Origin of the sequence: Streptomyces sp. NBC_01549 (assembly GCF_026339955.1) — a bacterium.
Classification (GTDB): domain Bacteria; phylum Actinomycetota; class Actinomycetes; order Streptomycetales; family Streptomycetaceae; genus Streptomyces.
Genome location: NZ_JAPEPW010000003.1, coordinates 56,154 through 113,824, shown reverse-complemented (window position 1 = coordinate 113,824; position 57,671 = coordinate 56,154). Strand labels below are relative to the sequence as shown.

Here is a 57,671-nt window from a genome sequence, read left to right as displayed (position 1 = left end):
GCCCTCGGGTACGAGGCTGCGCACCGGCACGTCGCTGCCAAGTTGTCCCGGCGGATCCCCTCACGGTGCGCCGAGCGGGCCCCCGTGCCGGCTGCTGCGGAGGGCCGTGACGGCCCCCGCGCAGCGGCCGAGAGGGATGCCCCCTTCCGTGCTGGGGGAGGGGGCGCTGCCGTACGGCGGTACCGCCTGCCGTGCGGCCGGGGTTTCAGCCGTCGGTTGAGTGGCGGCGGGTGTGTTGTGTGAGGGCGAGGATCGCGCCGCATGTCATGGAGGTGACGGCGAGGACGACGAGTTGCCAGGCCCGGGTCGGGTCGCTGACTCGGCCGGTGGTGAGCAGGCCGCCGAGGGAGAAGGCGTAGGTGAAGCAGGCTCCTGTTGAGAGGGTTGGCTTACTGGGCCATCGGAAGGACACGATCCTGCTCTCGGTGTCGTGCGTGTCGTCGGTGGTGTTGGGCGTGTGGGTGGCTGGGGTGGGATTCTGGTTGGGCATCGGGAGTTCTCCTGGTAGGGCGGACTTCCTGGTGGGCCTGCCGCTCCCTGTGCGGCCTAGGAACCGGGGGAGCGGCAGGTCGTTCATGGTGGAGCGCGGGGGGTGAGGAGGCGTTCGGCGGGCGACCGCCGCACGCCGGCGGGCTTTCGTGGTGGACTCGCCTTCCTCCGGGATGTTGAACAGGTCGTTGGGCAGGTCGATGTCGTTCTTGTCGAACTCGCCGAGCAGCACCGGGAGTTTGGCGGTGGGCAGCCTTGCGGTGCCCGGTTGGCCGAGCCGGATGTGGCTGTCGAGGCCGGCGGCCGGGGCGCCTCTGGTGCGGGAAGCGATCTGGCTGTTCTGGAGCCGGGCGATGGTGTCGTAGTGGTAGAGGCCGTCGCCCGGGACGGTGCGGCTGGTGACCGGCCAGCGCAGCACCCGACCCAGGCCCAGTTCGTGGGCGATGGCGTGCGGGAGAGTGCTCTTGCCGGTGCCGGGCTTGCCGGTGACCAGCAGCGGGCAGCGGAGGTGGAGGGCGGTGTTGACGATCTCCAGCTCCTCGGCGCAGGGCCGGCGCAGCTCGACCATGTGCCGGTGCGCCCCCAGCTCCTGGGCGAAGGCGCTGTCGGTGGCGGGCTCGACCAGCGGTCCGCCGTTGAAAGGCCGTGGGGGTGGCGTGTCCGGCGGTGCGCTGATGCGGTCGTGGGATTCGCCGGTTCTCCGGCGGATGAGCCTTTCGCTGGGGGCATCTGTACCGGGGGTGTAGTCCGCGTCGGTCCTGGGATTCACTTCTTGCACCTCGGCTCCTTGTTGCTCCCGCGGCTGCGGTAGGTGGGCTGGCTGGCCTCCGACCGTAGAAGGTCGGGCGGGGGGTCGTAAGGCGGGTGGGCGGGAATCGGGCCGCTGCTGGTTCACGGTGTTTCCAGCAGTTCGTCGGCTCCGGGCAGTGGGCGGGTGGGGTCGTCGTAGAGCAGGGCGATGCCCTTGGGCCGGTAGGCCTCGGGTACGTCCCGGACGGTTTCCGCGCGCAGCCGTCATACGGCGTCTTGCACGGGTCGGCGCAGTACACCGCTTCCATGGCCCGGCGCGGGCCGCTCCGGTCCGAAGCGCCAGGCGTCGACGTCCAGTCCGGGCAGCGGGTGGGGCAGCACGACCTGGAGGACGGCGGGCCGTCCGGTTCGTCGCGCTGGCGGAACGCCTCGGCGAGGGGCGCCGCGAGCACCGGGCAGGCCGGCCAGCAGGGTGCGCTCGCCGTCGCCGACGCGCACCACCTCGCGGGTGGGCTGACTCACGGAGACCCGTCGGTCGCAGCGGTTTGGTTCCCAGCCCCGCTGCACGAGTTCGAGTGCGCCGTCCTGGCGGGAGCTCTCGTACAGCGCTCCCAGTCCGTCGCGCCAGCCGCGGGGCGCCTGGTGCGGGATCGTGGTCCGGTCGCTGAGGAGGGATTCGAGGATGTCAAGGAGCCCCCGGGTGCTGACCGTCGGCGGCAGATTGGCGAGCCGGCCGAGTATCTGGATCCGCTCATTCGTACGCCGACGACCGCACCGCTTGCGGGATCGATGGCCGGTCCGCCGGAGACGCCAGGCGGCAGGACGCCGCCGAGCCATTTCTGCTTGCCGGCGGACCAGCTGCCAATGCGCCCTGCGGCCGGCACCGTGCAGGTCCCGTTGAGGCGGGTCAGCGGCCCCGAGTCGCAGATCCGCACCGGGGCTGGCTGGGCGTCCCTGAGCTTCTCCTCTGTGCGCCGAGGCGACACAGTGGCTGCTCGGCGCAGTGCCACTCCATCACGTGTCTGGCGAAGGGGTATTGCTCCTCTGGTCGTGTTCCGGAGCGCCCTTTGGTCACAGACCGCGGCATCGAGGAGCTGGAGGTCACCTTCGAGTGGTTCTCCGCCTGCCGGCCGGAGTTCGTCGATCTGAACACGGAGTTCGAGACGACTGGCGACCGGGCTGGCGCTTTTGGCTGAGGCGCAGCTGTGGCTGTGAGGCGATCCGCCTCCTGGAGGAGGGTTTCCAGGGCCTGTACGTATGTCCCGACCCTTGAGCGGAAGGGATTTCTCGGAGCGTGGTGTGGCTCCGACACGTCGCACGATTTTCACGGAGTGGTACCAACCTTATGGCTCGGACTGATGGGTGTCTCCGAGCTGTGGGGTCCTCGGAGCGTGGCTGGCTCCGAGCGGTGATGTTCGTCGGAGGCAGCAAGGTGTCTCCGAGCGCAGGGGTGTTCGTCGGAGTGGAGTGGCCGGAAGTCTGGCCAGGCGACAATTTAGCGGCGCCTGTTGCCCATGGTGCGCAAAGCAACAACAAGCAGGCGGCGATTTCTGCATCTCGCCTTGGCGATACGTGGCATTGAGGTGAGGTTCGGAAGTCTGGCCAGGCGACAATTTAGCGCCGCCTGTTGCCCATGGTGCGCAAAGCAACAACAAGTAGGGGAGTGAAATTATGCATCTCGCCTTGGCGATAAGTGGCATTGAGGTGAGGTTCGTCGGGTTTCCCCTACCACCTACCACTCGTCGGTGCCGGAATCGGGATCTTGAATGTTGATTGCCACTCAGGCGGTGCGCAGTCAGTCCCTCAGCGTGCCTGCGGGAATGCCGAGGTCGGCAGCGGTGGTTGCCTGGCTGGTGCTGTGTGCGGCGGCCAGCAGGGACGCGCCGGTGGCGTCGGCGGGGAGGCGGCGCACGGAGGGAAGTGCGGGTCGCGTTCCCCGGCGCCATGCCCAACGTGTGCCCCGCGAGCTCCCGCTAACAATCGTTCACTTCGCAGCGGTTTCTCCCACTCGTATCCTGGGAGTGATTCAATCAATATTGCTGGAAGTTGATTCAACTATGGACGGTTAAATCAATGTCAGGGAGGAGGCCCGGGACGGCGGATCACTGTCACGCCCATGTAGGTGGTCGCGGCCCGGTTGTTGATTGCCACTCAGGATGAACACGATGAGGGCTGGTTGTGCCATGGCGGCACACGTCCTGACATGGCAACGGCCCTCCCGTTGTCGTTTGGTCGCGAAGCCGGGAGGGCCGTCTGGGTGCGCCCGGAGGCGCTTTGGTCACGGTAGAGCTGGACGCTGTCGTTGTCGAACGGACTCTGGTGGCAGGCGAGTTGGCCTGCCCGGAGTGCGGTGGGGTCTTGGTCCGGTGGGGGTGGGGGCGGTCGCGTCGGTTACGCGGGGCGGCGGGGGCGGTGGAGGGTGCGTCCGCGCCGTACTCGGTGCGGGTCCTGCTCAGCCACGCACATCCTTCTTCCCGCGTCGTTGCTGGTCAGGCGGGCGGATGTGGTCGAGGTGGTCGGGGCCAGGGCTTGATCAAGTTCCGTTGAGGTCGGGCTTGTAGGTGATGCCCAGGATGGGGAGGGCTCGTTCGGGTTGGTCGCGGATGGCGCGAGTGGTCTTGGCGATGTTGGTCGCTCCGAGGGCTTTGAGGGCTCCGATTGCGAGGTTGCGGAGGGCGGCCATGACGCGGGGTGCGTTTCCGGCGTGGACGGTGGAGGCGTCTTCGGCGAAGGTACGGTCGCGGATGTGGTGCTGGGCTTCCACGATCCAGTGTCCGCGCAGGTGGGAGGCGAGTTCGGCCGGTTTCGCCTGGTGGGCGTCGAGGCTGGTGACCGCGTAGACGGTCTCGCGGGTCTCCTTCCTGCCGGTTGCTTTGCGGCGGCGGTGGACGCGGAGGGCGAGCTTCGCGTGGGGGAAGGCGATGCCGCCGAGGTTGTCGGCGATGGCGAGAGTCTTGACCGAGCGGGACTCGCGACGGCCGTGTCCCTTGTTCGAGGCGGTGTGCTGGATGGCCACCGCATGCCAGTCCAGACCGTCCAGCTGGGCCCAGGCGGTGGGCTGATTGGGCTTGATCACGGCCACGTAATGCGCCTTCTTGGTCTCCACCAGCCAGGCGACATTGGCCTTCACGGAGTGCAGCGCGTCGAAGGTGACCACGTCTGCGTCCAGGTCGAGCGGTGCAAGCAGGGGCTGGAAGTGCCGTGTCTCGTTGGTCTTGGACCCGACCTCGGCCTGGGCGAGGGTGACCGGGCGGCCGTGGGTGACGGCGGACAGCAGGTGGCGGCGGGGCCGGCTCAGACGGGCGGAGCCGCGCAGTGCCTTGCCGTCCACAGCGATCACCCGTCGTCTGCCCGGGGCTGCGGCGGTATGGCGGTGAGCCAGCCAGGCTCCGACGGCCGCATCGAGTGCGTCGGCGTCGAGGCGCTCGAGGACCCTCCCGATCGCCGATCTGGACGGTGCATGCCGCCAGTGCAGCAGGTGACGGCGCACGTCGAGCGCGGCGAGCAGCCCGGCGTCGGCACGGGCGCCCCACTCGGCGAGCTCGTCGATGGTCCGGGCTCCTGAGACCGCGGCGGCCGCGCAGACCAGCAGGATTGAGGCCAACGAGTACCAACGGCCCCGCCGGGAGCGAGGATCGGGCACCGCCTCCAGGAAGAACCGCAGGTCAGCCACGTCGTCCGGGTTGAGCGGACCCAACTTGGCCAACACGGCAGGGATCGGGGAAGATGAGACAGCGGACACGGGAACCCTCTTGATCACTCGGCTTAGACACCTGAATGATCACGGATTCCGTGTCCGCTCTGCCATCCACCCCAACCCGCGGCATCCTCACGCCAGTTGGGCGAACCCGGGAACTTGCGCAAGCCCTGGGTCGGGGCTGGGCTGGGCTGGGCTGGAGCTGGCCGCGGGCGGCTGGGGCATCGGCGGATCGCGGACCGCCTCGGTAGGCCGGTCTCGACCGTCCGCGGCTGGCTGCGGTGCTGGTCGAGGCGGGCGGCCCGGGTCGCGGGAGTCTTCACGTCCTGTTCAGCATCGCCCTGACCAGCATCCATTCGCCAGCTCGGCTATAGCGGCTGTGGGTCGATGTCGCAGCTAATCCGTATGCCTTCCCTGAACTGGACGGTGGCAGGGTGCGGCGTGCCCGAGGCCTTTGGGAGACGCGCCGCGTCCAGAACGCGTGCCATGCGCGTAAGGGTGTCCTCGCGCAGGGCACGCCCCTCCGTCTCAGTGCCCGTGGCCAAGAGATCCATCGCCAGGTTCCCCGCGCACGCCAGCGTGGTTGGGTGGTTCTCGCCGAAGATGGTCCGGCACAGCTCCAGCGTGGCTTCCCCGCGGTGCCGCGCCTCCTCGGCTCGGCCGAGCGCGGCCACGTCGCTGGCGAGGTTGATGGCGCAGGCGAGGGTGAGGGGATGTCTCTCGCCGAGGCTCTCGCTGAGGATGGTGAGCGCCGCCTCGTCCAGGCGGTGCGCTTCCTCGGGCAGGTCGAGCAGCCGTAGTGTGACGGCGAGGTCGATGTCTGCGGACAGGACGTGCGGGTGCCGTCCGTTGTAGACCTGCCGGTAGCGCTCGCAGGCCTTCGACCCGCGGGTTCGGGCGGCCTCCAGGTCACCGTTGTGGCGAAGCGCAAGGGCGAGGGTCAGCTCGGCGGGCGGTATGCGGGGATGGTCCTGCTGGTAGCGGCGGATGAAGTGAGTCATTCCCGGTAAGCGATGGTTGCTCGCTGTGATCGCGAGGCTGGCGCTATGGCCCGTGGCATCCCCAAGTCCGGGCAGGCGTAAGGCCCCGGGTAGGAACGATCTTGCCAAGAAAAGATCCGACTGAGGGGCCTCACGTGTCGACCAGTGTCACCTACACCGCCGTGCTCGATGTGAAGCTGTCCACCGCCGAACACCTGTCCCGACTGCTGCGCGACCACCGGATCGCGGCCAGGACCCGCAAGGGGCGGCGTGCGCTGGGCTGCTTCAAGCAGGCGGTACTCATCTTGCGTTGGTTCCTCGACGGCACCAGGATGGCCCAACTCGCTTGTGACAACGGCCTGTCGACCACCACCGCCTACCGGTACCTGCACGAAGGGCTGACCGTGCTGGCGGCCGGGGCGCCGGACCTCGCGACCGTGCTGGAGCGCGCAAAGACGGCCGGGCTGACGCATCTGAACCTCGACGGCACCGTCATCCGCACCGACCGCGTCGCCGCCCCAGGCCCCAACGGCGCGGACTTGTGGTGGTCCGGGAAACACAAGCATCACGGAGGAAACGTGCAGGTCATCTCCACTCCAGACGGCTGGCCGCTGTGGGTCTCGCCGGTGAGGCCCGGCCGAGAACACGACACCACCTGCGCCCGCCACCATGGCCTGATCGACACCCTGGGCCGCCTCGCCGCCGAACTGGACATGCCCACCCTGGTCGACCTCGGCTACGAGAACGCCGGCGACGGCTTCCGCCACCCCTTCAAGAAGCCGGCAGGCGGCAAGCTGACCGAGGCCCAGCAGACCTATAACAAGGTCATCCGCGGCATCCACGGCATCTGCGAGCGCGCCAACTCCCTCCTCAAGACGACCTTCAAGGCCCTACGCAGGGTCAGCCTGGACCCCAGCCGAATCACGCAGATCGCCGCCGCGGCCCTCGTCCTGCTCCAACTCGAGTACGACCGCACCATCTGAACATCACACAACGTTAGGATCCGTCACTGGGAAGGGCTCAGTGGACGGCGCCGCCCGGCGGGAAACGGAAGGGAGGCCGTCATAGCCTGCGACGCTTCCCCCTGCACTGTCTCATCGCGGGTCACCGCCTCCGCCGCTTCCCCCCGTTATTCGCGGACTCGGCCGCCCGAACGCGCTGCTCCATCGACTTCGCCGCCCGGACGCACAGCAGGCCCACCACGGCGAGGAGAGCTCCTACCACTTCCATAACGGAGGCCGATGACACCGGGGCGTTGAGCAGGACGTAACCGGAGACCAGCAGCACGCCCCCGCCCAGGGCGCCACCGAGTCGTGCCACGGTGCCGCGCGGTGACCAGGGCCGATTAGCGCGGAGGAAGGCACCCATGAGGCACCACATCGCACCGGCGAGGGCGCCGAGCGTGAAGCCGAGATTCTGGGTGGAGTCCATGGACGGGGTGTCCTCCGTCGGCACGCTGAGACCGGCGGCCTCGACCTCGACCACCGATCCGCGCCACCACACCAGGTCGACCGTCTCCCCTGGAAAGGCGTCCTCCAGAAGCGTGCTGTCCTTGCCGAGTTCCACCCGTGCGGTGCCGGCACCTGGCGCGAAGGTCATGGCGTGGGCCGGGACCCGGCCGCCGACGTCATAGGTCTGCGCGACGGTCGCGACGGTCACTCGTGCGCAGTCCGGCGAGTTGGGCGCCAACGTCGGGCACACATGGGCGCGCGCGAAGTCCTTCTCCAAGGAAAGTGCACGGATCGACTCAACACTGGAGAACACCGCGATGCCCAGCAACAGGATGCCGGCCGCGGCCGCGATCCCCCGCTTCGTTCGGGACGTCACGTTCAAGTTCTAACCCCCAGCTTCCGAAAGATGGTAGCCAGCCGTCGACGAACCGGAAGCACCACCGTCTCCCTGGGCATTCCGTCCCGACGGAGGAGTCGTATTGGCGCGGACGCCGGACGGCGGACGCTGTTCCGTACCGATTCCGCGGTGGCACTCACGCCTTTCTGGCCTTACTCCTGCCCGGACTTGGGGATGCCGCGGGCCACATCACCAGCCTCGCGATCACAGCGAGCAACCACCGCTTACCGGGAATGACTCAGTGGGCGTGTGCATCGGTAGCCAGTTCGAGGGAGCGCGCATGGTCGCCAGCCTTGCGGCAGGACTCGCTGAGCTGGCGCAAGGCCTCGATGGTGGCAGGGTGATCGCGGCCGAGCGTGTCTAGGTACGTGACGCAGGCCGACTCGTGCAGCCTGCGCGCACCGGCGTAGTCGCCCATCTCGCGGGTGTCGAGAGCGAGATTGCACTTGGTGATCAGGTACTGCGGATCGTCCTTGTCGAACAGACGGCTTTTCATGTTCAGTGTCCGGCGGTCGAGTTCCAGTGCTCCTAGGAACTCGCCGACCAGCCGCAGGTTCACTGCGACGTTGTCGGCGATGCCGAGTGTGGTGGGGGCGTTCTCGCCGAAGCTCGTGCGGGCCCGCTCGTGAGCGGTCATGTCCAGGCCGGCGCTGGCCGCGAAGTTGCCCTCCGCACGGTGAACGGCGGCCTCCAGCTGGAGTACTCCGAGCGCGGTCTCGCGGGTGTCGTGGGCCGGGAGCCCGCTGATCTCCCTGAGGCGGGTTGCCAGGTTCGACGCGTCGTCAAACCTGCCCGCCGCCCAGTACGTGAATCCCAGCCACTGGCCCATGAGCTGTGTCGGCTGGTCCTCCTCACCGAAGACAAGCCACGTCTCCCAGGCCTGCTCGGAGAACTCCAGTGACAGTTCGTGGTCGCCCCAGTGGTAGAGGTACTCGGCGATGTTCCGCACCAGCTGACGCACCCGGGGCTGGTCGGATGTGACCGCTTCGGTAGCGACGACGTGGCTGTAGAGCTCCGTGTACCGGGGCCAGGCCCTCGGGTCACTCGGCCTGCCGGGGGCGGCGGCCGCCAACAGGAGATGGGCGGGCGCTGTCACGTTGACTGACTGGGTGGGATGATCTTCTGGTTGGTCGTGGTGGAGGGGGATCGTCCGTGGAGAGCGCGTCGCCGTCGTATAGGGGGCACCGTTACCCGGTCGAGGTCATATCCCACTACGTGTGGCTGTACCACCGATTCCCGCTCAGCTTCCGCGAGGTCGAGGAGCTGCTGCTCCAGCGCGGCGTGATCGTCTCCTACGAGACCATCCGCCGCTGGTGCGCCAAGTTCGGCCAGGCCTACGCGAACGGACTGCGCCGCCGTCGGCCACGGCCCGGCGACAAGTGGCACCTGGACGAGGTCTTCATCAAGATCAACGGGGAGCACAAGTACCTGTGGCGGGCCGTCGACCAGGACGGCAACGTGCTCGACATCCTCGTGCAGAACCGGCGGGACAAGGCCGCCGCCAGGCGCTTCTTCCGCCGCCTGATGAAGAAGACCGGCACGATGCCGCGGGTGGTCGTCACCGACAAGCTCCGCTCCTACGGCGCCGCCCACCGCGAGGTCATACCCTCCGTCGAGCACCGCTCACACAAGGGACTGAACAACCGGGCCGAGAACTCCCACCAGCCCACCCGGCAGCGCGAACGCGCGATGAAGGGCTTCCGCAGCATCGGTGGAGCACAGCGGTTCCTGTCCGCGTTCAGCGGCATCTCACCCCACTTCCGACCCCACCGCCACCTGATGACCGCCCCCGACCACCGAGCCGAGATGACCATCCGCTTCGCCATCTGGGACCAGATCACCGACGCTGCCGGCCGACCCACCACGGTCTGACCAAAGGCCCGGAACCCAGCAACACCACACCCTGACACGCCGCCAGATCTCCACACACCCAACAACGTGACAGTGCCCTCGTCTACGACCCGGACACGCTCACCCCGCACCCCGGTAAGGAACTGGAGAGCGTGGAGTACGGCACGGAGCGCGCCCCCTGGACGGTGGCGGCGCGAACGGTCGTCGCGCTGTACGGTGTCACGCCCGTGGACTTGGAGGAAGAGTTCGCCCGGCTCGGAACGGACCGGTTGGAAGAGGAGTTCGCCCGCGTTGCTGGACTCGTGGGCGCCGGGCGGTGAGTGTCCGGTCGCGCCGGCTCATTGGCTGAGGTGAGCCGCCGGGACTCCCTTTGCCACAACGCACTGAGAAGATGATGGGCCTCGGCGTGGGACATCAGGGGATGGCGAGCTGGGCGGCGACCAGCAGATCGTCGGCCTGGAAAGCCGGCCGGTCAGCACCGTCTTGGCGCGGGTGCCGTTGCGGCTGTTGCCGTTGTTCTTCCCGGCCGGATTGTGCTTCTCGTAGCCGACGTGGTCGGTGATCTCGCCCTCCAGGGCGGACTCCAACACCCGCTTCGTCAGCTGCTGCGACAGCCCGCCCTCGCCCGTCAGCTTGCAGGCCCTCGTTCGGGGCCCGGTCGACCAGCATCGCGATCAACTGCTCGTCCGACGTAGCCGGAGCAGAGTCCGAGGCCGGGGCACTCAAGCGCGTCTACATGGCGCTGATGAGCCTGGACCCGACGGGGAAGGGCCGCAAGAGGTGGACCATGCGCTGGAAGGCATCCTGAACGCGTTCCAGATCGCCTTCGAGGGCCGCCTGACGCCGAGCAAAACTGACCACTCAACAACCAAGATCAGCCGTTAAATTGACACACCCACCTGACGCCCGATGAGCAGAGCGCATGGAAGAAGCTGTTCGCTGCTGTCAACAAGGGACTGGCGTAACCACCGGGCCTACGGCCCTGTGCCCATTCGGTGCCCAGTTCCGTGAGCGCGGACTGTCGCTCGGGGTGAGTTTTGCCTTAGTTAAGAGCATCGACCATTAGCGGTCACTGGCCCAAGCGCCGCGCCTCACCGGCTAGTTGGAATCAGGCCAAGGTGATATGCGACACCGTTGACCTAAGTGGCTGTTGTCGTTCCGATCTTGAGGGGTGTTCGTCGAACGGGAGTCTCGATCGGGTGGTTGCCGCCGGCTGCGGGCATGAAAGCAGGGCCTCTTGGTAGCTCGGGGTTGCGAAGCCAACCGAGATCCAGGAGACCCTGTTGTCGCAGTTGTACGTGCTGGAGCCGGTGGAGTTCAACTCGGCTGCACCGTCGTGTGATTGTGTCGCTCACCGGTTCGGAAACGCGGCCGATCACCCGGAACGTGTTCGGCGGTATCCCTCGGACATGACGGACGCGGAGTGGGCCGTGATCCAGCCGCTGCTGCCGGTGCCGGGCTGGATGCGGGGCCGGGGAGGGCAGCCGGAGGTGTACTGCCACCGGGCGATACTCGATGCGATCCGCTACCTCGTCGACAATGGCATCAAGTGGCGGGCTATGCCGGTGGACTTCCCGCCATGGGACCGGGTCTACGCGTTTTTCCGCCGCTGGCGCGATCACACCCTGGTCAGGGAGTTCCACGACCGGCTCCGGTCGAAGGTCCGCGAGAAGCTGGGCCGCGATGCGGAGCCGAGTGCGGGTGTGATCGACTCGCAGTCGGTCAAGGCGGACGCCGTCGTCGGTACGGACAGCCGTGGCTTCGACGGCGGGAAGCTGGTCAACGGGCGCAAGCGGCATGTCGTGGTCGACACGCTCGGCCTGCTACTGGGTGTGATGGTCACCGCCGCGGACACCGGTGATCGCGCCGCCGCGCAGGTCCTGCTGCGGCAAGTCGCCGACGCACAGCACCAGTTGGAGCTGGTCTGGGCTGATGGCGGCTACACCGGCCCCCTCGTCGAGTACTGCCTGGTCACGTTCGCGCTGGTCCTCGCGATCGTCAAGCGCAGCGACGACATGCGCGGCTTCGTGGTCCTGCCCAAGCGGTCCTACCTTGTTCGTGGGTTGGACGGGCCGTCGTAAGGTCCAGAGACCCAGAGACACCGGGTATGGCTTCCAAGCGGTTGCCCTCGATGGTTCTATCCACCTGGCCACCCGGTGTCTCACGACGACTCGGCCGCTGATTAGGAGCTGCGAACGCCTTCGAGCGGATCGCTGAGTAGGACCACGCCGGCGAGGTCGTCCGGGAGAACAGAGCGTCATCGAACGACCGGAGGAACAGGTGGCCCAGATCTGGGCGGGTACAGACATCGGCAAGACCCATCACCACTGCGTGGTCCTCAACGCGGAGGGCGCACGGTTGCTGTCGCGACGGGTCTTGAACGACGAGCCGGAGCTGCTGGCCCTGCTCGCCGATGTGCTGGCCCTCGACGAGGACGTGGTCTGGGCGGTCGACGTCGCCGACGGCATGGCCGCACTGTGGATCAGCCTCTTGCTCAACCACGGCCAGCACCTCGTCTATATACCCGGCCTGGCGGTTAACCGGGCTTCGGCCGGCTACCGGGGCATAGGCAAGACCGACGCGAAGGACGCCACCGTCATCGCCGACCAGGCCCGGATGCGCCGAGACCTGACCGTCCTGAAACCGGACGACGAGCACGCCATCGAACTGCGGATCCTCACCAGCCGTCGGGCCGACCTGAACGCCGACCGCACCCGCCGGATCAACCGCCTGCGCGGCCAACTCACCAGCATCTTCCCGGCCTTGGAGCGAGTCCTCGACCTGGGCAACGCCGGGCCGCTGATTCTGCTGACCGGCTATCAGACGCCGGCCGCTCTGCGTCGAACCGGCCGCAGGCGCCTGGAGACCTGGCTGCGGAACCGTAACACCCGCAGTCCCGAAGCCCTGGCCGAGGTCGCCCTGGAAGCGGCTGAGCGCCAGCACACCGCCGTCCCCGGGGAGAAGATCACGGCGCAGGTGATCCATACCCTGGCCAAGGAGGTGATGAGCCTCAACGAGCAGATCACCGAGATCGACAAGCTCATTGCGGCCCGGTTTCGCGACCACGAACTCGCCGAAGTAATCTCCAGCATGCCCGGCATCGGCCCACTGTTGGGCGCAGAATTCCTCGCCGCCACCGCCGGCGACATGAGCCGCTACGGCACCGCTGACCGCCTCGCCAGCCTTGCCGGAGTCGCTCCGGTCCCCCGAGACTCGGGCAACATCAGTGGCAACCTGCACAGGCCCAGGCGCTATCACCGCGGGCTGCAACGCGTCTTCTACACCTCCGCGCTGATCAGCATCCGCAGCTGCGACCAGTCGCGTCGTTTCTACGAACGCAAGCGCGCCGAAGGCAAGCGGCACATCCAGGCCGTCCTAGCCCTGGCCCGACGACGCGTGAACGTCCTGTGGGCTCTCATCCGTGACGGACAGTGCTACCAAAGCAACCTCCCCGTCACTGCTGCGGCTTGACAACATCATTAGGAGGTGGATCGTCGAGCGCCTCTTCGCCCACCTGATGCGCACCCGCCGCCTGGCCCGCGACTACGAACGCCGCACCACCAGCGCCGAAGCGATGATCTACTGGTCGATGACCCTGCTTATGACGCGCCGCCTTGCCCGGCCAGGCCCTGGGCCAGGGTGAACCGGCCCGGCTGCCGCTCGGCCAGCCAGCCCCGCGCGACCAGGCGTTTCGCCTTCGACCGCAGCGCCTCCACCTTCGCCGGCACTGCGTCCAGGCCGAACGCCACGGCCATCTCCTGGCAGGTCAGCGGCCCTTGACGGAGCCGATGCCGGTCCGCGAGGGCCTGAAGGATGCGCTGATAGTCCACCGACAGTACCGACCAGGCCAGCCCCTCACGCCACACCGGCACCTGCGACTTCGCCTTCGCCGCCTGGCCGGGCACCGAGCGCGCGTCCGCGTCCCGTGGGCCAGAGGCGGCCTCCTCATCGGCGATGCTGCCGCCGTTCGGATCCAGGACCGTGCCCACTCGCCTGCGGGCGATCACCCACTCCTGCCATTCCTGCTCAGCCGCGGCCAGTTCGGCCTGGATGCGATCGGCTTCCTCACGCAATCCGTCGACCCGACGGCGAGCAGCGAGCTCATGCTCTTCCAGCAGTCCGACGACCGACGGCATCCACAACCTCCCGGGGAGCGACGACACAACACACCACCACTCCCACCGAATCACCGGCCCTATGCCTGAGCAGCGCAAACACCGGCCTCAGATTCGGAACGACAACAGCCACTAAATGATCAGTCAACACATGATCCTCACAGTTTCTTGTAAGGAAGAGTTAAGGGAACGGGTGGGGTGTGTTTTCACAAAAGAGGCGGCAGGGCTGGCGTGAGGTGGTGCGCAGTGGGGTGATAGCCGTCACGCTCCTGGGAGGTGTGGTTCCGGTGATCGGGGCCGGGGCGGCTCCGGCACTCGCTGATGACGGTGCAGCCTCGGTAGCGGCTGACAGGACTCCGGAGTCGGAGGCGGGTACTCGCGCGGCGGAGACCGGTGAGCGGGTGGCCGTGGAGGCGGCGACCACCGAGTCGTCCCAGGTTTTCGCCAATCCGGACGGCACGTTTACGCAGGAGATGAACGCGGCTCCGGTCCGTGCCCGGAAAGACGACGGCACCTGGGCCCCCATCGACACCACCCTCGTGCGCGAGGCTGACGGCTCTGTGCGGGCGAAGAACACGACGCCCGGTCTCACCTTCTCGGGCGGCGGCAGCAAGGACGGACTGGTCACACTGGCGGACGGGAGGCACAAGCTGCAGCTCGGCTGGCCCACCGCGCTTCCCGAGCCCCAACTCGACGGCGACACCGCGACCTACGCCGGTGTGCTCCCGGACGTCGATCTGAAACTGACCGCGCTGAGTTCCGGCTACACGTCGTTGCTCGTGGTCAAGACTGCGGAGGCGGCGAAGAACCCGGCGCTCACGACGATCAGAATGACCGTCTCCGGCGGCGGCCTGGACATCGGCCAGACGGCCGACGGCGGTCTCATCGCGCGCGACGGCGACGGCACTCCGGTCTTCGAGAGCCCGGCAGGGCGGATGTGGGACTCGGCCGGTGACACCCCGGCCACTGGCTCCGCCACGGCCGGCGTCACCACGCAACTCGCCCGCACTACTGCTTCTTCGGCAGAGGCGAAGGGCGAGGCGGAGACAACGGAGCCGGCCCCACTGCCCGCCGCCGCTGGCGAGCCAGGCCCTTCGGAGGGCCCCGGCAGCGGTGACGCGGCGGCCGAGCTTCCGCTCAAGGTCACCGACACCACCCTGGAGATCACGCCCGATCCGGCCCTGCTCCGCGGCGAGGACACCGTCTTCCCGGTCTACATCGATCCGCCGACCAAGGGCGTGACGCTGGGCGACTGGACGGCTCTTGCGTCCAACGGCAGCAAGTACTGGAAGTTCGACGGGGACAAGGGTGTGGGGCGCTGCTCCAACTACGGCGGCTACCTCTGCTCCAACAGCCCCTACACGCAGCGCATGTACTTCGAGTACCCGCTCTCGTCGATCCACGGCAAGAAGGTCCTGGACGCGACGATGGAGGTGTACCAGACATGGACGTTCACCTGCGATGCGCACTGGTACGACCTGAGCCGCGTGGACAAGGGCATCTCATCCAGCACCACCTGGTCGTCCCGCCCCACCGGGGTGGACCTGATGGGCGACCGGAACGTGGCCTACGGACGGGGCAGCCTGTGCAGCCCTTCGCAGCCGGCGAACTGGGTGCGCTTCAGCGACAACCTGGACGAGACGAATGAGAACCTGACGACAACACTCGCGTCCTACGCCGCGAACAAGACGGCGCAGATCACCTTCTCGCTGACCGCGCACGACGAGTCCGACGCGGCCGCCTGGGCGCGGTTCCGCAACGACGCGAAGCTGTCGGTGACCTACATCTCCTACCCGGACAAGCCGACCTCGTACGGCGTCCAGCAGGGCACCACCGGACGGGCCTGCAACACCTCCGCGCTGCCGTTCGCCACCAGCGCCACCAAGCCGAAGATGCTGGCCACGGTGCAGTCGGCGGACGGCTCCAACGCCCAGCTGCGCGCCATGTTCGAGGTGTGGAAGGCCGACGGCTCCAGCCGCGTCTGGTCCGCGGCCTCGCCGGACGCCGCCTGGGTGGCCGACAACGCCGTCCGCGATGCGTCCACCAGCGTGCTGCCGGCGCAGACGGACTACCAGATGCGGGTCAAGACGCAGGCGTATTACAAGACGGACCGGGGCGTCACTGGTGTGCTGGACTCGGCCTGGTCGTCCTGGTGCTACTTCCGGGTCGATACCGATTCGCCGCCGCCTCCGGTGGTGACCAGCGCGGACGGCGTCTACAAGCCGGCCGAGACCAATGAGGCTGCGGGCGGGGTGGGCACGCCGGGCAAGTTCACCTTCACCCCCGCGGACACCAACCCCACCACGCCCGGCATCCAGTCGGACGTCGTCAGCTACAAGTGGAAGCTGAACAGCGGCGCGCTCTCCAACCCGATCCCGGTCCCCAAGGGCACGGCCACCACTCAGACGATCCCGCCGAACCAGGCCGGTGAGAACACCGTCCAGGTCTGGGGCTTTGACGCGGCCGGCCACAGCTCGCTCACCGGCTACTACAGCTTCCTGGTGAAGGGCGCCGAAACGCCCTCGGGGATCTGGCACCTGGACAACGCCCTCACCGACTCCACCACCGCCACCCAGCATCCGCTGACCTCCTCGGGGGCCACCTGGGACACCCTGTCCCGCAGCGGCTCCGGTGCGGCAAAGCTCAACGGCACGAGCGCCTACCTCTCCACCTCCGGCGCGGTCCTGGACACCACCAAGTCCTTCACCGTCTCGGCCTGGGCGCGTCTGACGAAGAAGGACGTCAACTACACCGTCCTGTCCCAGGCGGGCACGAACGCCTCCGGGTTCCAGCTGTACTACTCCACGGCCTACAACGCCTGGATCTTCAACCGCCATCAGACGGATGTCACCGACCCGGCGATCACCCGCTCGATCGGCACCAAGCCCCCCGTCCTGAACGCTTGGACCCACCTGGCGGGCGTCTACGACGCGGCCGGGCAGACCCTCCAGCTCTACGTCAACGGCGTTCCCCAGGGCAACCCGGTCCCCTTCACCACCCCGTGGAAGGCGCCCGGCAACCTTCAAGTCGGACGCCTGTGGCACGCCGCGACCGGCAAGGAGTACTTCTCCGGAACCATCGATGAGGTGAAGGTCTGGTCCCGCGCTCTCGCGGACACCGAGGTCGCCCACGACGCCTGGCTGGAGGACGAGGACCTCAGCGACGGTACGGCCGACGCCCCCGTCCCGGCGATCGTCGCCAAGTGGGACGCCACCGACATGGCCAACGCGACCGGCACCACGGTCAAGGACACCAGCGGCTTCGGCCGGAACCTCACCCTCAACGGGGCCGCGCTCACCCAGTACACCCTCGGTGACCCGGACATCGGCGAAGAGGTCACGACCAAGCAGACGATGACCCTCAACGGCACCAGCGCGTATGCCGGCGCCACTGGTCCGGTCGTCGACGACTCCGGTTCGTTCACCGCGACCGCCTGGGTCACGCTGGACCCCGCCAAGCTCGCCGACACCAGTAAGTCGTACTCGGTGCAAGTCTTGGGCCAGTCGGGGACGAGCCAGTCCTCCTGGGGCGTCTGGTACGAGCAGCCGGCCGGCAGCACCCAGGGACGGTGGACATTCGGCCGTCCCGACAAGGACGGCACCGGGGCGGCCTGGACCGAGAGCGAGTCCGACGCCTTGCCCACGGCCCAGCTGGGCGTGCCGGTCATGCTGACGGTCGTCTATGACGCCCAGGCGGCAGCCGACGCCCTCGACACTTCCAAGCTCGGCGGCCTCAAGCTCTACGTGAACAGTGCCCGGATGGGCGATGAGGACGGCGTGTCGTACCCAGCCCCCTGGCAGGGCGGGGGAGCGTTCGAGATCGGCCGGGCGAAGATCAACGGCGCTGCTGCGCGCTACTTCCCCGGATCGATCGACAGCGTCCGTGTCTGGGCCGGAGCCACTTCCACCGACACGATCGCCAACCGGTACAACGCCGAACAGCAGTAGCAGCGGAACGGGTCAGCGCGGGTTCCCTCACCCGCTCTGACCCGTTCCGCTTGCACCACGGCGCGCGTGTGAGGACGCGCCACCGAGATCCAGCGTTACGGGGTGCCGACGCCGTCACCCGAGCGCTTCCTGCCCATTTCCGAGAACCGGGATAATACCGTGTCTTCATCACCTTTCCGCCCACGCTTGCCAGGGGCGGTCATACGCCGCTGGCTCGGCCGTGGCGCACTGGTCGTCTCTTTAACCCTTCTTCCACAAGTCGTGGTTCCTTCCGGCTACGACTTCACTGCCCAGGCCCAGTCCGCGGCGGCCCGCAAGAAGTTGGAGGACCGGCCTGACGCAAAGATCGACAAGGTGGGCGTGCTCAAGCCAGGCACGTCCAAGGCCCCGAAGGACAAGGCCGCCCCCGCGTCCCGCGAGACACGTGACCGGCTCAAGAAGGCCGCCTGGCCCAAGGCCGGGAAGACCACGCTCAAGGTCGCGGCGACCGGCGAGGCCGCTGTCACCGTCGGCGGGCTCGGCGTGGAGCTGGCCCAGCAGCCCGCCGCCCCGGCACCCAGGACGGCGAAGAAGAAGACGGCGGCGAAGGCCACCGGTCCGGCTGAGAAGGTGGCGCTCAGCGTCCACGCCCAGTCGGCCGCGAAGAAGGCGGGCGTCAACGGCGTCCTGCTCACCGTCGACCCGGCCGGTGCCGCCAAGAAGTCCACCGGCGACACCGACCGGCTCCGCCTTTCTCTGGACTACTCCTCCTTCAACGATGTCTACGGCGGCAACTTCGGCCCCCGGCTGCGCCTGGTGACACTCCCGGCGTGTGCGCTGACCACCCCGGAGAAGAAGTCCTGCCGCACCCAGACCCCGGTGGCGGGCGCGGACAACGACGCGGATTCCCAGACCCTGACCGGCACACTCTCCGCCCGCGCCCTCACCACCGGCACCCCGGTGCTGTTGGCGGCGGCCGCCGCGAGTTCGGGCGGCGGAGGCGACTACGGCGCCACCTCGCTGTCCCCGACCGCGACCTGGGAGGCCGGCGGCAGCACGGGTGACTTCACCTGGAACTACCCGCTGCGCGTTCCCCCCGCGACCGCTGGCCCGTCCCCGAATCTGTCGATCTCCTACAACTCCGCCTCGGTGGACGGCCGCACGGCCGGGGAGAACAGCCAGACCTCCGTGATCGGCGAAGGCTTCTCGATCACTGAGTCCTACATCGAGCGCAAGTACGCCGACTGTAAGGACGACGGCCAGTCCGGCAAGGGCGACCTGTGCTGGAAGTACGCCAACGCCACCCTGGTCCTCAACGGCAAAGCCGTCGAGCTGGTCAACACCTGCACCGACAAGGCGGCCTGCGACACCGCCGCCCTGTCCCAGGCGTCCGGCGGCACCTGGAAGCTGAAGAACGACGACGGCACCCGCGTCGAGCACCTCACCGGCGCCACCGGCAACGGCGATGACAACACCGAGTACTGGAAGGTCACGGACACCTCCGGCACCCAGTACGTCTTCGGCAAGCAACGGCTGCCCGGCTGGAGCGACAAGGGCACCACCGCCACCACCGACGACGACCCGGTCACCAACTCCGTGCGGACCGCCCCGGTCTTCGGCGACGACTCAGGCGAGCCCTGCTACAAGTCCACCGGCTTCGCCGACTCCTCCTGCAACCAGGCCTGGCGCTGGAACCTGGACTACGTCGTGGACACCCACGGCAACGCCTCCACCTACTGGTACACCCCGGAGACGAACTACTACTCCAAGAACGCCGACACCACCGTCAACGGCACCGCCTACACCCGCGGCGGCTACCTCGACCGCATCGACTACGGCCTGCGCAGCGACCTGATCTACTCCAAGCCCGCCGCCCAGCAGGTCAGCTTCACCTACGCCGAGCGCTGCGTCACCTCGGGCGGCTGCTCCAGCCTGACCTCGGCCACCAAGGCCAACTGGCCCGATGTGCCCTTCGACATGATCTGCGCGGCCAGCACCAAGTGCACCACCCAGATCGGCCCGTCCTTCTTCACCCGCAAGCGCCTCACCGACGTCACCACTTCGGTGTGGACCGGCACCGGCACCACCCGCCGGGACGTGGACACCTGGCACCTGGAGCAGGACTTCCCCGACACGGGTGATGCCTCCTCGGCGAGCCTGTGGCTGAAGTCCATCCAGAACACCGGCAAGGCCAACACCACCGCGGCAGCCACACCGGCGGTCGTCTTCGGCGGCATCCAGCTGTCCAACCACGTCGAGGGCAGCGGCCCGGACACCCTGCGCTACATCAAGTGGCGCGTGCGCACCATCAAGTCCGAGACCGGCTCGACCCTCACCGCCAACTACTCCGACCCCGACTGCATCTGGGGCACCAGCATGCCGGCGGACATCGACAAGAACACCCGCCGCTGCTTCCCGGTCAAGTGGTCCCAGTCCGGGGCGACCCCGGTCACCGACTGGTTCCACAAGTACGTGGTCACCTCCGTCTTCCAGGACGACCCCTACGGCCACGGCGACACCGGCGAGACGTACTACGACTACCAGGGCGGCGCCGGCTGGGCCTACTCCGACGACGAGGGCCTGACCAAGACCTCCAACCGCACCTGGTCGCAATGGCGCGGCTACGGCAAGGTCGTGGAGACCGCCGGCGACTCCGAGGGCCCGCGCTCCAAGAAGTCCACTCTCTACATGCGCGGCCTGAACGGCGAGAAGGAACTCGACGGCACCGCCCGGGTGGCGACGGTCACCGACTCCACCGGCACCGCCATCGACGACTCCCGCCAGTACGCCGGCTTCGTCCGCGAGACCATCGCCTACAACGCCACCGACGAGATCAGCGGCACCATCAACACCCCCTGGTCCCACAAGAGCGGAAGCCACGCCTACAGCTGGGGCACCACCGAGTCCTGGATCGTCCAGGCCGGTGAGGCCGCCACTCGCACCAAGACCTCCACCGGCACCCGCACGGTCAAGCAGACGACTACGTACGACACCACGTACGGCATGCCGATCACCGTCGAGGACAGCGGGGATGCCACCAAAACCGATGACGAGACCTGCAAGCGCATGACGTACGTGCGCAACACGACGGACTGGCTGGTGGCCAAGGTCAGCCGTGTCGAGGTCTACTCCGTCTCCTGTGCGACCACGCCAGCGGTTCCCGACAAGGTCGTCTCCGACGTCACCACGGCCTACGACGGCCAGGCGGTCGGCGTGGCGCCCACCAAGGGCGACATCACCGCCACCTACCGTGTCGCCAGCTACAACCCGGTGGACAAGAGCCCCGTCTACCAGCAGGTCTCCGCCTCCACCTACGACAAGCTGGGCAGGGCGCTCACCGAGACCAACGCCCTCAACAATACGGTCAAGACCACCTACGTCCCCGACGACACCGGCTATGGCCCGCTGACAACGAAAACCACTCAGGACCCCCTCCTCTATACCTCTACCACCGAGGTGGACCCGGCCTGGGGCACGGCCACCAAGACCACCGATGCCAACGGCAACATCACCGAGTGGTCCTTCGACGCGCTCGGCCGCCTGCGGTCGGTCTGGAAGCCGAACCGCTCCCACACGCTCGGCGACGCCGCCAGCATCGTCTACGCCTACAGCATCAACAACGACAAGGAGACCTGGGTCCGCACCGACGCCCTCAAGGCCGACGGCAAGACCTACAACAGCTCCTACGAGATCTTTGACGGCCTGCTGCGGTCCCGCCAGAAGCAGGTCCCCGCGCCGAACGGCGGCAGGGTGATCTCCGAGACCCTCTACGACGACCGCGGCCTGCCCTACATCTCCAACGCGCAGGTGCACGACAACAACGCGCCCTCGGGCACCCTGGCCAACACCTTCCCCGGTTCCGTCCCCGCCTCCACCGAAACGGTCTACGACGGCGCCGGCCGGGCCACGGACTCGATCTTCCGGGTCTACGACCAGGAGAAGTGGCGCACCAAGACCGACTACCAGGGCGACCGCACCGCCGTCACCGCCGCCGCGGGCGGCACCGGCACCCTCAGCATCGCCGACGCCCGCGGCAGGCTCATAGAGCGCCGTGAGTACGGCGGCCCCGTCCCGACCGGCAGCGACTACACCCGCACTCTCTACGAGCAAGACCCTGCCGGCCGGCTGACGAAGATGACGGGCCCGGACAACGCCGTCTGGTCGTACGGCTACGACCTGCGCGGCCGCAAGACCACCTCCACCGACCCCGACAAGGGCACCGTCACCACCACCTACAACGACGCCGACCAGCCGCTGACCACCACCACGACCCTCAACCAGGTCACCCGCACACTGATCACCGACTACGACGCGCTCGGCCGCACGATCGGCACCTGGGACGGCACGAAGGACAACGCCCACCAGCTGACCAAGTACACCTACGACTCCCTCGCCAAGGGGCAGCCGACCGCGGCCATCCGCTACGTCGGCGGCACCACCGGCAAGATCTACTCCCAGGTCGCCACCGGCTACGACAGCCTCGGCCGCCCCAAGGGCACCAAGACCGTCATCGCCGCCAGCGACCCCCTGGTCGCCGACGGCGGCGCGCCGCAGACCTTCACCACCTCCACCGTCTACAACATCGACGGGACCGTCCAGTCCACGTCGATGCCCGCGGTGGCCGGCCTGCCCGCCGAGACCGTCGCCAACAGCTACAACGACCTCGGCATGCTCACCGGCACCAACGGCATGACCGGATACGTCCAGAACATCGGCTACTCCCCGTACGGCGAGATCGAGGAGACCCGTCTGGGCACCTCCACCGGTGCCAAGCAACTCCAGATCCTCAACCGCTACGAGGACGGCACCCGCCGCCTGGCCAACACCCACACCGTCGACCAGACCAACACCGGCTACACCAACGACGTCGACTACGCCTACGACACCACCGGCAACGTCAAGTCGGTCACGGACAACGCGGCCGGCAAGGACACCCAGTGCTTCGCCTACGACGGCTACCGCCGCCTGACCGAAGCCTGGACCCCGACCTCCAACGACTGCGCCACCACACGCTCGGCGTCCGCGCTCGGCGGACCGGCCCCGTACTGGACCAGCTGGACCTACAAGCCCGGCGGCCTGCGCGACACCCAGATCGAGCACAAGACCACGGGTAACACGACCACCGCCTACGGCTACCCCACTGTGAACGCCAACGGCGCCGGCCAGCCCCACACCATGACCTCGCTCACGGTCAACGGCGGCACGGCGAAGTCGTACACCTACGACGAACAGGGCAACACCACCCAGCGCTACGACCCCACCGGCACCGCACAGAGCCTCACCTGGGACATCGAAGGAGAACTCACCCGCCTCACCGAAGACACCAAGACCACCGACTACCTCTACGACGCAGGCGGCGACCTCCTGATCCGCCGCGGCCCCGACCAGACCGTCCTCTACCTGGCCGGCCAGGAACTCCACTACGACACCGCCGCCAAGAAGTTCAGCGCCCAGCGCTACTACGCGGCCGGCGGCGCCACCGCCGTCCGCACCGAGACCGGCCTGAACTGGATGGTCGACGACCACCACGGCACCGCCTCGATGACGGTGGACCCCACCACCCAGGCCATCACCCGCCGCTATACCAAGCCCTTCGGGGAAACCCGCGTTGCGGCGCCGTCGGCCTGGCCCGACGACAAGGGCTTCCTCGGCAAACCCGCCGACGCCGATACCGGCCTCACCCACGTGGGCGCCCGCGAGTACGACCCGGCAACCGGACGCTTCCTCTCCGTCGACCCCGTCCTCGCCCCCGGCGACCACGAATCCCTCAACGGCTACGCCTACGCCAACAACACCCCCGTCACCCTCGCCGACCCCACCGGCCTCCGCCCCGACGGCATGTGTGGTGGTGCCTCGAGCTCCTGCAACGGTGGTACCGAGACCTGGACCAAGAGCAGGGACGGCTGGGACTGGAGCTACACCAAGACCTACACGAGCAAGGGCACAGTGGGGGGCACAGCGGGAACTTTCACCGCGGTAGTCACCCAGACCCAGAACAGCACAACGGCCAAGGTCACCTTCAAAAAGGGCCCAGATCCCATCCCCGCGAAGAAGAGCGGGAACCACGGGTGGGGCTGGCTGTCAAAGGTCAAAGACTACGGCTCCGCCATCTTGTCCCACCCCGAGATCGGGTGGGGCGCCTTGGAAACCGTAGTCAGCGTCGTGCTCACAAACGCCGGCGCAGACGGTGTCATTGGCGGTGTGGGTCTCTGCCTCACCGGTGTCGGCTGCATCGCCGGCGCGTTCGCAATCGCGGGCGGCCTGTCCGTTGCCAGCGCCGGCGCCACCGGCGCGAAGGACGGCATCGGACGCATCAACGACGGACTGGGCAAGGCGCTCAGAGAGGAGAAGGCTGGCGACATCGGTAAATATACCGATGGGCAGAAGACCCGGGATCCGGCGTCGCAATGGTATCACGAGGAACTAAGTAATGAGGAACTCCTGGACGGAATCAATAAATCTGGGGAAGGAGACGGAATTCTCGTCTCACGTGAAGGAACTATTCTGGGAGGTCACCACCGCAAGGACGAACTTGTGGCGAGGATCAAGGACGGGCGTATCGACCCAGATACACCAATCCGCATTGACGTCTATGATGGGGAGTAGTGCCTGATGCCGCTAATCCACTCGACCGACCCTGACTTCCGCGTTTGTCAGATCAGCTTCGAGACGCTACTTGCGATCCAATTGGAGGCGGAGGGGCGAGGCTGGGCAACTCGGTGGTCCTCGGCGAACGCACTCCGCAGCCAGGTCAAGGAAGGAAGCGTCGTCCTTCAGTCACTGATGCGTGAAGAGAGAGGGGGGATTATTCGGGCCTACCGATGTCTTCTCCTGTTCTCGACTGCGGATGATGGATCGGCTGGCGGAGTTGCCACGATCGATCTTGATCCGGCAAGGTTTGAATCGCTGGAGCGACTCGATCGAGACCCAGATGTCCGAAAGGCGCTGGCCGGAATGTTCACCCTTGCGGCAGGTGGGATTTCAATGGTCTCGAAGAAATAGCTGTCTCTCCTGGTATGTGGTCCAATTTGCGGGAGCGGCGATTGGGATGCATGCATCGATGGGATCAGTAATCGGAGCCCGATGAACGAAGAAGGGCCTGCCGGAGAATTTCCGGCAGGCCCTCTTGGGTTGGAGATTTGGGCCTGTACGAGATCACCTTCAAAAAGGGCCCAGAACCCGTCCCTGTACGGACGCAGGTCCCGTGGAATTTGGAGAGAATCTTGAGGACAATGGGTGGGCCCGTACTGAAAAAGGACCGAACATCATGTACGAGAAGGATGGGGCAAGGTATTTCCTTCGAGGGAAGGCCAACAGTCACGAAGGGTGGACGGCCGACTACTACAATGCAGGGTCCAAGAAGGCCGACATCAAGATCAGACTGGGTGAGGACTAATGGCAGAGGCGGGTTCGAACGTGATCGATCGCAACGGCTACCTGGATGTTCGCTCCCGTAGCGCAGCCACCTTCGAACTTGATGCCAGGTTGCCTGACCAGGTTTTCAAAGAAAATATGGAGGACTCACTGTTCTGTGAGTTCGATGCGGTCCTCACCCCGGAATTCTGGCCGGCGCTCTGCGCGATGGCGCGATGGCATGGCGACCGACACGTCGAACTGCTGGTTCTTGAGCCAGATTGCGACTCGTTCTACCTTCCGGAGTATCGGATTTACCCGGCGATGTCGCTATCCATCGAGGCCGACGCGGACGACTACTGGGCGGCGATCAGTCACGAGCCAGATGGAGATATCATGGGGTCGATTGCAATCTCTTCGAACGTCATCGCTGTGACCGGACCTTCCGGAAAATGGGGGTTCTGGGGTGAAAGGGATCCCGAGGTTGCAATTTTCCGAGGTTTTCCGAACGTAGCCGCACGGAATGAATGGCGCGCGCAGTTCGGGCTCTTCCTGGAGGTGTATGGCGCACTGGAGTCGTATCTCCCGCTGGCCTTCGCGGGCCGGACCGTCCCGGACGAGTACGCCGCAACCCTGACCGCCAACTATGGACCTCCGAGCGGTAGAAGGCCGTAACGTCACGGAGAGTCCGGCCGGAGTTGTCGGCATCATGGGGTCAAAAATCCTTGTCGAGTTTCACGGTTCGGCCCAGGTGCTGAGTCCGCGATGGTTTGCTTGTGCAAGGCTGAGGCCCTGTCGGGTTGCACCCTGACGCTGTCGGTAAATCAGGGGCCTGCGTGATGATGGCCTGTACGACCCCGCTGGGGTTGTGCAGGCCATCGTTGTGCTTCTGGGGTGGGTTCGTGTCGTTGCGTGGGGTGGAACTGGCGGTGAAGCTTCCCCTTGATCGTGGACACCTGGAGACTGGGATCTGAGGTTCCAGAGGAAGCAGTGTCAGGTGTGAAGCAAGTACACGAATCGGTACTCGGACGAGTACAAGCGGGACGCGATCGAGTTCGTGCGATCGTCGGACCGAACGGTCACCGAAGTCGCCCGGGAGCTCGGGGTCGTTCCACTCATTGGAGATTAGTCAAATTCGGTGAGCGCCGGGGCCTCCCGCAGGAGGCCCCGGCCTGCGGAAAGAAAGACGAGTGTAGTGTGATTAGGATTGGCGTACTCGGGAAGATCGTGGAAGGTGATGAGGCTGGCAGGTTCGTCTTCATCAAGGAACTGCCGGATGATCCGCCGAGCTATCTAGTTCTCACGGCTGCTGATGAAAACCTCAAAATCTCTGGTGGGGACGAGTCACGGCCCCGGCGTAGTTGTGTGATGTCCGGTTCCGTGCCGGTTGATCAGATGCCGTAGACGGCGAAGGCGTCCTTGTGGCGGAGGAGGTCGCGGCGGGCGTGGGCGATGTTGGCGCGTCCGGCGAGGCGGATGGTGCTGATCGCCAGGTTGCGGAAGCTGGCCAGGGCTCGGGGTGCTGTACCGGTCCTGACCTGGGAGTTGTCTTCCCGGAAGGTGACGTCTCGCACCCAGTGGATCTTGTTCTCCACGGTCCAGTGGGACCTCTCGTAATGGTTGAGGTGGGCGGGGCCGGCGACGTCGGGCGGCAGGCTGGTGACGCCGAAGACGATCTCTTTGCTGGTCCATTCGCCGTCGAGGTTGCCGGTGTCGCGGCGGAGGCGGAAGACCTGGGATGCGCCGGGGAACAGGGTGTGGCCGGCGGGTGCGGTGCGCAGGGTGCGGCGTTCGGTGCGGCCGTGCCCGCGGTCGGTCTCGGTCGCGGTGGTCTCGGTGAAGTCGGTGTCCGTGCCGGTCAGCAGTATCTGGGCGGCGGCGTGCGCGAGGGGCTGGTTGCCCTTGAGGATCAGGACGTAGTGGCTGCCGAGGGGGCCGGTGATCAGGCGGGCGGTCTTCTTCGTGGTGTGCAGCGCGTCCAGGGTGAACACCCTTCCGTCCAGGCCGAGTCGGGTGAGCAGGGCCCGGGCTGCCTCGCCCTCGCCGCGCTTGTCGGGGACCTGGCTCTGGCCCAGGACCGCGCCGTTGGCGTGGTCGATCGCGCCGACCAGGAAGACCCGCCCGCTCTCGGTGCGGGCGCCGGTCAGGGCCTTGCCGTCCAGGGCCGCGGCGGGCAGCAGCCCCTCTGGCGCCGGGTGCTCGGCTGCGCGCTGGGCGGTGCGGCGCTGTTCGCGTTCCGCTGGTCCCGGGGTGGCGGGGATCTCCGGCGCCGGCACGGTGCCGCGGGCGAGGTCCGCGACGTGTCCGCAGGTTGCCGTGTCCAGGGCGTCGGTGTCCAGATGGGTGAGCACGCGCCGGAAGGTGCGCTCGCTGGGTACGAGGTAACGGCCGGTCAGCGGGTTGTACCGAGCGCCGATACTGGCCAGGTTCGTCTGCGGGGCACGGGCCGCCCACTGCCAGATCGCGGCGATCGAGTCGCCGCCGACCACCAGCGTCGCGCACGCGGTCAGTGTCAGGATCACCACCAGGGCGTGGCGTCGGCCACGTTTCGCGCGCAGGTCCGGGACCTGCCGCAACCTGCTGACCAGTTCGGACTCCACTGTCGTCGGGTCGGTGGCGAGCTCGGCCTCCCCCCGGGCGAGGTCCGCGAGTTGGCCAACGGCAGGGGGGATCGGCGAAGATGCGGGCACGAGCGCGACTCCTGTGACGATCTTTTGGCGTAGAGACCTGAAAGATCATCAGAAGTCGCGCTCGTCCTGCAACCAGCCACATCAAACCGGGGCAGAACAACTCAAGGGAGAACTACGCCGGGGCCGTGGGGGACGAGTGGGTTGAGGACTACCCCTCGCTGATCGATTTCTTCAAAGAAGGGGAGTGGGTTGTCGAATGGCGGTGATTTAGAAGCCGCATTCGTTTCGACGGAGAAGGTTGCCCAGGACGACCGGCCACCGCCTGCTGAGCGCAAGCGACTGCGTGAGGCAGCGGGGCTGACCCAGACCCAGATCGCGAAGGCCCTGGAAACCCGCCGGAAGGCTGTGGGGAACTGGGAAACTGGGCGGACCGAACCGCGGCCGCCGCAGCGCGCCGCCTACGCTCGGCTGCTCGAAAACCTTGCCGCCCGCTTCCCCGCTCCGGACACGGAGGCAGCCCCGGGGGCCGCGGTGCCAACAACGCCCGTCCAGGACACGGCCGTTCCCCCGACGTTCGCGAGCGCTCCCGCCCTGGTGCCGGAAGCGCGGGCCGTATCCACAGGTCCGGCGCCCGAGGCTGCGGTCATGACGACCAAACAGAACACCCCGTCCCGCCCCGCCACTGCTCCGGCCGTCGCGTCGCGCCCGGCGCCCGCCGCCAGGCCGACGTCGCAACGCCCGGCCGCGCGGAAGGCGGCCCCGGCGAACACCCCGGCCGACGCCGACCCGCATTTCGTCAACGGTCCGCTCGCGGTCGTCGATGTCGACGGGCAGGTTCTCGCGTACTGCGTCGGCGGCCTGGTCCTGGACGTGCCCGCCAAGTCCATCCCGGCCCTGGTCGACTGGACGCTGAAGGAGGCCCTGCTCGGGCAGCCGAAGCTGTCCGGGCCGGGCAAGGACGCCGACCCGCTGATCGTGCTCACCCAGTCCGCGCTGGAGTGCTACGGCCTGCCGGTCGCTCTCTCCGAGGATGAGCGGCTCGCCGGGCGGATCCCGGAGGGGCACAAGGTCATCAAGCAGCTGGTGCGCGCGGAGTGGAAGCTGACGAAGCGCGGGTTCGGGCCGTGGGCGCGGATCTACCGCCCGGCGCAGGGCGCGGAGCGCAACTGCGTGCAGCTGTGCATCCCGTCGTGGAACGCGCTCGACACCCGCCACTGGGATGGGGCCGGGCAGTTGGCGCCGACGGACCTCGCCCGGCTCCTGGGTGTGTATGCGTCCCGGGTGATGACGCCGCGTGGTTCCACCGCCGTCACGGGCCTGGAGCTGATGACCGCCTTCCACCCGCCGACCCGCGCCTCCGAGCCCGACGAGACGGGGAAGCGGCACTCCGAGCACAACCCCGGCAGCCTGGGCAAGGACGCGGTGGACTGCGCGCCGTGCGAGGCGCCGGACGGGCACCCGCTGCTCAAGGATCTTCCGCGCTTCCACACGCGGACCCGGCCCTGTTCTCGTATAGCTACGGCGAACGGACATGTAGCGCCGTGTGACTGCTGTGGTCGTCGTTTCCCCTCGTCGGGCGCCTCGTTGAGCTGAACGAGTGATCTCGGGCGGGGTGGAGGAGTGCGGGTGCGGCAGGACTGGGAGCCGGAGGACCTGATCGAGGTCTGGACGCTGCTCGAAGACGACATGAGGCGGGTGCGGAACAAGTCCGGGGCGACCCGGCTCGGGTTCGCGTTGTTGCTGAAGTTCTTCGAGGTGGAGGCCCGGTTCCCGGAGTCGGCCAAGGAGGTGCCGGCCGCCGCGGTGGCGTACGTCGCCCAGCAGGTCAAGGTGCCTGCGGAGGCGTGGGCGGACTACGACTGGCAGAGCAAGGCGATCCAGCGGCATCGGGGCGAGATCCGGGCGGCGTACGGGTTCCGGGCGAACACCGAGGAGGGCCAGGACCGGTTGGCCGGGTGGCTGGTGACTGAGTGCGTTGTGGCAAAGGGCGTCCCTGTTCGATGAGCAGGGGCTTCTTCGTGTGCGGGGCATGATCGCGGCGGGGTAGGGGCAGGCAGCGGGCGGCTTGTTGTTGATCGAGGAGGGTGCGATGCCGTCGGTGCTGGGGTTGATGGAACGGCGTGAGGCGCGGGCGAGGCAGGATCTGGAGTCCTGGACGGAGGTCCTGGAGCAGGCTCAGGCGGAGGTGGATGCCGCGCGGGAGCGAGTCGAGCGGGCCCGGGTGGGGCGTGAGGAACTCGTGTCGGTGCTGGCTGAGGAGAGCCCGGTGAATACGCCGGTTTCCGTGCCGTCTGGTGGTGAGATGGCTGCCGCCGTGGGATCGGGCGGCTTGGGCGCGGGGCATGGTGAGCGGCCGCCGGTGTGGCGGTCGGGCATGGGCGAGGAGGTGCTCAGCGGTCTCTATCGGGAGGTGTTCGCCGCGGTGGTGGCCGCTCCGGGGCCGGTGAACGGGGTGGAGCTGACGCGGGCGGTGGGCCGGGAAGCGGAGATCAAGAACGAGGTGGAGAAGATCCGGCACCGTGCCTGTGCGCTGGAGAAGCGGGGCTGGCTGGTGCGGGCGAAGGACGGGCGGTTCATGCCCGCGCCTGGAGCAGTCGGCCGGGGCGTTTCTCCGGCCAGCGCGGAGCGTCTGCGGCCAGGCGCCGGGACAGTCTGATCACGGCGGCCCACCACACCATCTGGGCGTGGTGGTCGGGGCGGCGTTCGTGGTCGCGGTTGAGGCGGCGTGAGCGGGAGAGCCAGCTCAGCGTTCGTTCCACGACCCATCTGCGGGCCAGTACGACAAATCCGGGTTGTCCGTCGGATCGGCGCACGACCTCGGTCCGGACTCCGTGGCGGGCGAACGCCTTCGCCAGCGCCGGACCCTGGTAGGCGCTGTCGACCCACACCAGTTTCAGCAGCCGGCCCGGCTGGTCCATGAACGTCTCCAGCAGTGCGGGGGCGGCCTTGGAGTCGTGCACATCGGCCGTGGTCACGGTGACCTCCAGGAGCAGGCCCTCGGTGTCGGTCAGAATGTGGCGCTTGCGCCCGTCGCGTGACTTGCCGCCGTCGTATCCGCGACTGTCCTCGCCGACGGTCTCGGAGGCGTCCACCGACTGGCTGTCGATGACTCCCGCACTGGGCCCGGCATTGCGGCCTGAGCGTCCCCTCGCCGTGTGGCGCAGGCGTTCGTGCAGTTCACGCACGTAGTCGCAGGTCCGCCAGCGGCGGAAGAAGTCGTAGACCGCCCGCCAGTACGGGAAGTCGACCGGCATGGCCATCCACTTCACGCCGTTGTCGACGAGGTAGCGCACAGCGTCGAGCATCTCGCGGTGGCAATACGCCTCCGGACGCCCGCCCCGCTTGAGGAGCCAGGCCGGCACCGGCATCGCCGAGCGGACCTCGGCCCACTCCGCATCCGTCATGTCACTCGGATAGCACCGCGCCCGCCGTCCCGGAGCGACCGAACCGAACCGGTGCACGTAGCAGTCACACCCAGGGGTGACCGCGGTGGACGCAGGCACAGAGATACTGCTCAACTGATCAGGCAACGGGCTTCCTTGGTCGTGCTGGTGTCGTAACCGCGTCACTACCAAGGGGCCCGTTCTCTCATGCCCACGGCCGCACCCGAACCTCTGTCCAGATGATCACCCGCGCCGCACACCTCGAACGAAATCCGGTTTGCCACAACGCACTCAGGCGCCCCAATTCTTGGCGTGCTCCCGCAGGTAGCTGGCGAGATCGGGCGGTTGGAGTTCGAGCGCTGTCAGGGTTGACGCGTCCAACTCGACTCGGACTGGCGAGAAGTCGCCGATGTCGGGGTCGTCGAGCTCGGGGCCGCTGCGGCGGTTTTGATCCATGTCCAGCACGTCGGCGCGGAAGAAGTGCTGTACGACGGTGACCTTTTCGCCCGGTTCGGTCATGGTCAGGAATTCGGTGGCAGGGCCGATCGTGGCGCCGATCTCTTCCATGACTTCGCGGCGTAGAGCCGCTTCAAGGTCGGCGTCGTCGGGTTCGACGCCCCCACCGACGGTTGTGTAGTAGGGGGTGCCGCCCGACCATCCTCGGCGCAGGAACACCAGATGGTCGTCGTCGAGCAGAACCGCACGAACATTGTGGCGGACCTTCATATGCCTGACGATAGTGCGCCCGCCCCGGCGACGAGGCCCGAACCGCGCAGACTGGAACGGGGAGAAGGCCGCATGTGCTTCCTGTGTGCTCGATTACGCAGCACTCAACGGGAAGTAGCGGGAGTCAGGCGGGCACGCAGGTCAGCGTCTCACCATGTGAGACCGCATCCGGTTGCGCGGTCTTTCGCTGATGAAGCACGGCGGGGTCGACGCCCCGCCGTGACTCCTCTCGGTCAGCGGTCCTTGGCCAGGGTAAGGAGTTCAGCGAACAAGCCGCTTCCGTATGCAAGTTCGTCGTAGCGGCCTTGCTCGATGATGCGGCCGTCACGCATGACGAGGATCCGGTCTGCGAGACGGGTGTTCTCGAGCTGGTGTGTCACGACGATGGTCATGCGCTCGGCGGCGATGCGCTTGATCTCAAGGAAGATCTGGTGCTCGCCTCGCGGGTCCATCTGCGAGGTCGGTTCGTCCAGGATCAGCAGCGGGGTCTGCCGGTACAGGGCCCTGCCGCACGCGAGCCGCTGCCACTGGCCTCCGGACAGTTCGGCGCCTCCGAAGAGTTCTTTTGCGAGCAGGGTGTCGAGCTGCTTGGGCAGTTTCTCGACCGCCTTCCGCATGCCGACGGCGTCGACGGCTTCCCACACGGGTCCGTCGTCGAGGGTTTTGGGCTGTCCGAGGGTGATGTTCTCGCGGGCCCGCAGGGGCCAGCAGGCGAAGTTCTGCGGGACGAGGGCGGTGCGGGACCACACGGAGTCAGGACGGGTGTCGGCCAGGTCGGTGCTGTCCCACAGGACACGGCCCTTGTCGGCGAGCAGGATGCCGGTGATGAGCTTGGCGAGGGTGGACTTGCCCGAGCCGTTCTCGCCCACGATGGCCAGGATTTCGCCCCGGTGGAGGGTGAGTGAGACTCCGTCGACGGCGGGTTCGTCCGTGCCGGGGTACTGGTAGACGACCTCGTCGAGACGGATCTCCTTTACCCGTTCGGAGATGGTCAGCTCCCCGCGCTTGGGGACTCGTTCGGCGGCCATGTCGAGGAAGGAACGCATGTCGGCGAGGTACAGCGAGGTGTGGAACATCGCGGCGCCGTGGATGACGAACTGCGAGAGCGCGGCCAGGGTGGTCTGGACGGCGACCACCGCGGTGGCCGCGACCGGGAGGGCGACGCGGCCGGTGGTGGCGAGCCAGGCGAGGGTGGCCCAGGTACCGAGCAGGAACACCCCGTCGAGGGCGCTGCTCGCAAGGACGATGCGCAGCATGCGGGGCGCGGCGGTGAGGGTGCGCTCGTCGATGCGATCGGACAGGGCCCGGTACCAGTAGACGAGGTAGCTGGTCATGCCGTTCGCACGGACCTCGTCGCCGTAGCGGGAGTAGGTGGCCCACCAGCGCATCATGGCCCGTACGTTGCGGTCGCCGACGTTGGCGTAGTGGGTCTCGTAGTCGACGCGCGCGGACAGCACGGCCCCCGTGCCGGCAGGGAGGACGGCGAGCAGCAGCAGCGGCAGCATCATCCAGTGCAGCGCTGTGATGACGCCGCCCGCGGCGATCATGCGGACGACGGCGGTCATGAAGCGCTGGGCGTCCTGCACCATCATCCGGGTGCGTGTGACGCCGACCTCGGCGGCTTCCTGCCGGTCGGAGAAGCCGTCCTCACCGTATGCGGAGGCTTCGACGCGGCACACCGCGGACACCAAGGCGACGTCCGCCTCGGTCATCAGCAGTGGGGTGATCCGCCCGTCGGCGTAGGAGGATAAAGCGCTGCTGACTCGGCCGACCGCCGCGGCCGCCGTGACGACGATGAGAGCGGGCAGGGCGGCATGCAGGCGTTCGGAGACCGCGTCGGCTCCGAGGATATGCGTCATGGCCTTCGCGGTGAACGCGAGGACCATTGCGGCCGCGGCTCCCGTGAGGAACTGGCAGGTGAGCAGCAGCATGACGGCGGGCCGGTCCACGGCCCAGGCCATGCGGGCGGTGTGCCCCAACACGGACGGAAGCCGGCCGCACATCTTCGCAAAACTGGCCTCTGCCAGCGGGTTCTTGCCGTGCTTCCCCTCAAAGTTGATGGTGGCCGGAGGTGGAGGGGGTGGCGTGGAATCTTCGGGCGAGGTGTCGGTCACGGTCACCTGCATGCCTCCTCGGGGGTCCGCGCCGCACCTGGTTGGTCCGGCGGTGTCAGGCTCAACGAGACGGGGAGCGAGTCGAACGCGCTCGATTCCGGACGAAGGGCAGCGCCCGGAATCTCAAGGCGTCGAACGCGTGGTCGCAGTGCTGGACGGCCTCCGACGCGACGCGAGTTGGCCGAAACGCCGAGGCTTGCTGCGCAGGTGACGGAAACAGAGGTGGCCCGGCACGCCTTCATGCCTTCATGTGCCGGGCCGCCTCTGCCCCACCACTCTCTTCCTGGTCGTCGACGTGGCCGGAGCAAGGCTCCGGACGAGGGACGTTGGACGATGTTCTGAGCACCGATGCCCGCCCTGGCCCGTCCGCCACGGGGGGCGGCCGAGCGGGGTCGGCCTGGGGGTCTACCAGGTGATGGTTTGGCCCTGCGGGGTGACGCTGACGGTGAACTCCTCCAGTGCTGGAGTGCCGGCCGCGCGCCAGCGGCCGAGCTGTTCCTCGGCAGCATCCCAGAGGGCGTCCGGCCCGTCCTGCCGCACGATCCAACGGCCGTCCTCCTCATAAAGGGCAGCCCACGAGCCGGACTCGACGTCGATGAGAACGTGTTCGGTGCGCCCGTCGCGTTCCATCGTCAGGCGCTGTGCGTGGGGAGCTGCGAGCTGCACGACGAAGCGGGACGTCCAGTCGTTCAGTGCGTCGGTACCGGCGTTGGCCTCGCGCTCCTTGCCCTCGCTGAGGTCGGGGAGCAGGCCCAGCGCGGGTGGCATGTGAGGGCGTGCGAGCATGAAGCTGACCTGACCGCTCAGTAGCGGCCCGGTTGCCGTGCCGTCGTCGTGGACCGTCAGGCGTGCGAGTTCCGACGAGCCGAGCCAGCCACCGATGGTCGTCAGGATCAGGCCACCGGGCCGGGTCTGCTCGATCCAGGCCGCAGGAACGGTACGCACGCCGCAGGTAGCGATCACCCTGTCGTACGGTGCCCCTTCGGCGTAGCCGAGGAGGCCGTCGCCGCTGACCAGCGTGGGGTACATCCCCCGTCGGCCCAGGGCTGTCCGTGCACGCGCGGCCACTTCCTCGTCGTACTCGATGGAGGTGACGTACTCCTCGCCCAGCCGCGCGCAGAGCACCGCGGTGGAGTACCCGGTGCCGGTCCCGATCTCCAGCACCTTCGATTCCGGCTCGACCTGGAGGTCTTCCAGCATGCGCACGACGAGAGACGGCAGCGTGCTGGAGCTGGTCGGGTCCCGCATGATCTGACCGCGGATGTCCGCGGGCATGATCGTGCCGGCGATCTGAGTCACCAGGGACTCGTCCTCGTAGCAGGCTTCGAGCCAACTGGCGTCGCCTTCCAGGACGGGTGCCCATGCCGAGGGCACAGCGCCGTCCACGCGGCGGAAGAACCCGGTCCGCAGGAACTCGTGTCGGGCGACGGTTTCGACGGCACGCTTCCACGGCTGCGTGCGCAGACTGCCGTTCGCCGTCATGGAGTCGATGAGTTGCTGGTGGAGCTGCGCTTGGTCGGTCACGACGTCCTCTCCAAAAGGTCTGCCAGGGCTGCGCACATCGGCAGACCGGTCTCAGACTCCAGCCAGTACCACTGACCGGAGGGGTTGCACTCCAGGAACCACCATTGCCCGTCCTCGCCTACGCAGAAGTCGAAAGCACCGAAAACGAGCCCGAAGTGGTCCAGGTAGCGGTGAAGCGCCTGCTCAATCCCCGGCGGTGGCCCCACGGGCGTGTAGGCCAGGCGGTCGTAGTCGGTGCGCCAGTCCAGGACGTCGGAGTCGATGCGGACACAGAACACCTGGGAACCGATGACGGTCACGCGCACGTCGGCAGTCTTGGGGACGCGTTTCTGGAACAAGTGCGCGGTGCCGGACACGCTCTCGCCGATGTCCTCGGCGGTCACCTCAGCGATTTTGACAACGGACGAGACGCCGTCGATGCGGTACACGGGGTTGTGCAGCGGCTTGTAGACGACCGAGTCGTGGCCCTTGACGAAGGCCCTGGCAGCGTCGGGGCTGGAGGTGATCAGTGTGGGCGGCACCAGGAATCCGGCCTCTACCGCTGCAGCCAGTCCGGACGGCTTGAATTCCGCGTCCCCGATGCGGTGTGGGTGGTTTACGTAGAGGCACCCGGGAAGTGACGCCAACACTCCTCCGAGTCCATACCTGGCCTGGGTGATGGCGAACCGCGCGTCCTGCTCCCTGAGATGAGGGAAGGCGAAGCCGGTCGGGCGGCGGTAGTACAGGGCCCGGATGTTGGCCAGGTCAGCGATACGGGACGGGGTGGTGAGGCGTCCCTGGATGCCTTGCGAGGTGATCTCGGCCTCCACCGACAGTGATGCGGGGAAGTCCCCCGAGTCGAGCCGCACGACCGGGATGCCCCGGTCGTGCAGCTCGCGGATCACCACGTCGGCGGTGGGGTCGTGCAGGCTGGTGACGACCAACACCGGACGTGGGTCATTCACTGGTCGTTGTCGCTCCCCGTGTCGGTGTCCTGGGTGCCGCCGTTGCCGTCGGGGCTGGTGCCTGTGGACGGGTTGGTGCCGGTGCTGGTGCCGTGGCCCGGCATTTCCATGACTTGGCCAGTGGCGTCGTAGAAGACGGCGGTCTGGGTGACCGGGTCCAACTCAGCCCTGGCGTACTCGGGGGCCATCGTGGGATACGGCGCCATACGGCTCGCCCCCCACGGGGACGGAGTGACGGTTCCCTGCGGGACCGCGGAGCCGGCGGGCAGACGGTCGGAGTGGACGAACATGCGTCTCCTCTGTGTCGCAGTGATGAAACCCGCCTGGTCGGCGGGGCAAGGTCATACCAACAGGGCGGCGCTGGGGCCCGCCGGGGGGACGTAGCCCCAGCGCCGTTTCCGCCCGCGCCACCTTTCGTGTCATACGGGCGGAGCTTGTGAACTGCCCGATGGCCACGGCCGGACGGCATCCGGGCCACCGGGCAGGGTCTATGCGGCCTGCTTCCGTGGATGAAGCTGTTGAGTCCCGGCGCGGAGGGCTGCCATGCCGCCCGAGGGGAATCGGTGGTCGCCTGGCCCTCCGCACCGAGGGCCCCGCCCGGTGTCGACAGCCCCTCACACAGCGGGCACCGGGCGGGAGTCATGCGGTGAAGGGAGCGAAGTCGATGTCGTCGTACACAGCGAGTTGCCCCCACGGGTTCACGCCGGAGCTGAAGCGCGCGGCTTGCTGAGTCAATTCGAAGAGCAGGGGCAGCACGATGGTCGTGATGCGGTCCATACGCCCTGAGCGATCGAGATCAGCGGCGACGCGGCCGGGTCGTTGGATCTGCGTGGTGCGGGAGAGGAGGTCAGGCATGGAAGAACCCCCTCGCGCGGTCTACGTCCGTGACCTGGCCGTGGTGCGCGTCGATCTCGGCTCGGGCGGCATGGGCGTAGTGCTGCACCACCGAGGGGCTGAAGGCGTGCGTGGCAAGCGATCCCTCTACGAATGCGGCCACTGCCTCGTCGAGAGTGCGCGGCACCGGCCCCGGGAGCGGATCGGCCTCATAGGCGTCTCCTGTGGAGGGGTCCGGCAGCATGGGGTGCTTTGTGATGCCGTGGAGGATTCCCGCGAAGACCGCGGCGAGTGCGAGGTAGGGGTTGGCGTCGGCGCCGGGAAGCCGGACCTCCAGCCGGGTGTCCTTGTGGCGGCCGGTGACCCTGATGGCGCAGGTGCGGTTGTCGTACCCCCATGTGAAGGTCGTCGGTGCGAAGGAGTGGGGAGCGAATCGCTTATAGGAGTTGGGGTAGGGGGCGTACAGCGGTGCCATCTCGGGCAGCGCGTCGAGGAGTCCGGCAATGGACTGTCCGAGGGCCTCGGGCAGATCCGCGCCGAATGCGGTCTCGAACGCGGGCTTGCTGTCACGCCACAGGGACACGTGGAAGTGCAGGCCGGAGCCGATGCCTGTCTCGGGGGCGGCCATGAACGTCGGCGTCATACGCTGCTGCGCGGCAATGGCCCGCACAGCGTGCTTGTGCACGGCGTACGTGTCGCAGGCCCGCATCGCATCGCCGTACGGCCATGTGACCTCGATCTGTCCCGGTGCCCCTTCCGTCTTGATGGCCTCGACCGGTGCGTCGGCCTGGTGCAGCGCGTCCCGGAGGGCGCCGAAGAACGCGGAGAGGCCGGGAGGATGGTCGAGGGCATAGTCGAGGTTGTGGGGCGACATGGGCGTCAGGCCCCGGTATCCCGCTCGGCGGCTGCGGTCCGCGCTGCCGCGATAGAGCAGGAACTCACTCTCGATGCCGACCCGGACCTCCCACTCGAGGTCTGCCAGGTACTTGATCTGCTGGCGCAGCATCTCCCGCGGCGCCACCGGGATGGGGTAGCCGGCGTGGTCGAGGGCGTCGCCAAAGACGAGAACGGTGCCGGGCAGGTAGCTCAGACGCCGGATGGCACCCAGATCGGGGACGACCCTCAGATCTCCGTACCCCTCGTGCCAGCCGGTGAGCCCGAAGCCGTCCAGCGGGGTCATGTTGACGTCGGACGCCAGGATGTAGGCGCACATCTCCGACCCGCCGGGAAGCTGCGTGAGGAAGTGGAGAGCGTCGAAGCTCTTGCCCTTCAGGCGTCCCATCAGGTCGGGGACGCCGAGCATCACCGTGTTGATCTCGTGAGCCTGGACGAGCTCTCCGAGCCTTTCACGGGTGAGACGGTCGTTGATCTCGCCGGTCATCACAGCACGTCCCCGGCTAGAGCAGCGTTCTGGGCAGCGGAGCCGAGCGGGGGAACCTTGTAGTCGCGCTTGCCCTTGGTGATCCACGTGACCCAGGCCAGAAGCAGGACCACGGCCAGTGCGACGCCTGCGTAGTTGAACGACTCGGCGGTGATCGGGGAGGCCTGCGGCAGGCAGAACACGACCGTCAGGACGATCACGTACACCACGGAGAGGAGCCCGAGGGGGCGGCTCCAGCCTCCGAGGTGCCAGGGGCCGGGCTGGAAGGCACGGCCGGCGCGGAGGCGGAGGTAGACGGGGATCGCGTAGGCGGGGGTGATCCCGATGACGTTGATCGCGGTGACGGCGGCGTACGCGGTCGGCGAGTACAGGCTGGGCAGCGCCAGGACCAGGGCGACGCTCACGGACAGCCACACCGCGGCGATCGGGGTGCGGGTGCGGTGGCTGACGCGCCGCCAGGTCGAGGAGAACGGCAGGGATCCGTCGCGGGAGAACGCATACACCATCCGGCTCGCAGCGGCGGTCTCCGCGTTGCCGCAGAACAGCTGAGCAATGATCACGACGACCAGTAGTCCCTTGGCCATGCCGGTGCCGAGGACGTCGATGAAGATCTGCGCCGGGGGGACACCGGTACTCGAACTGAGGGTGCCGTTGTAGTCCTGGATCGCGAACAGCAGGCCTGCAAGGAGGACGAAGCCGGCCGCCCAGGACCAGGCGATCGAGCGGACGATGCCGCGGGGCGCCGCTATCTGCGCCTGAGTGGTCTCCTCCGACAGGTGGGAGGAGGCGTCATAACCGCAGAACGTATACGCAGCCAGCAGGCAGCCGAGACTGGCGACGTAGAGGGGGCTGGAGAAGCCGGTGCCGTTGGTGTAGTGCCCGAACACGAAGGACACTGACTGGTGCTGGGCCGGGGCCAGGGTGAGCGCCCCGACGATCAGGGCGACGCCGAAGAGCTGCCACCACACGGAGATGCTGTTGAGGACGTTGACCAGGCGGACCCCGGCGGCGTTCAGCGCGCCGTGCAGGACCAGGGTGCCCGCGAAGATCAGGATCGTCGTCTCCGGCGTGGGCGTCAGACCCCACTGGAGACTGGCGAACGCGCCGACGAACAGGGCACAGCCGTAGTCGATACCGGCGATGGCGCCGAGCAGGCCGAGGAGGTTGAGCCAGCCGGTCACCCACGCCCAACGGGGGCCGCCGAGACGGTGGGCCATGTAGTAGAGGCCGCCGGAGGTGGGGTAGGCGGACGTCACCTCGGCCAGGCACATCCCCAGAAGTAAGGTCATGGCGCCGATGCCGACCCAGCCCCAGATCATCACGGCCGGGCCGCCGGTATTCATGCCGTAGCCGAACAGCGTCATGCCGCCGGCCAGGATGCAGATCACACTGAAGCTGATCGCGAAATTGCCGAACCCTCCCATCCGGCGGGACAGTTCGGGCTGGTAGCCATGCGCGCGCAGCGCGGCATCATCGTCAAGGCGTGCATGAGCTCTACTCCGAGACAAGGGAGAAATCCTCTGGTTGTAGGGGGGCGGAGCGGTGTGCCAGGTATGGCCCGCATGAGGGCGGAGGTGCTCGACTTGCTCATCGGCGACCGTTGCGGTCTCTGAGGGCTCTCTTGCGTGCGGAGCGGAAGTCGTCCTGCCACCACGCAGGGTTCTGGGTGACGTGGGCCCACGGCGCGGGGGTGGCGTAAGGGCCGATCGCGGTGAAGACGTCTGCGGCGTTTCCTACGCCGGTGGCGCTGAGGGCGTGTGCGAGATGGTTCAGATCCGCCAGCGAGTAGGTGCGCGGGTCGCGCGCCTGCCGCTTCTGGCCGGCTGATGTCGCTCCCGGCGCAGGTGCGTTGAACCACCACTCAAGGCCCCGCCGGGCGTAGTGGGCCTTCTGGTCGGTAGCCCAGAAGGCAATCACTTTGGTGGTCTGGCTCTGTGCGATGGAGCGCCGGTAGGTCTCGACGAATGCGTACAGGGGCAGCAGCGTCACCGCAGCGCCTTCGGGTGCTGTGCTTGCCACCCACAGAGCGAAGTCCAGGTCACCCGCCCCGCGGGCCTGCAGGACCTGAAGGACCCGGTGGTAGGCCTCCCGGTTGTACGGATCACGGACGTGGACCCAGTTCAGCACTGTCCACGGTCCTGGCGGCAGAAATCCGTCCCTGTGCACAAACCAGTTCAGCCGGCTGTGCGGCCATGACTGATCGACGTCGGTCTGGGCCAAGGCGAGGAAACAAACCCCCGGTACCGGATCCTCCGGCCACGCGCTTGCCGCGGCCCTGCACGCCTGGTCTGCGACATAGGCCGCGCGGCGTAACTTCTCACCGCGCACGCCGTCACGGAAGGCGTAGAGCGCCCGCTGTGTCAGTACTCGGGCCCACATCATCAGCGCGCTCACACTGCCGGGCTCTTCTTCCCGCCATGCTTCGATGGCGTGGCTCTTGGCGGCGCCCACGGCCAGAGCCTGACTGCGCGACGTCCGTAAAGCCCAGTTTCTTCCGGTGCTTCGAAGTAGCTGCTGCGCTGCGCGCCAGCGGTCCATTTGCAGGTCTTCCATGGCGAGACGCAGCTCGTGGTCCCGTCCTGCAGAGTGAACGATCAGGTCCATGACGTCGGCGGCCATCAGCGCACCTCCGAGTGCACAGATGCGGATCCAGCCGCCTGCGGAACCGGGGTAAATAAGCGGGACATGGGGGTTGGTGTCCTCAAAACGGGATGGCGGAGCCATCGGACCGCAGGAGGCTGAAGCCCTAGTTCCGGGGGAGCCAGAGCGGCTTCTGCGGCCCGAGGGCCGATCAGGCGGGTCCGGGAGCGGCCGCCGTGGAGACGCGCCGCTGGGAAGCGGCTGGCCATGGCCAGCGTTCGGCGTGTTTGCAGCCGAGTGGAGGGCGAGGGGGGCCGTTGGTAGAGGGGCATGCCCCTGACGCGGACAACAAGGCCGTGGAGCCTTGAGGCGTGCGGTCAGCGCTGGCCGAGGGGTGCAGACGACTGGGCGTGAGCGGCGGTGTATTCGTTGATCCCGGCTTCGTGGTATCCGAACATGCGGCCTCGCGTGGGCCAGTCATCGACGGGTGTAGAGGCACCCCAGCAGACGGTTCTCGGCTCCCACGGCGAGCCGAGCGGCTTACGCTGGCGGACCTTGGGATACCGCTCCGGATGTGCTTCCAGCTGCAGAATGACGATCAGCGCCTCGCCCCAGTTCCCGACGGTCACTTCCCCCGCTACGCGAACCCCGCCCACGGGCACCGCCAGCCGGCTCACGCCTGCGCCGGAGACCCGGGCTGAGCTGAGATCGAGGACGACGCTCTGCTCAAGCAGGCGGGGGTCGGCCAGACGTTGCGCAAGCGCCGCCCGCTCCCCCTCATCGGCGGATGTCTCCTGCACTGCTGCGTAGGCAGTCCGTCCGCGCGGGCGCCGGGGTACGTCCCAGACATCGAACTGCCGCCGCAGCCATCCGATTCCCACACCGTAGTCACGGCAGAGCGCCGCCATAGACGCGCCCTCGCAGGTGTATCGGCGGACCACGGTCGCCTTCTGGGCGATAACTGCTGCGCGATTTGCTGAGACCTCGCGCTTGGTGCGGTGATTCGTCATCAGTCTGTCTCCCGGGCGGCCTCGAAGAGACCTGACGGCTGCGGGAATGGGGGCGGGGAATGAGGTCTGTCGGGTGCGCACCGCGGTGGACACCCGACAGACCGGGCCCGCGCCGGGGGCACGCGGGGGCTTCGAATTACTGAAGGAGGAAGAAGGGCGGCGGTCCGCTCGATACCGCGGGGGCCCGTGGTTTGCGAGTGCCTGGGCGAGCGGACCAGCTCCGCGAAGTCACCCACGTCCATGGCCGGTGCGGCCGCTGACGTCTGCTGCGGCGGCGTGAACTCCAAAGCGGCCATCAGACGGCAGGTTCCTTTGCTGCGGGCACGGTGAGAGAGCACCAGGTCTTCGTGCAGTCGGGGCTGACACCCCAGGAGCCGCCGTACTCGGAAGCGATGGACTCAACAATCCACAGCCCCCGCCCGCTCTCGGCATCCAGCTCAGGCGCTCTCAGCCGGGGACTCTCTCGCGAGCCGTCGTCGACCGTCAGCCGGACGGTCTCGCTTGAACAGGAGAGGAGCAGAGACACCGGGCCGTCTCCGTGCTCCAGTGCGTTGGTGACCAGCTCGCTCGTCAACAGCTCCATGGGCTCAACGAGTTCAGGTAATCCACACAGACGCAGCCGGGCGGCCACGAGCCGGCGCATCTGCGAAACACGACGGGCATCCTGAGGCGGCATCGGCTGGCACGGGCTCCGTAGCTGCCGCTCGAACCACACGGCCATGGCATCAAGCCGGTCCTCGTGCAGACGGGGTGCGAGGCGAATGGCTGTCGTGGTGAGCGTCATCAGCAGTCACCGCCGCCCGATTCGGAGCAGCCGACTAGCTTCAATCGCCGTCAAAGATGCGCCGTCGATCGAACACCGGGGTAACACGGTCGCCTCCTGGGGGGACAACAGGGTGGTAGGGCATGTGGCACTCTTCGATACGCGCCGTAGCCGTGGATCACGGTGCGTCAAGAGTGGCCCTCCGGATGTCCCATTCCGAGGACTTTCAGAGGTCTTTTCTCGGTCGAGAAAGGGACTTTTAATGAGCCTTGTAGGTGATGACTAGTAAGAAACAGGGCCTGCTGTAACACTGTCGATTGAGGCAAGACGGAGGTGTGTAGTGTCACGGCCCGCAGGCAACATTCAGCTCAAGTCCGCCCGGGTGGCGGCAGGTTACCCGTCCCAGCAGGCGCTCGCCGACGCGCTCGGGGTGGGAGTACGTCAAGTACGTCGTTGGGAGTCAGAGGCACCGCCGTGGCCGCAGCCAGAGGTGGGACAGGCACTCTCGCGCTTGCTCGGCCAGGATCTCGAGGCGCTCGGATTCATCTCACCAACTGGCGTGACGCCTGGGCGAGGGCGCCGGTCTGCACTGGCGACGGCAGCGGCTGCGGTCGGCTTGGCTGCGGTTCCGACACAAGCCGCCGCCGTGCTGCAACCGGCCAGCGTGGTGGCCGATTTCGAGGCGGTGACGCGCGCGCATCGGCGCTTGTACTGGTCGGTTGCCCCCGCCGCACTGCATCCCTCAGCCATGGCCCACGCCGCTCTGGGCTTGGTCCTGCTGTCCGAGACGGCCGGACAGACCAGACGGGGAGTGGCCGCGGCGCTCGCCGAGACGTACCTACTCGCCGGCCGGATTGAGTTCTTCGACCTTCGCGAGCCGGACCACGCAACCCAGACGCTGCTGCGCGCTCTCCAGGCGGCGGGCGAGGCAGATGACCCGCTCCTCGGTGCCGCAGCGCTCGCTCACACGGCATTCATTCCGGCGTGGGCCGGACGTCGCGACGAGGCCGTCGAGCGCATGGTGGCTGCGCGTACGTACGCGCGGCGCGGGTCTGCATCGGCGGGGTTGCTTGCCTGGCTGGACGCGGTCGAGGCGGAGTGCGAGACCCGGTGCGGCAACACGCGCCCCGCGCTGCATTTGATCGGTCATGCTGAGGATGTCTTAGCCGCGGACTCCGAGCACGCTAATCCTCCATGGCTGGACTGGTTCAGTCCTGTACGACTAGCTGCATTTAAGGGCAATACGCAGCTGAAGGCCGGGCATCTGCCGCAAGCACGCGAGACCCTCCTCGCTGTACTCAGCACACTTGATCCGAGCGAGGAGAAGCAGACCACCGTTGTACTCGGCGATTTGGCCGCGGTAGAGGCCGCTGCCGGACAGCCTGAGGAGGCCTGCAGGTACGCGCTACGGGCACTCGATCAGCTGGAACGGACCTGGTATGCGATGGGAATGGACCGGGTGCGGGAGGTGCGGCGCGTGCTGGCGCCGCACCAGAACGAGCGGTGTGTGCGAGAGCTGGACGACCGACTGTATGGCTGGTCGACGACCGTCAGTGCGCTGACTCGTTGAAGTTGATGATCAGCCCGGACAGCTCAAGGAGACTCTCGATCCTGAAAGCCGGGAGTTTTTCGGCTTCCGTGGTCCGCCACTGAATGGTTGCCCATGGGCCGCGGTGCACCAGCGCGGTGTGCATGCCTGCCGTGACCGCCGGCCGCAGGTCGTTGTCCACGCGGTCACCGACGTAAAGGATCTCGTCGTTACGGAAGGGGACAGCCTCGGCAACGCGCTGGAAGAACTCGGGGGCTGGCTTGCTGGCGTCCCAGTCGTCCGAGGTGCCGATCAGGTCGACGTCCTCCGCGAACAGCTCGCGTAGGAGCTTTCCGGCACGGATTGTCTGGTTGCCTGCAATGCCCAGCCACAGGCCGTCCGCCCGTAGTTGCCTGAACGTTGGCCGGACGTCCTCGTACAGGTCCCGCTCATCGAACGCCTCCGGCTGACCGGCGGCCGCCCGAAGCTCGCGCTCCTCAGACAAGTCGAAACCGGGTCGGAACTCCTGGAAGACCTCTCGGTAGTCGCGGCCTTGCGCGATGACCGCGCCGAACATGGCATGAAAGGTATGTCGGGGAACGCCGAGCCAGTCGGCCCAGGTGCCATACTCGCGGGTCTCGTCCACCAAACACTCACCGACATCGAACACCACTGCACGAATCATGGCGGCAGCGTATCCGGGCACAGAGAAACGACTCCCAGCAGCCGATCAGGGATTCTCGGTGATCGCCTTCCCTATGGGGCAGCTGATGAGCAAGGCGCGCGTCGAGTGGGCATCAGCTTTGGGTATCGGCACGGTGTCGGGCGAGAGCTTTCCAGCGGCGTTCAAAGTCGTGGGTCTGCTTCGTAATGTCGGTAGCGGTGATGGGGTTGTTGTACTGGGCGGTGATCCCGCGTGTTGCGCAGTCCTGCGCAACGGCGTCGGCCAGGGGGGCCTCATTGCGTATCCGGTGCTCGGCCCAGACGCCGTAGGCACGGAAGGACAGGAGGTATCTGCGCAGCGTGGACGGGCTGATCGGCTTCCCGCCGCGGCCCTGCACACCCTTCTCGTCGAGGTAGGCAGACAGTTGCTTGTCTGTGGGCTCGGTGCCGCGCTGTTTGTGGTGCTCCACCCACGCGAGGTAGTAGCGGTCGACGGTGGTGAGGTCGCTTTCCTTGTTCGCCTCCGCGGGCGCGGTCTCCTCATCGGTGATAGCAGCGTTTACCCGGGGGCCTTGTTTCCCCTTCGCAGCCTGTGCTCCGACAATGGCGGGTGTCTGCTGGGTGTCAGTCTCGGCCGGGGCGGGTGCTGGAGGTGTCTGTGCGCCGGCTTCATGGTCCGTCTCTTCGCCCTGCGGTTCACCGTCGCCGGACTCGCGCTCCTGGAAGGCCGCGACGAAGCCTTCCAGGTCCTCGCCGGTGAGGGGCTGGCCGTCGGCTGCGGTGATGCCGTCTCGCTGGAATACGTATGCCGCGAGGGCGGCTGCGTCGGGGTACTGGCCGTGCTGGTGCGCGTACGTGAGCCAGGCACTGTAGAAGAACCCGTCCCACGACTCGTCTGCTGCGGCCGGTTCCGTGTCGCCCGGAGGGGGAGGGGTTTCGGCCGGTGAGGTGTAGTGCTGCTGGAAGACCCTGAGCAGGGGCAGCAATTGGTCATCAGTGAGCGGACCACCGGCCGCGGTAGAGATACCGAACTCGTCTCGGAGGAAGGAAGCGAACTGGGCGGCTGTGGGCTCAGTCTGGAACTGAGAGCGCCACAACTGGTAGGCCTCGGCGAAGCGTCCGTCGGCGTGGTCGGTGGACGCCTGCTCACGAGGCTGCCCGCCGCCCACCGGCTGGGCCTGCATGACACGCTGTGCCTCCGTGCTCACCGGCTCCGGCGGCTGTCCCCGGCCGGCTGTTCGGGCCTTGGGTGCCAGGGCGTCCGCCTGCACTGCGGCGGGACCCTGCTCGACGGTGAGCGGGGACAGGAGAGCGGCCTCTATGCCCGCCGCAGCCAGGCCGGAGGGGGCGGTCTCGGCGAGCGGGACGCCGTAGCGGGCCAGGCGCAGCGGCATCAACGATTCCACCGGGGCCTTGCGGCGCCAGGCGCGGCCGAAGCGGGAGCGCAGGCGGGCCTGGTAGACGAGACGTTCCTGCTCCAGCTTGATGACCTGCTCGTAGGAGCGCAGCTCCCACAGCTTCATACGGCGCCACAGGAGGAAGGTGGGGAGCGGGGAGAGCAGCCAGCGGGTGAGGCGGACGCCTTCCATGTGCTTGTCGGCGGTGATGTCCGCGATCCGGCCGATCGCGTGCCGGGCCGCCTCGACGGAGACCACGAAGAGGATCGGTATGACGGCGTGCATGCCGACGCCCAGCGGGTTGGGCCAGGCTGCCGCGCCGTTGAAGGCGATCGTCGCGACCGTCAGCAGCCACGCCGTCTGGCGCAGCAGCGGGAAGGGGATGCGGATCCAGGTCAGCAGGAGGTCCAGGGCGAGCAGGACGCAGATACCCGCGTCGATGCCTATCGGGAAGACGTACGCGAAGTTCCCGAAGCCCTTCTTGAGGGCCAGCTCGCGCACAGCCGCGTAGGAACCCGCGAAGCCGATACCCGCGATGACGAGCGCACCGGCGACGACCACACCGATCAAGATGCGGTGTGCCCGGCCAAGCTTTGCTGCTGGCGTCGTGCTTCCTGCTGTCCCGCGCTGCTGGTCTTTCTCCATCAAAGACCTCGTATCTGAATCGCCGTCATGCATGCGCGCTGAACCGTGCCGTGGGGCGGGGCGAACGCTCGTTCTCGGGACGGTCCGCAGTGACTGATCTGCTGGAGGTGGATCACTGGGCCGGGGCCTGTCTGTCGTTGGTGCTCAGGAGGTCGTTGATGAGTTGCTCGGTCTCGATCTCCAGTGAGCAGTCCAAGGCCCGGTTGACCTGTTGGACTCGGGTGATGGCGGTGTGCAGCCCCTGCCGGTTCCCGGCCGCGCTCTCGATCCGGAGATAGTCCCGATACAACAGCTCCGCGGTGTCGTCGACGTCGAGACCGGTCACGACGGCCTGGCGGGCCGCGGTGAGGTCGTGGTGCGGGCCCGCGGGGGTGCGGTAGGTGGCCACGGTGTGCGCGACATCGATGATCCGCGTGATCATTTCCTGCTGGTAGGGCTCGGCCCAGGGCAGGGGCTTGCCGCCGAACGGCCGGCCCCGGACCAGAGTGAGCGCCTTCTCCAGATCGGTCAGGCCGGCCGGGCCCAGCGGCAGGGCACGTTCGACGAGTTGCCGGAAGCGGGTCCAGTCGCAGCGCACGCCGGGGGAGAGCCGGTAGGGGTCCTCGCCGGACTTGCGGCGGGGAACGTAGGGGTTGCCGGCGGGGTCGCTGCCCAGGGAGCGGCGCAGTCCCTGCAGCCGGGCATTGAGGGTGCTCGCCGACCAGGGGCTGACGGGGTCCATGTCCGAGCACAGAATGTCCGCGCTGCGCCCGGGCCGGAAGTACAGCAGCGCGGCGAGCTGCGCGATCCGCGGGCCGTGGCCGGTGCTGTCCACGCCCGTCACCTCGACCGGGCCCAGGATCCGGATCTCCGGCGCGTGCAGGTCGTGCGCCTCGCACTCCTCAACCTCCTGCGCCGCGCCTTCCTCGCCGGAGTTCTCGCCCCCGTCCGTCTCCGGGGCCGCTGGGGTGGGACCCGTCGTCGCTTCGGTGCCGGGGTCTTCCTGGGCAGGGTCTTCTTCTGCCTCGGCTGGCGCCTCGGAGGTGGGCAGCAGGCACAGTCCGGCCGGATCGGTGGAAGCGGCGAGCAGGGCCGGGAAGATCTCGGTGCTCACGTCCGCTGCCCGCGAGGGGCTCGTAGGAGCGTCCGTCGTGGGCGCGGTCGTTCTCTCCGGCGCGAGACGCTGGGGCTGATGCCTGCTGTCGGGCTCGTCCGGGACCTCCTGCCAGGGCCCCTCGGCCGGATGGGGCGGCTGTCCGGACACTTTCAGCGCGGTGGTGATCTCCAGGTAGGCGGCATGCTCGAGACGCTGAATGGTGATCTCAGTGCCGGCATAGTCGAGCTGCTGCGGCTCGTTGTGTGAAGCGTTGAGGATCTCAGCTTCGGGGAAGTGTGCGGCTGCCGTACTCGCCGGGGCCACCAAGGTGACGGGAACTGTTCCGGCCTTGTCGATGACGTCGGCGAATTCCCAGGCAAGGTCCGCGTCTAGAACGGACGCGCACAGCAGCAGGTAAGGCTGATGCTGGGTTTCTGGCATCTGGTGTGCTTCCAGGAGCCGTTCGCTCAAGTCCCGCAGTGCGTGCGTGGCCTGCCGCATGTGGGCGATCCGTGCGGTGGGCAGCAGTTGCGGCAGGTCCTCGCCGAACCCGATGGTGACGACCTCGACGTCGCTCGCCCACGGGCTCATCCCGAGCTCCAGGGCGAGGGAGGTGCACACCTCGGTGATGTGGACCGGGTTGCCGTCCAGCAGCACGGCGGGCACCTGGGTGAGATTGAGCAGCAGGAGGTCACCGGCCTCGGTACTGCCGATCGTGACCAGCGTCGGATACGGCGCCGGCACCTCGCGGGCAGCTTCCTCGTCCAGGAGGGGCGCGTCGGCGGGCAGGACCCACCAGCCGCTTTGCCCGGACACGAAGGGCGCCTGCGGCTCGTGGGCCAGGTCTTCGGGCAGCACCTCGAGCGTGCGGGCGCCGATCCGCGCGGCCCGCAGCTGAGGCAGCTCGCCGTCGCCGTCCTGGGCTGCCTGGTGAGCCAGGGTCCGCAGGGCTACGTCCAGGCGGGCGGCGCCGCCCGGCTCGGCGGCGGCCGCCAACTGCGCCTCCGCTGGGGAGATCTCGGACGCGATCGCGATCTTCTCGCCCGGCTTGCGGCGACGGCGCTGCAGCAGCCGGCGCAGCGCGAGCGCCCCGGTGACCGCGGCCGCCAGGAGAGCGCCGGCGCCGAGGACGGTACGCAGTTGCAGTGTGCCGCTTGCCGGGGATGCGGCGGGTTCCTGGGTTGCCGTAGCCGTGGGGGAGGGGGCATCGGATGCGGGCGGTTCGGCGGATGCCGTTGCGGAGGTGCTCGCGCTGGGGCGGGGGGCCGCGGATCCGGCCCCCTGCTCCTGGCCGGGCTGGTGGGTGGGACGGCTGGACGGTGTGCTGGGCGAGGACGTCTGTGGTGCGGGCGAGGTGGACTGGCCTGGCGCGGGAGCCTGCGTGTCTGTGTGGTCGTCGCCGGGCTTGTGCCCGCTGCGGGGAGCGCTGGTGCTCGGCCGGGTGTGCGGCCGGCTGCTCGCCGTGTCGCTGCTCTCGCCCTCGGCGGGCTTGTCGTGCCGCTCGGCCTGTGCGCTGGGCACGGTGACCTGCTGCCCCGGGTAGATCACATCCGGGTTGGTGATCTCTGGCAGGCCGTGCGGCTGCGGTTTGCCCCGGCTGGCTTCGAACAGCTTCGGCCACTTGGCACCGTCGCCGAGCTCCTTCTGGGCGATCTCCGACAGATAGTCGCCGGGCTGCACCGTGACGGTCGCCCCGCGCTCACCGTCGGCATCCGGAGCACTCCCATTCAGCTGTGTCCGGGCGCCTCCCGCCTGCGCGCTGGCTGGGCTGACGGCTGGTGTGGCAGGGACGGCATCGGAGGGCAGCGTGATGACCGCGCCCTTCGGCAGGTACTGGTCGCCGGCGGCGAGGCCTGGAATGTCGGGGTTGAGGGCGGCGATGTCCTGCCACCGCTGTCCGCTGCCGAGGTACTTCTCCGCCAGGTCCCATGGCAGCTCCGTGGACGAAGTGACCGTGTGCGTCGGGACATTGGTGTGATCGGGCGACCCGGGCGTGGCGGACGAGGCGCTGGGGCTGCTGTCGCCGGCGGTCTGGGTGGCGGTCACCGCGTGGGCGGGCGCCGAGGTCGCCGCGGAGGCGGCGGTCGGGGCGAGCAGCACGATCCCGCCGACGAGGAACGAGGCCATGGACTGCAGGCCGCCGAGGCCGCGCAGGCGCGGGGCGGAGCGGCGCCGCGTGACGGCGACGATCTCCAGGACGACCGAGAGAGAGAACGCGGCCCAGGCCACCCAGCCGATGCAGGTGATGGCGGTGAAGAAGAGGGTGCCGTCGTCCGGGCGGAGCAGGACGTCGATGCCGCCGGACAGGTCGGTGGGCTGAGTGCCGACGAGCAGCAGAACGTACGGGGTACCGGCGAGCAGGGCGATGAGGAGGGCGAGGCCGAGCAGCGCGCGCACCAGGATGCCAACGGTGCGCAAGGGTGCGGGGGTTCGGTGGGCCATGGTGGGGCTCAGCCTCCAGCCTGGGTCTGCAGGTGTGCGGTCGCGGTGCCGGTCACGTTGATGGTTCCCTTGCCGATCAGCTGCGCGAAGTAGGTGTTGTAGGTGTCGTGGACGGTGACCGTCATGGTCTGTCCGTCGTCGGTGATCTGGACGTCGCCTTGTACGCCGGCGGCGGCGAGGTAGTCCTGGGCGGCGGCCTGGGCGGCGTCCGGGTCGATGGTGATGGCGGTGCCTTCGATCGCCTGGGCGGGGTCGAGTTGCTGTCCGGCGGTGCGGGCGGCTTCCTGGGCGAGGGATTCTGCGCGGTTGGAGGCGTTGAGTGCTCCGCCGCCGTCGACGAGCAGGCCCATGACCATCAGCAGTCCCACGGTGGTCACGGCGAAGAACAGCGACATCGAGCCGTCGTCGCGGCGCGCACGGAGCGCGGCGAGACGGCTCCTCAGCACAGCAATCAAGATCATTAGCGGGCCCTGTAGGTGTCGATCGGGCTGGTCCAGGACGCGGTGATCGTCTTGGCTCCGGGCAGGCCGGGCACACCGATGTCGGACAGGTTCGCGGTGCACGAGATCGTCGCGGTGACGGTGGCGGCTTCGCCGACGTCGGTGGCGTAGCCGGAGGTGTCGATGGCAACGCTCGAGGTCTGGCAGGTGACGCCATCGCCGTCGAGGCTGCGGGTGACCGCTTCCTGGGCTGCGCTCTGCGCGGTGCCGGCGTCGCGCTCGAGGGAGGCGGCACGGGCTGCCGCGTGGGCGGCGGCGTCGACCGCGCCCTTCGCATCAGTGACCCGGCCGAAGGCGATCATGAGGCCGAGGATGATGATCAGGACGGGGGCGAGGACCGCGGTCTCCAGTGCGTAGCTGCCCCGGTCCTGGCGCCGCCATCGGAGCAGGCGGGGGCGCGTCACGGGTTGGTCCAGCGTTCGATTGGTCCGTCAACGTGCTGGGTGACGTGCAGCGTGAGGCCGGGTACCAGGGTGGCGACGTCGCCGGTGACGGTGATGCGGATCTGCTGGGCGGTGCTGCCGTCTGCCGAGACCTGGGCGTCTTTCACGGAGCCGCCGAACCGGGCGAGGTACTCCTGGGCCTGCGCGAGACCGTCGCCTTCGCTGGCGCCGAACGACCGTCCGGCGTCCACGCCTTGCCGTGCCGCGGACTGGGCGACCTTGCGGGCGTGGTAGTACAGGCCGACCTGGATAGTGGTGAAGGCCAGCATCAGCACCACCAGGGCCAGGGTGGCCAGTTCGAGGCCCAGCACGCCGTCGTCCCTGCGGCGGATGCGTGCGCGGATGGCCTCGAGGTGCCGTGATCGGCGTGCCACCGTTTCCCCCTCGATCGTCGTCGGTGTGGTGTCCGGGCGCGTGTGGTTGTCCTCAGCCGCCGTCGATGATGCCGATCTTCTCCAGGAGTTTGGCGCGGATGGCTGTGACGAGCAGGCCCGCGCCGACGAGCAGGGCGCCGGCGAGGACGGCGAGTTCGGTGCTGGTGGCACCTCTGTCACGAGCGGTGCGCAGCTGCTCGGCGCGGGCGCGGATCCATACGGTGAGGAGCTGGATGTCCATGGGGACCGTTTCCTTTCGGGCGCCAGCTCAGCTGGCGAGGATCGTGTTGACGATCGGGATCATGACGAAGGCGAGCATGAGGATCACGGCGAGGGTGACCGGGAGGACCATTGCCGCGGAGGCCTCGTTGGCCTGTGCTTTGGCGTCGGACAGCAGTGCGATGCGCAGCTGGCGGGCCTGGGACTGCAGGGTGGTGTAGACGGCGGCGCCGTCTCCGGCCAGGGCCAGGGTGTCGGCGGGCCGGGTCAGTTCGGGGATGTCGAGTTCCTCGCCGAGCTGCTTGAGGGCGTCCCACGGGGTGACGCCGGCGAGCTCGGCGTGGTCGAAGACCTGGCGCATCCGCTGGAAGATCCAGCCGTCGCCGACCTCGGCGGTCTGGGTCAGCGCTTGCCCGGCGCCGCTGTTGGCGACGCGGGCCAGCGCGACGCGCTCGAGGTAGGAGGCGGCGGCATGCCGCACGATAAGCCGGGCGGCGGCCGCCTCGCGTTTGACGTCCTGCCCGGGACTGAACCAGAACAGCGCACCGAGCAGGAGCGAGACGCCGGCGGGGATGGCGAACGGGAACGGGGTGCCGGCGAAGGCGAGCATCGCCTGCAGCAGCTGGGGGGCGAGCAGACCGTACAGGGCGAACAGGACGCGCTTGCCGAGGTGTTCGGCCGGGGAGATCCGCAGCAGTCTGAGGTCGCTGAGCGGCAGGCGGATACGGACGCCGAACTCGTCGAGCAGCCGGGCGCCGACGCGTTCCGGCACGCCGCGCGCGCCGGGTGGCGCGGCGACGGGCATGGCGTTGGTGAAGTGGGCGGCGTCGAGGCGGTCCAGGACGCTGGCCAGGTCCGGTTTGGTAGGCAGGGCGGCGCGGACGGCGAGGCCGATCATCACGCCGGCCGCGGCTGCGGGCAGCACCGCGTTCATGGGGATCATCGGGTCTCCCCTTCCAGGATGGCCAGGTGGGAGGGCAGCGGGTCGAGCAGGCGTGGGTCGGGCTTCGTGCGGGCGATGCGGCGCAGCCACGACAGCGTCCACGCGAACAGGCCGCCCAGGACAATCAGCGCGACCTGTCCGACCGGGCTGGCGTACCAGCCGGACCAGGCGTTGTTCAGCATGCAGCCCAGGACGACGATGCAGATGACCAGGGAGACCTGGCGGGAGGACTTGCGGACGGAGGCGCGGTCGGCTTCGACGTCGCGGGCGTCGGCGGCCTGCTGGTGGATGGTCACCGCGAGCGCTTCGAGGGCGTCGGCCAGGCCGGGGCCCTTGTAGACGGCGTGGCTCTGGAAGAGGAGGACGACGTGGTCGGAGACGCCGTCGGCGAGCTCGTCCGCGAACATCGCGAACGCGAGATGGGCGTCCATGCCGGTGCGCAGCCGGTCGGCCAAGCGTTGCACGTTGCCCGCGATCGGGCCGGGGGCGTTCTTCGCGGAGGCCCGCACGGTCTGGGTCAGCGAGATACCCGCCGTGTGTACGCCCGCGAGGTGGTTGAGCCACTGGGCGAGCGCTTCGAGGCGTTCGATGCGGGCCTGTGCGGCGCCGCCGGGGTGCAGTACGAAGGGCAGGCCCAGGATGGCGGCGCCGGCGAGCAGGCCGTGCACGGGCCAGCCCGTATACGCCCATACCAGCAGGGTGACGACGGCGGCTGTGATGACGAGGTGGCGCCAGCGGCGCTGCCAGCTCTCGGGCAGTTCGGCCTTGGCGCGGCGCATCCGGGCGGCGATGCGGGAGGGCGGTTTGACGGGGTCGGGGATGCGGCCGCGGAGTTCGCGGGCGGTGGCGAGCGCGGCGATGACGGCCAGCACGGCGCAGCAGGCCGCGACCAGGGCGAGCTGAGACGTGGTCACTGGTCCCTCCGGGGCGGCGTGATCCGGTACGGCGCGGGGCGGCGGTCGCTCATCGTCGTCCCACCGTCTGCAGGGGCTCTCCCCACCAGCCGTGCGGGTTCTCGGCAAGCCATGTGCGGGCGATCAGGCCGGTGCGCTCCAGTTCGTCGATGAAGGACGGCATGTTCTGGTAGATCGCGCGCGGGTCGCCGCCGCCCGGGGCGAACAGCTCGGTGGTGGTGGGCCGTCCGGCCTCGCCGACGACGTCGTGGATCTCGTAGATGTGGGAGACGAAGCGGTGCTTGCGGCCGCCGACGCCGGTTTCGTCGAGGTAGGTCAGGTAGACGACGACGTCGATGGCGGAGGCGATGAGGTGGTGGGCGGCCTCGGTGGCCATGCCGGCCTCCGTGCACAGCTGCACCAGGCGGGACACGATGGCGTGCGGACGGCGCACGTGCATGGTGCACATCGACCCGGACCCACCGGCGGACATCGCCTGCAGCATCGGGACGATCTCGGTGGAGCGGACCTCGCCGACGATCACGCGGGTGGCGTTGTAGCGCAGCGCCGTCGCGAACATGTCCGCGATGCTGACCTCCCCGGCGAGGCGGTCACCCGTGCTGCGTTCACCGTTGGACTGGCGCGCTTCGAAGGCGAAAGTCACCGGGCCGGGCTTCGGGCCGGGCTCGTCCAGGTAGAGCTCGCGGTCGGATTCGAGGGTCACCAGCCGTTCAGCGGGCGGGATTTCCCGGCCCAGGGCGCGCAGCAGGCTGGTCTTGCCGGCGCCCATGTCGCCGACCACGAGGACGTTCATCCGCGCCTGGACACACGCCGTGAGGAACCGCTCCAGCAGCGGGTTGATCGACTGCCACTGCACGAGCTCACCGATGCCGTGCTGGCGGATGCGGTGCTTGCGGATGACGACCGAGGGGCGGCTGGTGAGCAGGCTCGCGGTGACACGGGAGCCGTCGGGCATCCGGAAGCCGACCATCGGCGTCGCCTGCGTCAGGGCACGCTCACCCTGGCCGGACTGGCGTGCCATCCGGTTGACCCACGTGATCAGCTCGTCGTGGGAGTCGGCGACCTTGTCGATCGTGCGCCGCGGGCGGTCGTAGTACTCCACGTGCGCGGTCAAACCGTCGACCATGACGTCTTCGACGCCGTCCTCGTCGAGGAGGGACTGCAGGCGTCCGCCGCGGAACATGGCGTCGTAGACCGCGGTGGCGATGCGGCCTTCCTCGTCCTGGGTCAGCGGGGTGTTGCCCTGCGCGTATTTGGTGGCCCAGTCGGCGACGGCGGTGCTGGCGAGCGAGCGGGCCAGGGCACGCCGGTCCGGCTCGGCCAGGGTGCGCTCGGGGTCCTTCTTGCTCAGCTCGGCGGACACGTCGGCCTGCAGGGCTTCGATGACCTCCCAGCCGACCGGCAGGAGTTCCGTCGGCAGTCCGGCCAGTCGGGGAACGGCCGTGGGACTGACGGTGCCGCCGGGCACCGCGGGTGGCGCAGCTGCCGTTGGGGCGGTGGGCGGGGCGGGCCGCCGTTCGCCGAGCTTGCCGGTGAGCAGATGGGCGATGTCGTCGCGGCCCATCGGCGGGGGGATCTGCCCGTTGACGTCGGCGCGCTGGTGCGTGTCAGCCACGGCCGCCTCCTCGCTGGGCCAGCCGGTCCAGGAGGCCCGCGAGCTGCGGGTGGGACGGTGCGCTGGGGTAGTGCTGCTGAATCTGGCGGCGTGCGGCGAGCGCCTCGAACTGCTCGGTGGCGGTGCGGGCGTAGCGCAGGAGCGGGCTGCGGGCGAAGCCGCGCGGCGGCTTCCCCCCGGTGGTGAGGTAGGCGGCAGTCTCCGGGGCCCACGGCAACGACGCCAGTACTGGGGCCTCGAGGGCCTCGGCGACCTGGTGCGAGCGGTACGGGCCGTCCTCGATGAGGAGCAGGCCGAGCGCGTCGGATCCGGAACCGTGCTCGTCGAGTTCGGCGCGCAGGGGCCGCATCAGGTGGCGGGCCAGGGTGAGGCCCTGCTCGGTGCCACGGACGGCAAGCAGCACGAGGTCGGCTCGGTGCAGGAGCGGCGCCGGGGTGAGAGTGGGGTGCAGGTGCCCGGATTCCAGGGCCAGGCGCCCTGCGTCGACGAACACGTCGTGGCCGGCAGAGTCGGCCATAACGTGCAGGACGTCGGCGAGAGCCGGCCAGGTCCGGCTCAGGGCTCCGGCCTGGGCCGGATCAGTCAGCCCGGGCAGCACCTTGCGGTGGCCGGCCTGGCCGTCCAGCGGCCACAGGTGCGACGCGAACGCCTGGGCCAACTCGACCGGTCCGACGCGGTCGGCAGCCGCCAGGTGGTAGAGCCCGTATCCGGCACTGATCTGGCCCTGCAGCAGCCCGGCCCGGATGGTGCCGCCGGCCGGGTCACACTCCGCGAGCAGGGACGGACGGCTGGAGGCCAGCGTGAGAGCGAGCGCCGCGGTGGTGACGCCACAGGACTTCGCAGAGGCGATACAGGTGACGGGCATGTCAGTTGCTCCGCGGTTCACGGACCAGCGCGATACGGCCCAGGGCGGCGCGGCTAGCCAGGACCGGCCCGTCGTCGGGGGCAACCGCGAGGTTGACGACCACGGTGCCGGTGGCGTCCGGGCGGGAGACGGAGACGACGGTGGCGTCGATGGTCTCCGGGACGGTGCCCTTCTTCGCGGGCTCGTCGCCCTGGGCGGGGGTGGTCACCGCGCGGACCTTGTCGCCAGGGGCGAGCGTCCCCGAGGGCGCCATGCCGCGCTTGATCTGCACGCCGACCTGCTCCTGGTTGTCACCCAGCCCCGTACCGGCGCCCAGTTGAGAGGTCAGCAGGAGCCCGCCCTTGCGCAGGTCGACGGCCGACCGCCTACCCAGCACGCTGGCCTTCTGTGATGCGGGGATGGGGGTGAGCGCGGAGTCCGCCGACACCTCAGCGACCGCGAGGTCGGAGTCCGTCAGAGCGCGGCCTGCCGGTACGTCCCGTGCCACGGCCAGCACCCGGGTGCGGTCGCTGGCCGAGTTGACGGCGGCGGCCGCCCCGAGCGCAGCGACGACCGCAAGCACGATGCACAGCGCGGCCACGGACCAGCGGCGTTGCCGCTTGACCGGCGGGGTGGTCGTGATGGGGATCGCGGGCCGAGCCGGGCCCTGCGGACGCGGCACCGTCGGCGCGGCGGGAGTTTCCATGACAGGCTGGGGCCTTTCAGGGAGTTCGGGGTGCGGGCCGGTTAATTGAGGACCTGAACTTCGGCGACATCGATGTCCACAGCGTTGGTTCGGGTCGCAGCGAGCTGTCCGGTCTCGCCTCCGCCGTTGACCTGCCAGTCGACTTGCCAGGTCGAGGTGGCGGTCACGTGGTAGCGGCCGCCCGCCTGTGTGGAGGAGGGCTCGTCGTAGCGGTATCCGCAGTCCGGTGAGGCCTTCTTCCCGAACGCAGCCTTGTACGGGGTGCCGGCAGTGGTGCAGGTGACGGTGTTGCCGTCGCCCATGTCCCAGACGATCCGCTTGACCTTCGCGGTCGCGGTGACGGTGACTCCTCCCGCGGAGGCGGAGGCGCTGTTGGGGCCATACGTCTCGGCGGTCCGGGCCGTCCACATGTACACCGGCATGCCGACCACGCCCTTGCCACCGGGCTTCGGGGTGATCCCGATG

At 68.3% G+C, this 57,671-nt stretch carries 45 protein-coding genes and 4 pseudogenes (1 of these 49 only partly in view); 15 read left to right on the top strand and 34 right to left on the bottom strand.

The window, feature by feature from the left end:
- Positions 1-205: 205 nt before the first annotated feature.
- Positions 206-1,267: a hypothetical protein gene (locus OG819_RS46690; protein ID WP_266637518.1), complete on the bottom strand. Its 1,062-nt coding sequence runs from the start codon at positions 1,265-1,267 to the stop codon at positions 206-208.
- A 236-nt stretch (positions 1,268-1,503) separates the two neighbouring features.
- A complete protein-coding gene (locus tag OG819_RS46685; protein ID WP_266637516.1) occupies positions 1,504-2,076 on the bottom strand; it encodes a hypothetical protein in 573 nt (190 codons plus the stop codon).
- Positions 2,077-2,306: 230 nt separating this feature from the next.
- On the opposite strand from OG819_RS46685, the gene OG819_RS46680 reads away from it, so the two are divergent.
- Complete coding sequence (locus OG819_RS46680) at positions 2,307-2,435, top strand: DUF6104 family protein (RefSeq protein ID WP_266637514.1); 129 nt, start codon at positions 2,307-2,309, stop codon at positions 2,433-2,435.
- A 1,337-nt stretch (positions 2,436-3,772) separates the two neighbouring features.
- Here OG819_RS46680 and OG819_RS46675 read toward each other — a convergent pair.
- On the bottom strand, positions 3,773-4,948 hold the full coding sequence (locus tag OG819_RS46675) for an ISAs1 family transposase (protein ID WP_266569649.1): 1,176 nt from the start codon (positions 4,946-4,948) through the stop codon (positions 3,773-3,775).
- A gap of 356 nt (positions 4,949-5,304) precedes the next feature.
- Positions 5,305-5,937, bottom strand: a complete 633-nt coding sequence (locus tag OG819_RS46670) for a tetratricopeptide repeat protein (protein WP_266637512.1) — start codon at positions 5,935-5,937, stop codon at positions 5,305-5,307.
- Between the two features lie 134 nt (positions 5,938-6,071).
- On the opposite strand from OG819_RS46670, the gene OG819_RS46665 reads away from it, so the two are divergent.
- Entirely contained in the window at positions 6,072-6,899 is an 828-nt protein-coding gene (locus OG819_RS46665; protein WP_266637510.1) for a transposase family protein, read from the top strand.
- Between the two features lie 121 nt (positions 6,900-7,020).
- Here OG819_RS46665 and OG819_RS46660 read toward each other — a convergent pair whose 3' ends face one another.
- Together OG819_RS46660 and OG819_RS46655 are read right to left on the bottom strand one after the other, a co-directional pair.
- A complete protein-coding gene (locus tag OG819_RS46660; protein WP_266637508.1) occupies positions 7,021-7,743 on the bottom strand; it encodes a hypothetical protein in 723 nt (240 codons plus the stop codon).
- Positions 7,744-8,002: 259 nt separating this feature from the next.
- The gene (locus OG819_RS46655; RefSeq protein WP_266655805.1) at positions 8,003-8,860 is read right to left on the bottom strand and encodes a tetratricopeptide repeat protein; all 858 of its coding nucleotides are present in this window, start codon (positions 8,858-8,860) and stop codon (positions 8,003-8,005) included.
- A gap of 56 nt (positions 8,861-8,916) precedes the next feature.
- On the opposite strand from OG819_RS46655, the gene OG819_RS46650 reads away from it, so the two are divergent.
- Both OG819_RS46650 and OG819_RS46645 read left to right on the top strand, forming a co-directional pair.
- Positions 8,917-9,636 (top strand): IS6 family transposase, encoded by a 720-nt coding sequence (locus tag OG819_RS46650; protein ID WP_266655803.1) that lies wholly within the window; start codon positions 8,917-8,919, stop codon positions 9,634-9,636.
- 131 nt (positions 9,637-9,767) lie between these two features.
- Entirely contained in the window at positions 9,768-9,935 is a 168-nt protein-coding gene (locus OG819_RS46645) for a hypothetical protein (RefSeq protein ID WP_266655801.1), read from the top strand.
- Between the two features lie 150 nt (positions 9,936-10,085).
- Here OG819_RS46645 and OG819_RS46640 read toward each other — a convergent pair.
- Positions 10,086-10,284: pseudogene (locus OG819_RS46640) on the bottom strand (transposase); the annotation flags it as partial.
- A gap of 740 nt (positions 10,285-11,024) precedes the next feature.
- On the opposite strand from OG819_RS46640, the gene OG819_RS46635 reads away from it, so the two are divergent.
- The 3 genes and pseudogenes from OG819_RS46635 to OG819_RS46625 all read left to right on the top strand — a co-directional run.
- The gene (locus OG819_RS46635; protein ID WP_266655799.1) at positions 11,025-11,696 is read left to right on the top strand and encodes an IS5 family transposase; all 672 of its coding nucleotides are present in this window, start codon (positions 11,025-11,027) and stop codon (positions 11,694-11,696) included.
- Between the two features lie 199 nt (positions 11,697-11,895).
- Positions 11,896-13,086 (top strand): IS110 family transposase, encoded by a 1,191-nt coding sequence (locus OG819_RS46630; RefSeq protein WP_266637146.1) that lies wholly within the window; start codon positions 11,896-11,898, stop codon positions 13,084-13,086.
- 4 nt (positions 13,087-13,090) lie between these two features.
- Positions 13,091-13,258, top strand: a pseudogene (locus OG819_RS46625) (transposase); the annotation flags it as partial.
- On the opposite strand, the gene OG819_RS46620 reads toward OG819_RS46625, so the two are convergent.
- A complete protein-coding gene (locus OG819_RS46620) occupies positions 13,215-13,751 on the bottom strand; it encodes a hypothetical protein (RefSeq protein WP_266637144.1) in 537 nt (178 codons plus the stop codon). The pseudogene OG819_RS46625 and the gene OG819_RS46620 sit on opposite strands and share 44 nt — an antisense overlap.
- Before the next feature lie 380 nt (positions 13,752-14,131).
- Between OG819_RS46620 and OG819_RS46615 the strand changes: the two genes are divergently transcribed.
- The 4 genes and pseudogenes from OG819_RS46615 to OG819_RS59260 all read left to right on the top strand — a co-directional run.
- The gene (locus OG819_RS46615; protein ID WP_266656501.1) at positions 14,132-17,677 is read left to right on the top strand and encodes a LamG-like jellyroll fold domain-containing protein; all 3,546 of its coding nucleotides are present in this window, start codon (positions 14,132-14,134) and stop codon (positions 17,675-17,677) included.
- A 261-nt stretch (positions 17,678-17,938) separates the two neighbouring features.
- Positions 17,939-24,262, top strand: a complete 6,324-nt coding sequence (locus OG819_RS46610) for an RHS repeat-associated core domain-containing protein (RefSeq protein ID WP_266655797.1) — start codon at positions 17,939-17,941, stop codon at positions 24,260-24,262.
- Positions 24,263-25,072: 810 nt separating this feature from the next.
- Positions 25,073-25,684: a hypothetical protein gene (locus tag OG819_RS46605; RefSeq protein WP_266637499.1), complete on the top strand. Its 612-nt coding sequence runs from the start codon at positions 25,073-25,075 to the stop codon at positions 25,682-25,684.
- A 352-nt stretch (positions 25,685-26,036) separates the two neighbouring features.
- Positions 26,037-26,138: pseudogene (locus OG819_RS59260) on the top strand (hypothetical protein); the annotation flags it as partial.
- A gap of 262 nt (positions 26,139-26,400) precedes the next feature.
- Here OG819_RS59260 and OG819_RS46600 read toward each other — a convergent pair.
- Entirely contained in the window at positions 26,401-27,699 is a 1,299-nt protein-coding gene (locus OG819_RS46600; protein WP_266648190.1) for an ISAs1 family transposase, read from the bottom strand.
- Positions 27,700-27,888: 189 nt separating this feature from the next.
- Here OG819_RS46600 and OG819_RS46595 point away from each other — a divergent pair.
- The 3 genes and pseudogenes from OG819_RS46595 to OG819_RS46585 form a co-directional block, all read left to right on the top strand.
- Positions 27,889-29,127: pseudogene (locus tag OG819_RS46595) on the top strand (helix-turn-helix domain-containing protein); the annotation flags it as partial.
- Between the two features lie 138 nt (positions 29,128-29,265).
- Positions 29,266-29,643 carry a DUF4158 domain-containing protein gene (locus OG819_RS46590; protein ID WP_266637491.1) on the top strand — a complete coding sequence of 126 codons (378 nt, stop codon included), beginning with the start codon at positions 29,266-29,268 and terminating at the stop codon, positions 29,641-29,643.
- A gap of 85 nt (positions 29,644-29,728) precedes the next feature.
- Positions 29,729-30,295 carry a hypothetical protein gene (locus OG819_RS46585; RefSeq protein ID WP_266655795.1) on the top strand — a complete coding sequence of 189 codons (567 nt, stop codon included), beginning with the start codon at positions 29,729-29,731 and terminating at the stop codon, positions 30,293-30,295.
- Here the strand turns inward: OG819_RS46585 and OG819_RS46580 are convergent.
- The 12 genes from OG819_RS46580 to OG819_RS46525 form a co-directional block, all read right to left on the bottom strand.
- Positions 30,213-31,043: an IS5 family transposase gene (locus OG819_RS46580; protein WP_266655793.1), complete on the bottom strand. Its 831-nt coding sequence runs from the start codon at positions 31,041-31,043 to the stop codon at positions 30,213-30,215. The two genes, OG819_RS46585 and OG819_RS46580, sit on opposite strands and share 83 nt — an antisense overlap.
- Before the next feature lie 270 nt (positions 31,044-31,313).
- Entirely contained in the window at positions 31,314-31,748 is a 435-nt protein-coding gene (locus tag OG819_RS46575) for an NUDIX domain-containing protein (RefSeq protein ID WP_266637485.1), read from the bottom strand.
- Positions 31,749-31,981: 233 nt separating this feature from the next.
- Complete coding sequence (locus OG819_RS46570; protein ID WP_266637483.1) at positions 31,982-33,874, bottom strand: ATP-binding cassette domain-containing protein; 1,893 nt, start codon at positions 33,872-33,874, stop codon at positions 31,982-31,984.
- A 393-nt stretch (positions 33,875-34,267) separates the two neighbouring features.
- Positions 34,268-35,386, bottom strand: coding sequence for an ATP-grasp peptide maturase system methyltransferase (gene tgmC, locus OG819_RS46565; protein WP_266637482.1), 1,119 nt, complete (start codon positions 35,384-35,386; stop codon positions 34,268-34,270).
- Positions 35,383-36,330: an ATP-grasp ribosomal peptide maturase gene (gene tgmB, locus OG819_RS46560; RefSeq protein ID WP_266637480.1), complete on the bottom strand. Its 948-nt coding sequence runs from the start codon at positions 36,328-36,330 to the stop codon at positions 35,383-35,385. Before tgmB ends, tgmC begins: the two co-directional genes overlap by 4 nt.
- Positions 36,327-36,620, bottom strand: coding sequence for a putative ATP-grasp-modified RiPP (tgmA, locus tag OG819_RS46555; RefSeq protein ID WP_266637472.1), 294 nt, complete (start codon positions 36,618-36,620; stop codon positions 36,327-36,329). The genes tgmB and tgmA overlap by 4 nt, the downstream gene beginning before the upstream one ends.
- A gap of 349 nt (positions 36,621-36,969) precedes the next feature.
- On the bottom strand, positions 36,970-37,185 hold the full coding sequence (locus OG819_RS46550; RefSeq protein ID WP_266637470.1) for a hypothetical protein: 216 nt from the start codon (positions 37,183-37,185) through the stop codon (positions 36,970-36,972).
- Positions 37,178-38,545: a glutamine synthetase family protein gene (locus OG819_RS46545; protein WP_266655791.1), complete on the bottom strand. Its 1,368-nt coding sequence runs from the start codon at positions 38,543-38,545 to the stop codon at positions 37,178-37,180. Before OG819_RS46545 ends, OG819_RS46550 begins: the two co-directional genes overlap by 8 nt.
- Entirely contained in the window at positions 38,545-39,969 is a 1,425-nt protein-coding gene (locus OG819_RS46540; RefSeq protein WP_266656499.1) for an amino acid permease, read from the bottom strand. The genes OG819_RS46545 and OG819_RS46540 overlap by 1 nt, the downstream gene beginning before the upstream one ends.
- A 163-nt stretch (positions 39,970-40,132) precedes the next feature.
- Entirely contained in the window at positions 40,133-41,164 is a 1,032-nt protein-coding gene (locus OG819_RS46535) for a hypothetical protein (RefSeq protein ID WP_266655789.1), read from the bottom strand.
- A 338-nt stretch (positions 41,165-41,502) separates the two neighbouring features.
- Complete coding sequence (locus OG819_RS46530) at positions 41,503-42,135, bottom strand: DUF6302 family protein (protein ID WP_266655787.1); 633 nt, start codon at positions 42,133-42,135, stop codon at positions 41,503-41,505.
- 295 nt (positions 42,136-42,430) lie between these two features.
- Positions 42,431-42,919 (bottom strand): ATP-binding protein, encoded by a 489-nt coding sequence (locus tag OG819_RS46525; RefSeq protein ID WP_266655785.1) that lies wholly within the window; start codon positions 42,917-42,919, stop codon positions 42,431-42,433.
- 319 nt (positions 42,920-43,238) lie between these two features.
- Between OG819_RS46525 and OG819_RS46520 the strand changes: the two genes are divergently transcribed.
- Entirely contained in the window at positions 43,239-44,468 is a 1,230-nt protein-coding gene (locus OG819_RS46520; RefSeq protein ID WP_266655783.1) for a helix-turn-helix transcriptional regulator, read from the top strand.
- On the opposite strand, the gene OG819_RS46515 is transcribed toward OG819_RS46520, so the two are convergent.
- The 13 genes from OG819_RS46515 to OG819_RS46455 all read right to left on the bottom strand — a co-directional run.
- Positions 44,449-45,111: an HAD family hydrolase gene (locus tag OG819_RS46515; RefSeq protein WP_266655781.1), complete on the bottom strand. Its 663-nt coding sequence runs from the start codon at positions 45,109-45,111 to the stop codon at positions 44,449-44,451. The two genes, OG819_RS46520 and OG819_RS46515, sit on opposite strands and share 20 nt — an antisense overlap.
- Before the next feature lie 112 nt (positions 45,112-45,223).
- A complete protein-coding gene (locus tag OG819_RS46510; RefSeq protein ID WP_266655779.1) occupies positions 45,224-47,131 on the bottom strand; it encodes a DUF2637 domain-containing protein in 1,908 nt (635 codons plus the stop codon).
- Positions 47,132-47,243: 112 nt separating this feature from the next.
- Positions 47,244-50,648: a LysM peptidoglycan-binding domain-containing protein gene (locus OG819_RS46505; protein WP_266655777.1), complete on the bottom strand. Its 3,405-nt coding sequence runs from the start codon at positions 50,646-50,648 to the stop codon at positions 47,244-47,246.
- An 8-nt stretch (positions 50,649-50,656) separates the two neighbouring features.
- Positions 50,657-51,094: a TadE/TadG family type IV pilus assembly protein gene (locus OG819_RS46500; RefSeq protein WP_266639184.1), complete on the bottom strand. Its 438-nt coding sequence runs from the start codon at positions 51,092-51,094 to the stop codon at positions 50,657-50,659.
- Between the two features lie 14 nt (positions 51,095-51,108).
- Positions 51,109-51,552: a TadE/TadG family type IV pilus assembly protein gene (locus tag OG819_RS46495; RefSeq protein ID WP_266639182.1), complete on the bottom strand. Its 444-nt coding sequence runs from the start codon at positions 51,550-51,552 to the stop codon at positions 51,109-51,111.
- On the bottom strand, positions 51,549-51,965 hold the full coding sequence (locus OG819_RS46490; protein WP_266655775.1) for a TadE/TadG family type IV pilus assembly protein: 417 nt from the start codon (positions 51,963-51,965) through the stop codon (positions 51,549-51,551). Before OG819_RS46490 ends, OG819_RS46495 begins: the two co-directional genes overlap by 4 nt.
- Before the next feature lie 52 nt (positions 51,966-52,017).
- Complete coding sequence (locus tag OG819_RS46485; RefSeq protein WP_060898280.1) at positions 52,018-52,206, bottom strand: hypothetical protein; 189 nt, start codon at positions 52,204-52,206, stop codon at positions 52,018-52,020.
- Positions 52,207-52,233: 27 nt separating this feature from the next.
- A complete protein-coding gene (locus OG819_RS46480) occupies positions 52,234-53,127 on the bottom strand; it encodes a type II secretion system F family protein (protein ID WP_266655772.1) in 894 nt (297 codons plus the stop codon).
- Positions 53,124-54,041: a type II secretion system F family protein gene (locus OG819_RS46475; RefSeq protein WP_266655770.1), complete on the bottom strand. Its 918-nt coding sequence runs from the start codon at positions 54,039-54,041 to the stop codon at positions 53,124-53,126. The genes OG819_RS46480 and OG819_RS46475 overlap by 4 nt, the downstream gene beginning before the upstream one ends.
- Before the next feature lie 49 nt (positions 54,042-54,090).
- Complete coding sequence (locus OG819_RS46470; RefSeq protein ID WP_266655768.1) at positions 54,091-55,656, bottom strand: CpaF/VirB11 family protein; 1,566 nt, start codon at positions 55,654-55,656, stop codon at positions 54,091-54,093.
- On the bottom strand, positions 55,649-56,521 hold the full coding sequence (locus OG819_RS46465) for a hypothetical protein (protein WP_266655767.1): 873 nt from the start codon (positions 56,519-56,521) through the stop codon (positions 55,649-55,651). Before OG819_RS46465 ends, OG819_RS46470 begins: the two co-directional genes overlap by 8 nt.
- A 1-nt stretch (position 56,522) precedes the next feature.
- Entirely contained in the window at positions 56,523-57,206 is a 684-nt protein-coding gene (locus OG819_RS46460; protein WP_266655766.1) for an SAF domain-containing protein, read from the bottom strand.
- 41 nt (positions 57,207-57,247) lie between these two features.
- A protein-coding gene (locus OG819_RS46455) for an ATP/GTP-binding protein (protein WP_266655764.1) crosses the window boundary here: on the bottom strand, positions 57,248-57,671 show its final stretch. The gene runs 470 nt beyond the window's last position; 424 of the gene's 894 nt are visible here — the last part of the coding sequence; its start codon lies beyond the right edge, outside the window — the gene reads right to left on this strand; the stop codon is at positions 57,248-57,250.

Bases quoted from the DNA above. Each gene is read 5' to 3' on its own strand.
- OG819_RS46575 (WP_266637485.1), bottom strand. From the start codon at position 31,748: ATGAAGGTCCGCCACAATGTTCGTGCGGTTCTGCTCGACGACGACCAT.
- OG819_RS46585 (WP_266655795.1), top strand. From the start codon at position 29,729: ATGCCGTCGGTGCTGGGGTTGATGGAACGGCGTGAGGCGCGGGCGAGG.
- OG819_RS46530 (WP_266655787.1), bottom strand. From the start codon at position 42,135: ATGACGAATCACCGCACCAAGCGCGAGGTCTCAGCAAATCGCGCAGCA.
- OG819_RS46570 (WP_266637483.1), bottom strand. From the start codon at position 33,874: ATGCAGGTGACCGTGACCGACACCTCGCCCGAAGATTCCACGCCACCC.
- OG819_RS46485 (WP_060898280.1), bottom strand. From the start codon at position 52,206: ATGGACATCCAGCTCCTCACCGTATGGATCCGCGCCCGCGCCGAGCAG.
- OG819_RS46480 (WP_266655772.1), bottom strand. From the start codon at position 53,127: ATGATCCCCATGAACGCGGTGCTGCCCGCAGCCGCGGCCGGCGTGATG.
- OG819_RS46525 (WP_266655785.1), bottom strand. From the start codon at position 42,919: ATGACGCTCACCACGACAGCCATTCGCCTCGCACCCCGTCTGCACGAG.
- OG819_RS46460 (WP_266655766.1), bottom strand. From the start codon at position 57,206: ATGGAAACTCCCGCCGCGCCGACGGTGCCGCGTCCGCAGGGCCCGGCT.
- OG819_RS46515 (WP_266655781.1), bottom strand. From the start codon at position 45,111: ATGATTCGTGCAGTGGTGTTCGATGTCGGTGAGTGTTTGGTGGACGAG.
- OG819_RS46510 (WP_266655779.1), bottom strand. From the start codon at position 47,131: ATGGAGAAAGACCAGCAGCGCGGGACAGCAGGAAGCACGACGCCAGCA.
- OG819_RS46635 (WP_266655799.1), top strand. From the start codon at position 11,025: ATGACGGACGCGGAGTGGGCCGTGATCCAGCCGCTGCTGCCGGTGCCG.
- OG819_RS46535 (WP_266655789.1), bottom strand. From the start codon at position 41,164: ATGGCCGCCGACGTCATGGACCTGATCGTTCACTCTGCAGGACGGGAC.
- OG819_RS46540 (WP_266656499.1), bottom strand. From the start codon at position 39,969: ATGGGAGGGTTCGGCAATTTCGCGATCAGCTTCAGTGTGATCTGCATC.
- OG819_RS46545 (WP_266655791.1), bottom strand. From the start codon at position 38,545: ATGACCGGCGAGATCAACGACCGTCTCACCCGTGAAAGGCTCGGAGAG.
- OG819_RS46505 (WP_266655777.1), bottom strand. From the start codon at position 50,648: ATGGCCCACCGAACCCCCGCACCCTTGCGCACCGTTGGCATCCTGGTG.
- OG819_RS46685 (WP_266637516.1), bottom strand. From the start codon at position 2,076: ATGGCTCGGCGGCGTCCTGCCGCCTGGCGTCTCCGGCGGACCGGCCAT.
- OG819_RS46550 (WP_266637470.1), bottom strand. From the start codon at position 37,185: ATGCCTGACCTCCTCTCCCGCACCACGCAGATCCAACGACCCGGCCGC.
- OG819_RS46580 (WP_266655793.1), bottom strand. From the start codon at position 31,043: ATGACGGATGCGGAGTGGGCCGAGGTCCGCTCGGCGATGCCGGTGCCG.
- tgmA (WP_266637472.1), bottom strand. From the start codon at position 36,620: ATGTTCGTCCACTCCGACCGTCTGCCCGCCGGCTCCGCGGTCCCGCAG.
- OG819_RS46670 (WP_266637512.1), bottom strand. From the start codon at position 5,937: ATGACTCACTTCATCCGCCGCTACCAGCAGGACCATCCCCGCATACCG.
- OG819_RS46465 (WP_266655767.1), bottom strand. From the start codon at position 56,521: ATGCCCGTCACCTGTATCGCCTCTGCGAAGTCCTGTGGCGTCACCACC.
- OG819_RS46620 (WP_266637144.1), bottom strand. From the start codon at position 13,751: ATGCCGTCGGTCGTCGGACTGCTGGAAGAGCATGAGCTCGCTGCTCGC.